48 protein-coding genes (2 of these 48 cut by a window edge) are annotated in these 57,671 nt (G+C 63.3%); 20 read left to right on the forward strand and 28 right to left on the reverse strand.

The genetic code is table 11. The annotated features are described in order from the left end of the window. Window positions 1-500: the 3' portion of a response regulator transcription factor gene (locus tag OW493_RS13550; RefSeq protein WP_077380128.1), read on the forward strand. It extends 163 nt beyond the left edge of the window; only the last 500 of its 663 coding nucleotides appear in the window; its start codon lies beyond the left edge, outside the window; its stop codon occupies window positions 498-500. A 148-nt stretch (window positions 501-648) separates the two neighbouring features. Here the strand turns inward: OW493_RS13550 and OW493_RS13555 are convergent, their stop codons facing one another. Next, window positions 649-4,647: a NahK/ErcS family hybrid sensor histidine kinase/response regulator gene (locus tag OW493_RS13555; RefSeq protein ID WP_077380126.1), complete on the reverse strand. Its 3,999-nt coding sequence runs from the start codon at window positions 4,645-4,647 to the stop codon at window positions 649-651. 550 nt (window positions 4,648-5,197) lie between these two features. Between OW493_RS13555 and OW493_RS13560 the strand changes: the two genes are divergently transcribed. The 10 genes from OW493_RS13560 (at window position 5,198) to OW493_RS13605 (ending at window position 16,894) form a co-directional block, all read left to right on the forward strand. Beyond that, the gene (locus OW493_RS13560; protein WP_077380124.1) at window positions 5,198-5,455 is read left to right on the forward strand and encodes a DUF4212 domain-containing protein; all 258 of its coding nucleotides are present in this window, start codon (window positions 5,198-5,200) and stop codon (window positions 5,453-5,455) included. A 129-nt stretch (window positions 5,456-5,584) separates the two neighbouring features. Further along, a complete protein-coding gene (locus OW493_RS13565; protein WP_077380122.1) occupies window positions 5,585-7,387 on the forward strand; it encodes a sodium:solute symporter family protein in 1,803 nt (600 codons plus the stop codon). Window positions 7,388-7,534: 147 nt separating this feature from the next. After that, window positions 7,535-9,490: a DUF294 nucleotidyltransferase-like domain-containing protein gene (locus OW493_RS13570; RefSeq protein ID WP_289864415.1), complete on the forward strand. Its 1,956-nt coding sequence runs from the start codon at window positions 7,535-7,537 to the stop codon at window positions 9,488-9,490. 29 nt (window positions 9,491-9,519) lie between these two features. Then, window positions 9,520-10,176, forward strand: coding sequence for a 3'-5' exonuclease (locus OW493_RS13575; RefSeq protein WP_077380118.1), 657 nt, complete (start codon window positions 9,520-9,522; stop codon window positions 10,174-10,176). 546 nt (window positions 10,177-10,722) lie between these two features. Continuing rightward, a complete protein-coding gene (locus OW493_RS13580; RefSeq protein WP_077380116.1) occupies window positions 10,723-10,944 on the forward strand; it encodes a hypothetical protein in 222 nt (73 codons plus the stop codon). 142 nt (window positions 10,945-11,086) lie between these two features. Then, window positions 11,087-12,052 (forward strand): tRNA 2-thiocytidine(32) synthetase TtcA, encoded by a 966-nt coding sequence (gene ttcA / locus OW493_RS13585; protein WP_289864419.1) that lies wholly within the window; start codon window positions 11,087-11,089, stop codon window positions 12,050-12,052. A gap of 230 nt (window positions 12,053-12,282) precedes the next feature. Further along, window positions 12,283-14,055, forward strand: coding sequence for a bifunctional isocitrate dehydrogenase kinase/phosphatase (gene aceK / locus OW493_RS13590; RefSeq protein WP_077380112.1), 1,773 nt, complete (start codon window positions 12,283-12,285; stop codon window positions 14,053-14,055). 81 nt (window positions 14,056-14,136) lie between these two features. Further along, the gene (locus tag OW493_RS13595; RefSeq protein WP_077380110.1) at window positions 14,137-14,886 is read left to right on the forward strand and encodes a Sir2 family NAD-dependent protein deacetylase; all 750 of its coding nucleotides are present in this window, start codon (window positions 14,137-14,139) and stop codon (window positions 14,884-14,886) included. 80 nt (window positions 14,887-14,966) lie between these two features. Continuing rightward, window positions 14,967-15,911, forward strand: a complete 945-nt coding sequence (locus OW493_RS13600) for a bile acid:sodium symporter family protein (RefSeq protein WP_077380107.1) — start codon at window positions 14,967-14,969, stop codon at window positions 15,909-15,911. Window positions 15,912-16,021: 110 nt separating this feature from the next. Further along, window positions 16,022-16,894: a DTW domain-containing protein gene (locus OW493_RS13605; protein WP_289864422.1), complete on the forward strand. Its 873-nt coding sequence runs from the start codon at window positions 16,022-16,024 to the stop codon at window positions 16,892-16,894. A 106-nt stretch (window positions 16,895-17,000) separates the two neighbouring features. Here OW493_RS13605 and OW493_RS13610 read toward each other — a convergent pair whose 3' ends face one another. From OW493_RS13610 to def, 5 genes are all read right to left on the reverse strand, one after another. Beyond that, window positions 17,001-18,449: a TrkH family potassium uptake protein gene (locus OW493_RS13610; RefSeq protein WP_077380103.1), complete on the reverse strand. Its 1,449-nt coding sequence runs from the start codon at window positions 18,447-18,449 to the stop codon at window positions 17,001-17,003. Window positions 18,450-18,531: 82 nt separating this feature from the next. After that, window positions 18,532-19,905 carry a Trk system potassium transporter TrkA gene (gene trkA / locus OW493_RS13615; protein WP_077380101.1) on the reverse strand — a complete coding sequence of 458 codons (1,374 nt, stop codon included), beginning with the start codon at window positions 19,903-19,905 and terminating at the stop codon, window positions 18,532-18,534. A gap of 160 nt (window positions 19,906-20,065) precedes the next feature. Beyond that, window positions 20,066-21,517 (reverse strand): 16S rRNA (cytosine(967)-C(5))-methyltransferase RsmB, encoded by a 1,452-nt coding sequence (rsmB, locus tag OW493_RS13620; protein ID WP_084207894.1) that lies wholly within the window; start codon window positions 21,515-21,517, stop codon window positions 20,066-20,068. Next, on the reverse strand, window positions 21,514-22,518 hold the full coding sequence (gene fmt / locus OW493_RS13625) for a methionyl-tRNA formyltransferase (protein ID WP_176494307.1): 1,005 nt from the start codon (window positions 22,516-22,518) through the stop codon (window positions 21,514-21,516). The genes rsmB and fmt overlap by 4 nt, the downstream gene beginning before the upstream one ends. A 175-nt stretch (window positions 22,519-22,693) precedes the next feature. Then, entirely contained in the window at window positions 22,694-23,203 is a 510-nt protein-coding gene (gene def, locus OW493_RS13630; protein WP_077380095.1) for a peptide deformylase, read from the reverse strand. Between the two features lie 239 nt (window positions 23,204-23,442). Between def and OW493_RS13635 the strand changes: the two genes are divergently transcribed. Both OW493_RS13635 and dprA read left to right on the forward strand, forming a co-directional pair. Beyond that, window positions 23,443-24,495 carry a LysM domain-containing protein gene (locus OW493_RS13635; protein ID WP_289864425.1) on the forward strand — a complete coding sequence of 351 codons (1,053 nt, stop codon included), beginning with the start codon at window positions 23,443-23,445 and terminating at the stop codon, window positions 24,493-24,495. A 56-nt stretch (window positions 24,496-24,551) separates the two neighbouring features. Then, window positions 24,552-25,811 (forward strand): DNA-processing protein DprA, encoded by a 1,260-nt coding sequence (gene dprA, locus OW493_RS13640; protein ID WP_289864426.1) that lies wholly within the window; start codon window positions 24,552-24,554, stop codon window positions 25,809-25,811. A gap of 190 nt (window positions 25,812-26,001) precedes the next feature. Here the strand turns inward: dprA and OW493_RS13645 are convergent, their stop codons facing one another. Then, window positions 26,002-26,895, reverse strand: a complete 894-nt coding sequence (locus OW493_RS13645) for a 5'-nucleotidase, lipoprotein e(P4) family (RefSeq protein ID WP_167592964.1) — start codon at window positions 26,893-26,895, stop codon at window positions 26,002-26,004. Between the two features lie 255 nt (window positions 26,896-27,150). On the opposite strand from OW493_RS13645, the gene OW493_RS13650 reads away from it, so the two are divergent. From OW493_RS13650 to aroE, 3 genes are all read left to right on the forward strand, one after another. Continuing rightward, window positions 27,151-27,732: a Sua5/YciO/YrdC/YwlC family protein gene (locus OW493_RS13650; protein ID WP_289864429.1), complete on the forward strand. Its 582-nt coding sequence runs from the start codon at window positions 27,151-27,153 to the stop codon at window positions 27,730-27,732. A gap of 154 nt (window positions 27,733-27,886) precedes the next feature. Then, the gene (hemF, locus tag OW493_RS13655) at window positions 27,887-28,807 is read left to right on the forward strand and encodes an oxygen-dependent coproporphyrinogen oxidase (RefSeq protein ID WP_077380086.1); all 921 of its coding nucleotides are present in this window, start codon (window positions 27,887-27,889) and stop codon (window positions 28,805-28,807) included. Window positions 28,808-28,852: 45 nt separating this feature from the next. Beyond that, window positions 28,853-29,686, forward strand: a complete 834-nt coding sequence (gene aroE / locus OW493_RS13660) for a shikimate dehydrogenase (RefSeq protein ID WP_289864492.1) — start codon at window positions 28,853-28,855, stop codon at window positions 29,684-29,686. Window positions 29,687-29,831: 145 nt separating this feature from the next. Here aroE and OW493_RS13665 read toward each other — a convergent pair whose 3' ends face one another. Beyond that, window positions 29,832-30,557, reverse strand: a complete 726-nt coding sequence (locus OW493_RS13665) for a response regulator transcription factor (RefSeq protein WP_077380082.1) — start codon at window positions 30,555-30,557, stop codon at window positions 29,832-29,834. A 230-nt stretch (window positions 30,558-30,787) separates the two neighbouring features. Between OW493_RS13665 and OW493_RS13670 the strand changes: the two genes are divergently transcribed. Both OW493_RS13670 and OW493_RS13675 read left to right on the forward strand, forming a co-directional pair. Continuing rightward, window positions 30,788-31,327 (forward strand): hypothetical protein, encoded by a 540-nt coding sequence (locus OW493_RS13670; protein ID WP_271303342.1) that lies wholly within the window; start codon window positions 30,788-30,790, stop codon window positions 31,325-31,327. Between the two features lie 48 nt (window positions 31,328-31,375). Further along, window positions 31,376-33,748, forward strand: a complete 2,373-nt coding sequence (locus OW493_RS13675; protein ID WP_289864435.1) for an ATP-binding protein — start codon at window positions 31,376-31,378, stop codon at window positions 33,746-33,748. A 250-nt stretch (window positions 33,749-33,998) separates the two neighbouring features. On the opposite strand, the gene OW493_RS13680 is transcribed toward OW493_RS13675, so the two are convergent. Continuing rightward, window positions 33,999-35,186, reverse strand: coding sequence for an EAL domain-containing response regulator (locus OW493_RS13680; protein ID WP_289864437.1), 1,188 nt, complete (start codon window positions 35,184-35,186; stop codon window positions 33,999-34,001). A gap of 284 nt (window positions 35,187-35,470) precedes the next feature. Beyond that, window positions 35,471-36,310 (reverse strand): M48 family metallopeptidase, encoded by an 840-nt coding sequence (locus tag OW493_RS13685; RefSeq protein ID WP_170877501.1) that lies wholly within the window; start codon window positions 36,308-36,310, stop codon window positions 35,471-35,473. 239 nt (window positions 36,311-36,549) lie between these two features. Here OW493_RS13685 and OW493_RS13690 point away from each other — a divergent pair, with 239 nt between their 5' ends. After that, a complete protein-coding gene (locus tag OW493_RS13690) occupies window positions 36,550-37,413 on the forward strand; it encodes an ATP-binding protein (protein WP_077380076.1) in 864 nt (287 codons plus the stop codon). A gap of 142 nt (window positions 37,414-37,555) precedes the next feature. On the opposite strand, the gene der is transcribed toward OW493_RS13690, so the two are convergent. The 14 genes from der to trmJ all read right to left on the reverse strand — a co-directional run bounded on the left by der (window position 37,556) and on the right by trmJ (window position 52,273). Then, a complete protein-coding gene (der, locus tag OW493_RS13695; protein ID WP_077380074.1) occupies window positions 37,556-38,980 on the reverse strand; it encodes a ribosome biogenesis GTPase Der in 1,425 nt (474 codons plus the stop codon). 399 nt (window positions 38,981-39,379) lie between these two features. Then, window positions 39,380-40,540 (reverse strand): outer membrane protein assembly factor BamB, encoded by a 1,161-nt coding sequence (gene bamB, locus OW493_RS13700; protein ID WP_077380072.1) that lies wholly within the window; start codon window positions 40,538-40,540, stop codon window positions 39,380-39,382. Beyond that, complete coding sequence (locus tag OW493_RS13705) at window positions 40,537-41,193, reverse strand: tetratricopeptide repeat protein (RefSeq protein ID WP_084207900.1); 657 nt, start codon at window positions 41,191-41,193, stop codon at window positions 40,537-40,539. Before OW493_RS13705 ends, bamB begins: the two co-directional genes overlap by 4 nt. Before the next feature lie 87 nt (window positions 41,194-41,280). Continuing rightward, complete coding sequence (gene hisS, locus OW493_RS13710) at window positions 41,281-42,564, reverse strand: histidine--tRNA ligase (RefSeq protein WP_127734456.1); 1,284 nt, start codon at window positions 42,562-42,564, stop codon at window positions 41,281-41,283. Window positions 42,565-42,677: 113 nt separating this feature from the next. Further along, a complete protein-coding gene (ispG, locus tag OW493_RS13715) occupies window positions 42,678-43,793 on the reverse strand; it encodes a flavodoxin-dependent (E)-4-hydroxy-3-methylbut-2-enyl-diphosphate synthase (protein WP_077380065.1) in 1,116 nt (371 codons plus the stop codon). An 11-nt stretch (window positions 43,794-43,804) separates the two neighbouring features. Next, window positions 43,805-44,809: a RodZ domain-containing protein gene (locus tag OW493_RS13720; protein ID WP_289864451.1), complete on the reverse strand. Its 1,005-nt coding sequence runs from the start codon at window positions 44,807-44,809 to the stop codon at window positions 43,805-43,807. A gap of 362 nt (window positions 44,810-45,171) precedes the next feature. Then, the gene (gene pilW / locus OW493_RS13725; protein ID WP_289864453.1) at window positions 45,172-45,981 is read right to left on the reverse strand and encodes a type IV pilus biogenesis/stability protein PilW; all 810 of its coding nucleotides are present in this window, start codon (window positions 45,979-45,981) and stop codon (window positions 45,172-45,174) included. A 269-nt stretch (window positions 45,982-46,250) separates the two neighbouring features. Beyond that, on the reverse strand, window positions 46,251-47,408 hold the full coding sequence (gene rlmN / locus OW493_RS13730; RefSeq protein WP_077380059.1) for a 23S rRNA (adenine(2503)-C(2))-methyltransferase RlmN: 1,158 nt from the start codon (window positions 47,406-47,408) through the stop codon (window positions 46,251-46,253). Between the two features lie 357 nt (window positions 47,409-47,765). Beyond that, the gene (gene ndk, locus OW493_RS13735) at window positions 47,766-48,191 is read right to left on the reverse strand and encodes a nucleoside-diphosphate kinase (protein ID WP_043333812.1); all 426 of its coding nucleotides are present in this window, start codon (window positions 48,189-48,191) and stop codon (window positions 47,766-47,768) included. A 241-nt stretch (window positions 48,192-48,432) separates the two neighbouring features. Further along, entirely contained in the window at window positions 48,433-48,759 is a 327-nt protein-coding gene (locus tag OW493_RS13740; protein ID WP_077380057.1) for an iron-sulfur cluster assembly accessory protein, read from the reverse strand. Window positions 48,760-48,774: 15 nt separating this feature from the next. Further along, window positions 48,775-49,923, reverse strand: a complete 1,149-nt coding sequence (locus OW493_RS13745; protein ID WP_289864459.1) for an aminotransferase class V-fold PLP-dependent enzyme — start codon at window positions 49,921-49,923, stop codon at window positions 48,775-48,777. Between the two features lie 30 nt (window positions 49,924-49,953). Further along, window positions 49,954-50,427 (reverse strand): Fe-S cluster assembly transcriptional regulator IscR, encoded by a 474-nt coding sequence (gene iscR / locus OW493_RS13750; RefSeq protein ID WP_077380053.1) that lies wholly within the window; start codon window positions 50,425-50,427, stop codon window positions 49,954-49,956. A gap of 142 nt (window positions 50,428-50,569) precedes the next feature. Then, window positions 50,570-51,466, reverse strand: a complete 897-nt coding sequence (gene cysE, locus OW493_RS13755; protein WP_077380051.1) for a serine O-acetyltransferase — start codon at window positions 51,464-51,466, stop codon at window positions 50,570-50,572. A 9-nt stretch (window positions 51,467-51,475) separates the two neighbouring features. Then, window positions 51,476-52,273 carry a tRNA (cytosine(32)/uridine(32)-2'-O)-methyltransferase TrmJ gene (trmJ, locus tag OW493_RS13760; RefSeq protein ID WP_289864463.1) on the reverse strand — a complete coding sequence of 266 codons (798 nt, stop codon included), beginning with the start codon at window positions 52,271-52,273 and terminating at the stop codon, window positions 51,476-51,478. A gap of 362 nt (window positions 52,274-52,635) precedes the next feature. Here trmJ and OW493_RS13765 point away from each other — a divergent pair, with 362 nt between their 5' ends. Then, entirely contained in the window at window positions 52,636-53,430 is a 795-nt protein-coding gene (locus tag OW493_RS13765) for an inositol monophosphatase family protein (RefSeq protein ID WP_289864465.1), read from the forward strand. 122 nt (window positions 53,431-53,552) lie between these two features. On the opposite strand, the gene secF is transcribed toward OW493_RS13765, so the two are convergent. The 4 genes from secF to tgt form a co-directional block, all read right to left on the reverse strand. After that, complete coding sequence (gene secF, locus OW493_RS13770; RefSeq protein ID WP_077380045.1) at window positions 53,553-54,458, reverse strand: protein translocase subunit SecF; 906 nt, start codon at window positions 54,456-54,458, stop codon at window positions 53,553-53,555. Window positions 54,459-54,470: 12 nt separating this feature from the next. Continuing rightward, the gene (secD, locus tag OW493_RS13775) at window positions 54,471-56,321 is read right to left on the reverse strand and encodes a protein translocase subunit SecD (protein WP_077380043.1); all 1,851 of its coding nucleotides are present in this window, start codon (window positions 56,319-56,321) and stop codon (window positions 54,471-54,473) included. 73 nt (window positions 56,322-56,394) lie between these two features. Continuing rightward, window positions 56,395-56,730 (reverse strand): preprotein translocase subunit YajC, encoded by a 336-nt coding sequence (gene yajC, locus OW493_RS13780; protein ID WP_077380041.1) that lies wholly within the window; start codon window positions 56,728-56,730, stop codon window positions 56,395-56,397. Window positions 56,731-56,861: 131 nt separating this feature from the next. Next, window positions 56,862-57,671: the 3' portion of a tRNA guanosine(34) transglycosylase Tgt gene (tgt, locus tag OW493_RS13785; protein WP_289864468.1), read on the reverse strand. It continues 327 nt past the right edge of the window; the window shows 810 of its 1,137 coding nt (coding positions 328-1,137); the start codon falls outside the window, past its right edge; it ends in the stop codon at window positions 56,862-56,864.

Genomic DNA, 57,671 nt, shown 5'->3' on the forward strand with positions numbered 1-57,671 from the left:
TCCTGCTGGACCTGCACATGCCGGGAGCCCATGGCTTCTCAGGCCTGATCCAGCTGCGTGGTCAGACGCCGGATATCCCGGTCGCCGTCGTATCCGGTAGCGAGGAGCCCTACGTGGTGCGCCGCGCCATCGATTATGGCGCTTCCGGTTTCATCCCCAAGTCCGCAAGTCTGGATGTGATCGCCGAGGCGATCGGCGAGATTCTCGAAGGCGAAGTCTGGCTGCCGACGGACATCGCCGAAGCCATGGGCGAGTCCAGCGAAGATGAGTCCCGCTTTGCCGAAGCGATCGCCTCGCTGACGCCACAGCAGTTCCGCGTGCTCAACATGCTGACGGAAGGCCTGCTCAACAAGCAGATCGCCTATGAGCTGAATGTGTCCGAGGCCACCATCAAGGCGCACGTGACCGCCATTCTGCGCAAGCTTGGCGTGCATTCCCGCACCCAGGCCGTCATCGCGGCGCAGCGTCTGGAAGTCGAGCCGCCGAAGGTTCGCTCCTGAAGTGGCTGTGATTGACGGGATGATGCATCCCGTTCGATGAGCATGATTCTGCTTCGGAAAGACAAAAGCCCGCCCTGTCACTGACAGGGCGGGCTTTTTGCGGATACAGCGCCTGCTCGTTCACAGGCGCTGCGCGATCCACCCGCGATCAGCCATCGCCGTTCTCCGGGGCTCCGCCTGTCTCATCCGAGGTACCGCTGGCATGCTTCTCGGCACGATTGGCCTGCAGGGTACGCGTCAGCAGTGCGCGCAGCGCCGCCGGACGCACCGGCTTGAGCAGCAGGTGATAGCCGGCACGGCGTACCTCCTCGGCGACTTCGTCAGTGCGATCCGCGGTGATGACGATGCCGGGCACGGAGCCTGCCAGGCGTTCATCCAGAGCATCCAGCGCCATCAGACCGGTCACTTCATTGTCGAGGTGATAATCGGCGAGGATGGCATCCGGATCACCATCCAGATTGCGAATCACGGATTTGGCGCCACCGATGGACGTGGCGGTGAAGACTTCGCAGCCCCAGCCGGACAGCATCGCCTTCATGCCTTCCAGAATCAGGCTCTCGTTGTCGATGCACAGCACGCGGGTGCCGGTCAGCTTGTTGCCGGCGCGCTTGCGGGCCGGGACGGCATCCGGCTGTTCAGCGGCCGGCAGTGTCTTGCTGATCGGGACGCTGACGGCGAAGACCGTCCCCACACCGACCCAGCTGCGCACCGTGATCGGGTGATCGAGCACGCGACTCATGCGCTCGGCGATCGACAGGCCCAGCCCCAGCCCCTTCTCGCTCTCCTTGTGACGCTCGCTCTGATCGAGACGCCGAAATTCCTGGAAGATCTCGGTCAGCTTGGACTCGGGGATGCCGGGGCCGGTGTCCCAGACTTCGATGCGAATGCGATCCCCCAGGCGGCGACAGCCCAGCAGTACGTGGCCCTGACGGGTGTAACGCACGGCGTTGGACAGGAAGTTCTGCACGATGCGCCGCAGCATCTGGCCGTCAGAATCCACCGCCAGCTGGGTCATCACCACCTTCAGGTCCAGCCCTCGGTCTTCCGCCATCACCTCGAACTCGGCCTTCAGCGGCTTGAGAATATCCGACAGGCGGAACACGCTGCGACGTGGCGCCAGCGCGCCGGCATCGAGCTTGGAGATGTCGAGCAGGGTGCTGAGCAGCTCCTCGGCGGCCTGCAGCGAGTTGTCGATGTGATTGGTGGTGGTCTTCATCTCGCCTTCCACCTGCTGGGCGAGAGCGGAGGTGAACAGACGTGCGGCATTCAGGGGTTGCAGCAGGTCATGACTGGCCGCGGCCAGAAAGCGCGTCTTGGAGGCGTTGGCATCCTCGGCCAGCTGCTTGGCCTGACGCAGTGCCTGCTCGGCTTCCGCGCGCACACGGTTCTCGGTACGCAATGCCTCGTTGACCTGTGACAGCTCCTGGGTACGCACGCGAACGCGTTCTTCCAGATTCTCGTTGGTTTCCTTGAGGGCAATCTCGGCCAGGCGACGTTCGGTGATGTCCTGATAGAGCGCGAAGAAGCCGAGGATGTTGCCCTTGCCGCTGAAGTGCGGCGTATAGGTCACCAGCATGTAACGCACACCGCCCTCGGGGGCTTCCAGCGAGATCTCGAAGGAAACGCGTTCCCCCGCCAGGGCGCGCGTCATCCAGGGGGCGCGCTGGCGATAGATGTCTTCAGGCATCGCCGCCTCGGCCGGCTCGCCGATGACGGCGGTACGGTCGATGCCCATCACTGCTTCATAGGCGCGGTTGGTGAAGAGGTAACGACACTCCTTGTCGAAGTAGGCGATCAGCGCCGGCACGTTGTCGGTGTAGATGCGGATGTTGTTTTCCGAGCGGATCAACGCCTCTTCGGTGCGCTTCTGCTGGGTGATGTCCTGGTAGGTATAGACGAAGCCGCCGCCGGGCATCGGGTTGCCCTGGATCTCCATCACGGTGCCGTCCTGGCGATAGCGCACGTAGCGATGCGGCTCGCCGTCACGGATGGCGTCCAGCAGCTGATCGACATGCTCTTCCGGGTCGCCCGGGCCATATTCACCATTGTGCGCGTTGTAACGGAAGATGCGATCGATCGGGGCGCCGACACGGATCAGGTTGTCAGGGAAGCGGAACATGTCCAGATAGCGCTGATTCCACACCACCAGGCGCATGTGCTGGTCGACCACGCTGATGCCCTGGTGGATGTTCTCGATGGTGGCCTGCAGCAGGGCGCGGTTGAATTCCAGCACCTGTGAGGCTTCATCGACGATGGAGATGACATCCGAGATACCGATGCCGCGTCCCTGCAGGGCGGAGTTGACCACGATCCGCGCCGAGGAGGCACCGAGCACGGAAGCCAGGAAGCGCTCGGTGAACTGGATCAGGTCGATTGACGCGCGCCCGTGGAGTTCCAGCGGCTGGCCGCTGCGGCGTGCGTAATCTTCGAAGGCGCGTTCGACCTGCTCATGGCTCAGGAAGCGCTCACAGAGTACGCGCAGGTCCGAGACGGAGGTAGAGCCGGTCCACGGGCGCGAGACGCTGGTCTGACGCGTCTCGACGCTATCGACGAACAAGGATGCCTGGATGCGCTCGACCACGCGTTGCGGCGTCATCTGCGAGACGAAGATATAGCCGAACAGGTTGAGGCCGAGAGACAGCATCACGCCGTGGGTCAGCGGGTCACTGAAGCGGAAGCCGAACAGGCCATGCGGCGAGAGCCAGTCGATGCCGAGCGGACCGTAATTGACCATGTCGGCGGGCATCAGGCCTGCCTGGGCCAGTGCCGGAACCAGCAGGGTCCAGGCCCAGACGGCGAAGCCGAGGTTGAGGCCGACGATGACCCCCAGGCGATTGCCACGCTTCCAGTAGAGCCCACCCAGCAGAGAGGGCGCGAACTGGGCCACGGCGGCGAATGACAGCAGCCCGATGGCTGACAGCGTGCTGTATTCGGCGATCAGCAGATAGAAGCCGTAGGCCAGGCCGAGAATCATCACGATGGTCAGGCGGCGGGCCAGCAGCACGATATGACTGTAGTCGCGGGCTTCGGTATCGAACCAGCGCAAACGGAACAGCAGCGGGATGACGATCTCGTTGGAGATCATGATCGAGACCGCGACCGCCGCGACGATGACCATGCCGGTCGCGGCCGAGAAGCCCCCGATGAAGGTCAGCAGGGTCAACCAGGTCTGATCTGCCGCCATCGGCAGTGCCAGCACGAAGCTGTCCGGTGACACCGAGCCATCCGGGAACATCGTCAGGCCGGCGGCGGCGATGGGCAGCACGAAGAAGGAGATGGCGATCAGATAGATCGGGAACAGCCAGCGGGCGCGGCGGGCATCCGAGTGGTGGGTGTTCTCGACCACCGCGACATGGAACTGGCGCGGCAGGCAGAAGATGGCCAGCATCGCCAGCAATGTCTGGGCCCAGAAGCCGGAGCCGAAGGTCTGGTTCTCGAGCTGTTGCTGGAGCTCCAGATAGGTGTCCGCCTTGGTGAAAAGATCCCCCAGGCCATTGAACATGCCCCAGGTGACATAGGCGCCCAGCGTCAAAAAGGCGATCAGCTTGACCAGAGATTCGAAGGCGATGGCCTGCAACAGGCCGACATGGTGCTCGGTGGCATCGGTATGCCGCGTGCCGAACAGGATGGCGAATATCGCCATCACCGCCGCGACATAGAAGGCGGTATCCCCCAGCCAGGCAGTGCGCGTGACGTCACTGGTGTCGGTCAGTACCTGATAGGCACTCGACACCGCCTTCAGTTGCAGGGCGATGTAGGGCAGGGTGCCGACCAGTGCCACCAGCGAGGCAAACACGGCCAGTGACTGCGTCTTGCCGTAGCGCGAGGCGATGAAATCGGCGATCGAGGTGATGTTCTGTCGCTTGGCGACGCGAATCATCTTCAAGAGGATCGGCCAGAACAGCAGACAGGTCAGGATCGGCCCGATGAAGATGCTCAGGTAGCTCCAGCCACTGGTCGCGGCTTGGCCGACACTGCCGTAAAAGGTCCAGCTGGTGCAGTAGACCGCAAGCCCCAGACTGTAGACTGCCGGTCGGCGACTGGCCGACCCGTGCTTCTTGGCGTTGCGATCCCCTCGCCACGCAATCATGAACAGTACCGCGATATAGCCCAGCGCCACTGCGATTAGCCACCACCCCTGGAACATGTTGCTCTCCTCTCTGGAAGCGCCATTCTACGCAGGCCCGGCCATGAGTCCCAAGCCTTGCAGGCCGCTCGGGGCTTCCTCCTGGCCATCAGACGACAAGATGTCCGCTCTCGCTCGTCCGTTCTCACCCGGCCTGAGGTGTCTCCGGCAGAAAATTGCGCCGCTTTCTTTCAGTGACATGACGAAAGAGCGGGACCGTCTCACCGTCATTTCCGACGCGTCACGAGAATGTCTCGTTACTCATTTGGCCAATAGACCAAGGGAGTGCGTCTTTAGTTTATCTTTCAAGTATCTGTTATTTAAGGAATTGATGAGAGGCGTCATGAGGTCTTCAAGCGGATGCTCATGCTCTCGACTAAAGTCAGCCTGCGATGAGCTGGCCCCTTGGCTACTGTCAGAAGCGAGTCGCCAAGTTTCCTGATAAGCAACGCAAGACGCAGGGAATATCACTCACTCCATGAGGACGAATGATTCAGTCAATGGAGACCATTCATCGGTTCATCGCCGATGGGTCTCTCGCCAATCACAATAACAATGCGAGAACTCCGTCATGAAGGAAGAGAATGCCAAGGCGTATTGGGCCGCCAATATCAGACTGATCATGGGGTATCTCGTGATCTGGTTTGTCGTGTCCTATGGATGCGGAATCCTGTTGGTGGATGTCCTCAACAATATCCAGTTCTTCGGTTTCAAACTCGGTTTCTGGTTTGCTCAGCAAGGGGCGATCTATTTCTTCCTCGCGCTGATCATCTTGTACGCCCGTTCGATGAACAAGCTGGATGAACGCTTCGACCTCCATGAGCAATGAGCGGTGTTGAACCGCTTCCGTGGGCAGGTCTGCGATGAATTCCAGCAACGGCTCTGCAGGAAAGGAACAGGACTGAGCGTTTCATCTCTCACGACAACAAGATGATCGATATCGCCAAGGACAACGCCAATGGATGTTCAATTACTGACGTACCTTTTCGTGGGCGCCTCGTTCGCGCTCTACATCGGCATTGCGGTGTGGTCGCGTGCCGGCTCTACCAAGGAATTCTACGTGGCGGGCGGAGGGGTCCACCCCATCGCCAACGGGGCCGCCACCGCTGCGGATTGGATGTCTGCCGCCTCCTTCATCTCCATGGCGGGCATCATCGCCTATGTGGGCTATGACGCCTCCGTCTATCTGATGGGCTGGACGGGTGGCTATGTGTTGCTGGCGATGTTGCTGGCACCGTATCTGCGCAAGTTCGGCAAGTTCACGGTGCCGGATTTCGTCGGTGACCGTTATTACTCGAGCGTCGCACGTACCGTGGCGGTGGTCTGTGTCATCTTCATTTCCTTCACCTATGTCGCGGGTCAGATGCGCGGCACCGGCATCGTCTTCGCGCGCTTCCTTGAAGTGGACGTGAACGTCGGTGTCGTCATCGGCATGGCGATCGTCTTCTTCTATGCCGTTCTGGGTGGCATGAAGGGGATCACCTATACCCAGGTGGCGCAGTACTGCGTGTTGATCTTCGCCTTCCTGGTACCGGCCGTCTTCCTGTCGATCATGATGACCGGACACGTGCTGCCTCAGACCGGCTTCGGCGGCACGCTGGTGGATGCACAGGGCAACGATACCGGCGTCTATCTGCTGCAGAAGCTGGATCAGGTCGTGACCGACCTCGGCTTCCGCGAGTACACCGAAGGCTCCAAATCCACCATCGATGTCTTCTTCATCACGGCGGCACTGATGTGCGGGACCGCGGGTCTGCCGCACGTCATCGTGCGCTTCTTCACGGTACCGACCGTCAGGGATGCGCGTATCTCCGCTGGCTGGGCGCTGTTCTTCATCGCACTGCTCTACACCACTGCGCCGGCCGTGGGTGCCTTTGCGCGGGTGAACCTGGTCGAGACCGTCAACGAGACAGCCTATGAGGAACTGCCGGGCTGGTTCTACAACTGGGAGAACACCGGTCTGATCGGCTGGGTCGACAAGAATGGCGACGGCATCATCCAGATGCGCGGCGGTGACCCCTTCGCGGGCAAGCCGAGCTATGAAGGCGACGCCGACAGCCAGGCCGCTCGTGGTGAGTATGGTCAGCGTCTGGTGAGCAACACGCCCACCGACAACGAGAGCGAGGTCTACATCGACCGCGACATCATCGTGCTGGCCAACCCGGAAATCGGCAATCTGCCGGCATGGGTCATCGCGCTGGTGGCGGCAGGTGGCGTGGCGGCGGCGCTCTCGACGGCAGCGGGGCTGTTGCTGGTCATCTCCTCGGCCATCTCGCATGACCTGCTCAAGAAGACCTTCAAGCCAGACATCACCGAGAAACAGGAGTTGATGGCAGCTCGCATGGCGGCAGCGGTGGCTATCGTGATCGCCGGTTACTTCGGCATCAATCCGCCAGGCTTCGTGGCGCAGGTGGTGGCCTTTGCCTTCGGTCTCGCGGCCTCGAGCTTCTTCCCGGTCATCCTGCTGGGGATCTTCTCCAAGCGCATGAACAAGGAAGGCGCCATCGCGGGCATGCTGGTCGGGCTGGTGTTCACCTTCAGCTACATCGTCTACTTCAAGTTCATCTCGCCGGAGCTCAACACGGCGGAGTACTGGCTGCTGGGCGTGTCGCCGGAGGGGATCGGCTCGCTGGGCATGGTGCTCAACTTCGTCGTCGCGGTCGTCGTCTGCAAGGTGACACCGCCGCCGCCCGAGCACATCCAGCATATCGTCGAGGACATCCGCGTGCCGCGCGGGGCAGGAACGGCAGTGGATCACTGATCCCTGACGACAGCGCCTGGCCCGCTTGACCTCTCGGTCTGCGGGTCAGGCCCTACATATCCCGAGGCCCCGTCGTGCATTCGCAGGCGGGGCCTCATGGCTTGATGATCCGTGCCCTTCGGGGCGGGGAGCCAGTGGAGTCGTGTCATGCAAGCCACATTAGTCGAAATTCCGTTCGGCGAGCCGCCGTTCAGCCTGCTGGATGAGCGCAGCCGGGCACGCCTGGCCGAGAACGTCGACCTGCAGTACTTCGCGGCCCTGGAGCAACCGCTGATACCGGGAGCGGTGGGAGAGGCGCTCTTCATCATCCACAAGGGCGAGGTGGTCGAGCTGGCGGCAGAAACGCCATTGCCGGACACCGCCACCCTGGAGCAGGCGCGACGTGAGGGTCACGACGCCTGGCTGAGTCTGCGCATCGGGCATTACAGCAAGGGAGATCTGTTCGGGGCCTTGACCCTGCTCAACGGCGAATGCCGGACACGCTTCGTCTGCGAGCAGGAAACGCTCTGCTATCAATTGCCGGCCGACCACTTCCGTCAGCTGTGTGAAGACAATCCCGGGTTCGAGGAGTATTTCCAGCACAGCCTGCGTGACAAGGCCCGGCTGCTCGCGGCGTATCGGGACACCCGACTCGGCAGCAGCCGGGACCAGACAGGCTTCATGCTGGCGAGGGTGATGGATTGCATGCGTCCGCCACTGGTGATGCCAGCCAGCAGCAGCATCGAGACAGGCGTGAAGGCCATGGGAGAGGCTGGTGCTGACAGTCTGATCATCGAGGTACAGGGCCGTTGTGGCGTGGTCACGCGCACCGATCTGCTCAACGCACTGGTGCTGGAGGGACTCCCTGCCACGCATCGTCTCGCCCCTCTGGGCACCTTCGCGCTGGTGGCGGTCACCGCCGAGGATTATCTGTTCCAGGCACTGGTCCAGATGACGCGTCATCGGGTCGCCCGCGTGGTGGTGCAGGAATCGCTCGCTGCCGATGCCAAGGTGGTCGGAGTCATCGAGCTGACCGATGTGCTGGGCTTCTTCTCCAATCGTAGCCAGCTGGTCAGTCTCGAGATCGAGCGCGCGGCGGATCTGGAGGCGCTGGCGCTGGCCAGTGCTCGCCTGCCGGAGCTGGTCCGCGCGCTGGTTCTCCAGGGCGCGCATCTGCGCCATGCCATGGCACTGCTCAGCGCCCTCAATGGACGTCTGATCGAGCGCACCTTCGCCCTGCTGGTGGAAGAGCAGCACCGAGTCTCCTGCTGTCTGATGCTGATGGGCAGTGAGGGGCGTGGCGAGCAGATGCTCAAGACCGACCAGGACAACGGGCTGATTCTCGCTGATGGACATCAATGGCCAGACTGCAGCGACGCCATGCAGACCTTCAGCGCTACCCTGGCACGCCTCGGCTATCCACCGTGTCCAGGCAACATCATGGTCTCCAATCCAGAGTGGGTCGCGACCGAATCCCGCTGGCGCGGCAAGGTGGCGCGCTGGTGTGCCGGACGCGATGGGGAGGCGCTGATGAATCTAGCCATCGTCTTCGATGCACGCGCCAGCGGTGGCAATGCCGAGCTGGTCGACAGTCTGCGCGGACACCTGGTGCAGCATGCCCGACGTGATGAATTGCTGCTGTCGCACTTCGCGCGCCCGGCATTGCGGTTCTCGACGCCGTTGACGCTGTTCGGCTCACTGCGCTCACCCCGCCATGGCATCGACATCAAGAAGGGCGGCATCTTTCCCATCGTGCATGGGGTACGCACCATGGCGCTGGAGCGTGGCGTGATGGCGACCGGCACCTTTGCGCGTCTTGAGGCGCTGGTAGAGGAGGGGCGTATCGAGGCCAGCGACAGCGAAGATCTGTCTGAGGCCCTGTCGCTGTTCTCCGAACTGCGTCTGCGTCAGCAGTTGCGGCATCTCGAGGAGGCGCCGGCCAACGCTGGCAGACACGCTGAGCAAGAGCTGTCCGAGGCACGGGGTAACGCCAGCACTGCCAGTGCCAATCTCATCATCACCCAGTCGTTGTCTTCGCTGGAGCGGGACCTGCTGCGCGATGCCTTGAGTCGGGTCAAGGATTTCAAGCAGCGCCTGACCCATCGTTATCACCTGGATTACTGACGCGCGGCCGAGCGCCGCAAGGAGATGGCATGTTCCAGCAGCTACGTCGTGCGGCAGACCGCCGCCGCCATGGGCATGGCGAGTTTGCCGAGCTGTTCAGACCCTGGCACGCCAGTGAACATGAGGGAGAGCGGGTGGCACTGGATTGCGAGACCACCAGTCTCGATGTCGAGCGTGCCGAGCTGGTCTCGCTGGCGGCGGTACGTTTCGATGCGCGCCGGGTGAGGACGGCCAGCGCGTTGTCGTTGCAGCTCCAGTGTCCGGAAGGCCTGCGCGGTGACTCCATCCGGATTCATCGCCTGCGCGGAATCGACCTGCATGGTGGCGAGGCGCTCGGCGACGCCTTGCACCAGTTGCTGGCCTTCATCGGCAATCGCCCGCTGGTGGGGTGGTGCATCGATTTTGATGTCGCGGTGATCAATCGCCACCTGCGGCCACGTTTCGGCTTCGACCTGCCCAATCTGCGTCATGATCTCGCGCGCGACTACCTGAAGCGCTGTCGTCACGCTCAGCCCGAGGCCGCGCCGGACCTGCGCTTCGAGGCCATGGCCGAGGCGCTGCAGGTGCCGGTGATCGGGCGGCACACTGCGCTGGGGGATGCCGTGACCAGCGCCATGATGGCGCAGCGCCTGATGCTGCCGGTCACTCAAGTCGTGCCACGTCACGATGCCTGTTCAGGCTCATGAGCCTGAACCACCTGGTCCATGCGTCGCCCGGGCGACGAGCCTGTGGTTGATGGCCCTGCGATTGATGGCCCTGTCGTTGTTAAACCTCTTGGCTAATAAACCAAGGTCTGTTGCCGGAATGTCCAATGGCAAGACATCACCAGCTTGGCCACACTGGCCCCATACGACGACGCCACGCTGCTTTTCCTCATCGTGACAGGCATGCGCGAGCCCTTGTCGAACCGGATTACACGCCAGTGCAGTACCGACCAGCAACACGGTCAGCCATGCAGGATGCATTACCGAGCAGCTTGATAATCATAACGGGGTAGCGACAGCGTGCAGAGGTCATGATCGACGAAGACCTGCTGTCAGCCAGCCCCAGTCAGGCCCGAGGGATGTGAACGCTTCGCCCTGCGCGATGACGGATGCACTCTCGGGATCGCCATCACTACGCCAGGTGATGGCACCGGGCCTTGGGCACCTGCCTGAGGCCCGGTTTCAGATTGGGCACCACGCGCTGTTGCCTTTCTTGCCTATTCAGGGTTCTTGCCCACGAGGTGCGACATGCTGATCGCGACCAACACGTTATTGATCATTGGCCTTGCCATCGTTCTGTTTGCCTATTCCCTCTACATCCGTCGTACCCAGGATGTCCGGGGAGTACTGATGTTCTGGTCTCGCAAGCTGGCGCTCACCGCGCTCGAATTCCGACTGCAGCGCTTCGGCATCATGGTGATGCTGGGCGGAGTGGTCATCCGCTATCTGGAAGTCCTGCGGCTGTTCTGATCGCTTCCCGTCGTCTGCAAGAATCCCCCCACGCCCGCTGACTGCGGGCGTCTTGCGTATTGCGGCAGGCCGTCCGCCTCTGTGACGTGACACTGGCCGATGCTAGACTGTGTGCCCTCCCAAACTGCCTGTCTGATGCCCCATGTTCACACCTGAAACTGACGCCACCTCCCGCACGCATGACGCAGCGGATGCCAAGCATGAGCTGAACAAGCTGCAGAAGCGGCTGCGCCGCAATGTCGGCACCGCCATCACGGATTACGGCATGATCCGCGATGGCGACAAGGTGATGGTGTGCCTGTCAGGTGGCAAGGACTCCTACACCATGCTGGACATCCTGATGAACCTGCAGCGCAATGCGCCGGTCCAGTTCAGTCTGGTGGCGGTGAATCTGGATCAGAAACAGCCCGGTTTCCCGGAGCACGTGCTGCCGGCATGGCTTGAGTCAGTGGGCGTGGAATACCACATTCTCGAGCGTGACACCTATTCCATCGTCAAGGAGAAGGTGCCCGAGGGCAAGACGACCTGTGGGCTGTGCTCACGCTTGCGGCGTGGCTCGCTGTACGGCTTTGCCACCGAGATAGGGGCGACCAAGATCGCCCTTGGCCATCACCGCGATGACATTCTCGAGACGCTGTTTTTGAACATGTTCTTCGGTGGCAAGCTCAAGACGATGCCGCCCAAGCTGCTGTCGGATGATCAGCGGCATATCGTCATTCGTCCGCTGGCCTATTGCCGCGAATCGGACATCGAAGCCTATTCCACGGCGCGTCAGTTCCCGATCATTCCCTGCAACCTGTGTGGCTCTCAGGAGAACCTGCAGCGTCAGGTGGTCAAGGAGATGCTGCAGGACTGGGAGACGCAGCATCCCGGGCGGCTCGAGACCATGTTCCGTGCCGTCACTTCCGTGGCACCCTCGCACCTGGCGGACCGTGAGCTGTTCGACTTCGCGGGGCTGGATGAGAAGCGCGATCGCTTCCAGGCCACGCGTATCGATGCGCTGGACATGGACTCGGAGCAGGCCGGCATGGCAGAAGACCTCTTCGAAGCCGAGCGCCGTGTTCAGACTGCCACCGAGACTGCGGCCTCATTGGGCCGGGAGCTCTAAGCCCGGATCCTGCTGACATCCGCGAATCCCGACGCCATCTCGCCTGTCGCGAGGTGGCGTTATGCGTTTCAGGGCCGGTAATCCTCAAATGGCATGACGGGACAGCGCTGGCGTGCGTGAGTGGAACGTCATCGAGAGTTGACGGCCCGCGACCATTGTCGTCTCGCCTGACAGGGAAACTGTCCGCATGCTCTGAGGATGTCGGATGACCCAAGGGCAGGGGGGCGGTGATGGACAATGATGTCGATGAACGTGGCAATGGTCAGCAGGGCCAACGTCTGGCGGCGACGGTGCTGCATGGCTTTGATGAATACCGCTCGCGCTTCAAGCAGATTTCCAGCGATGCCAGACGGCGTTTCATCGAGGCCGACTGGCGTGAGGCACAGCAGGCCTCGGCGGCACGCATCAACCTCTATGACGAGAAGGTCGCCGCGACCATGGAGCGCCTGGCGCGCGCCTTCGAGCCTGAGCGTCTGAGCGAATGCACCCTGTGGGGCGAGGCCCGACGCCATTACATGACGCTGATCGATCAGCGCCTGGACTACAAGCTGGCCGAGACCTTCTACAACTCCATCTTCTGCAGTGTCTTTTCCCACCGTCATATCCGGGACGACTGGATGTTCGTGTCATCTTCCCGGCAGGCGCCAGCTCGCCACTCCGGGATGAGCATCAGCCACCGTGTGCCGGTCGAGGGTGATTGGGCAGGGGCGCTGGACACGGTATTGAGCGAGGCCCCGCTGGGGATCGCCTTCGAACACCAGGGGCGCGACGTGACATTGGGCGCCGAGATGCTGCTCGAGGTGTTGCCACCCGAGGTGCGTGAGGCCTCCGATGCCACCTTCGAGGTGCTGCGCAGCGTCTTCTATCGCAACAAGGGGGCCTACCTCATCGGACGCATCGAGGGCGGCGGGCAGACGCTGCCGCTGGTGCTGCCGGTACTGCATACCGAACGCGACGGCGTCTATCTCGATACCGTGATCATCGAGCCCGAGGAAGTCTCGATCATCTTCTCCTTCACCCGCGCCTACTTCCAGGTCGAGATCGAGGTGCCCGGTGAGGTGGTGGGCTTCCTGCAGACACTGATGCCCGACAAGCCCATCGGCGAGCTCTACGCTGCCATCGGGTTCTACAAGCACGGCAAGACCGAGCTTTTCCGTGGCCTCAACGACCATGTCGCCAGTCGCACCGACCGATTCATCATCGCGCCGGGCGTGCGAGGCATGGTGATGGCGGTCTTCGTGCTGCCCAGCTATCGACTGGTCTTCAAGCTGATCAAGGATCGCTTTGCGCCCAGCAAGGACATGAGCCGCGACCAGGTGCGCCAGAAGTATCGTCTGGTCAAGCGCCACGACCGCGTCGGCCGTCTGGCGGACACCCAGGAGTTCTCCAATTTCGCCGTCGGACGCGATCATTTCGATCCCGACTGCCTGGCCGAGCTGCTGGAGGTCTGCAGCTCCTCCATCACGCTGCGCGGCAACAAGGTACTGATTCGGCATTGTTATACCGAACGCATGATGACGCCGCTCAATCTCTATCTCGAGCAGTGTGATGAGGATGAGACGCGCGCCGTGCTCAATGACTACGGCAATGCGATCAAGCAGCTGGCCGCGGCCAACATCTTCCCCGGCGACATGCTGCTGAAGAACTTCGGCGTGACCCGTCATGGTCGGGTGGTCTTCTACGATTACGACGAGATCAACTATCTCACCGAGTGCAATTTCCGCGAGATTCCCGAAGCGCTCTACCCTGAGCAGGAGATGGCCAGCGAACCCTGGTATTCCGTGGGACCGAACGACATCTTCCCGGAAGAATTCGGCCCCTTCCTGTTCGCGGATCTTGGGCTGCGCAAGCTGTTCTACGAGCTGCATCCGGAAATCTTCCAGGCCAGCTGGTGGAAGGGGCTGCAGGATGCCATCACGGCGGGACGGGTGATCGATGTCTACCCCTATCGCAACAAGCGACGTTTCGGGGTCGATCGCAGCCAGGACTTCATCGATGACTGAAGGCTTGCGTTCGGACAGGAAGCGCCCCCAGGCTCGGCAATGGGACGTCACGATCAAGTTCACAGCGAGAGAGAGTGTTGGATGAGTGAAGGTTTCAGGGATCCTGGCGCGCGCCATGGTCGGCATCTGGTCGTGCTCAGTGGCGCAGGCATCAGCGCGGAAAGCGGTCTGCGCACCTTCCGTGCGGAAGATGGCCTGTGGGAAGAGCACCGTCTGGAGGAGATCGCCACTCCGCAGGCATTTCGGCGTGATCCGCAGAAGGTGCTGCGCTTCTATGATGATCGCCGTGCCCAGGTCCGGCGGGCCAGGCCCAACGCGGCGCACAAGGCACTGGCAGAACTTGAACAGGCCGGTTTTCGTGTCTCGGTGATTACCCAGAATATCGATGATCTGCACGAGCGCGCCGGCTCGCGTGAGGTCATGCATCTGCATGGCGAGATTCTCAAGGCACGCTCGAGCGTCGACCACGGCTTGCGCTACCCGCTGCCGCGCGGTGGCATTCGGCTGGGAGACCTGTGTGACAAGGGCAGTCAGTTACGCCCGGACGTGGTGTGGTTCGGTGAGGCAGTGCCACTTTACGGCGTCGCCGAAGGCATCGCGGCGGAAGCGGATCTGCTGCTGATCGTGGGGACCTCGCTCAAGGTGATGCCGGCCTCGAATCTCTATGCAGCGGCACCGTTGGATGCCCCCATCGTGCTGGTGGACCCGAATGCCCATGAGCTGGCGGAGCCCGGCGTGCATCCCCTGGCGGAAAGCGCCGGGCAGGCAGTGCCACGTCTTGTGCGCCATTGGTTGTATCAGGGACACCTGGGCCTGCCTGATACGTTATGATGCGCGGCTTCAGGCCTGCCATGGGCGGTGGGCCAGCAATCCCGGAGGCAAGCAACCTTCGGTGACCGGAAATTGAAAGCATGTTTGAGACGCTGAATCGTTTCTTCCCGCTGTGGGCCCTGTTGTTCGCCGGCCTCGCCGTGCTGGCGCCGGCGCCTTTCGTGGCCCTCAAGGATGTCATCCAGCCGCTGCTGGCCCTGATCATGTTCGCCATGGGACTGACGCTGTCGCGTGAGGATTTCATGCGTGTCGCACGTCGTCCGGGGCCCATCGCGCTGGGCCTGCTGCTGCAATACAGCGTGATGCCGCTGGCTGCCTTCCTGATCGCGCGGCTGCTGGGGCTGGACCCCGCGTTGACGGTCGGCATGGTGCTGGTGGGGGCCACTGCGGGGGGAACCTCCTCCAACGTGATGACCTGGCTCGCCGGTGGTCACGTGGCCCTGTCCGTCTCGATGACCATGGCCTCGACACTGCTCTCCATCGTGATGACGCCGCTGTTGACCTGGTGGCTGCTGGGGACGGACATCGACGTGCCGGTGAGCGGCATGCTGCTGAGCATCGCCAAGCTGGTGGTGGCGCCCATCGTGCTGGGTGTCATCGTGCATCACTTCGCGCGTGACGCCATCCGCGAGTGGGAATCGGCGCTGGCGAGTCTGGCCATGCTGGCGATCGTGCTGATCATCGCCATCGTGGTGTCGCTCAATGTCGGTCGCCTGGCCACGCTGGGCCCGCTGGTGGCATTGGCCGTCGTGGCGCACAACGCCATCGGCCTGAGCGCTGGCTATGGCCTGTCGCGCCTGTTCGGACTGGATGAGCGTACCTCGCGCACCATCGCCATCGAGGTCGGCATGCAGAACTCCGGACTGGCGGCGTCACTGGCCAGCCAGTTCTTCTCCGCCACGGCGGCGTTGCCGGGAGCGATCTTCTCCATCTGGCACAACGTCTCCGGCTCGTTGCTGGCCGGTTACTGGAAGCGTCGGCCGCCGAAGTTCGTGACCGGTGGCAAGCACCGCTACGAGGTATAGCCGTGACACTCGCTGAGTGAACCACGCTCGGCGACACGAGACGGCAACATGAGAAAGGGACACGCATGCTAGAATGCGCGTCCCTTTTTCTTTGGTACTGACCACCCATCATGTGTGATTCCCGTCTTACGCCGGCCGCTGGTCATCCCGCCAGCGTTGATCAAGCCGCTTCCTCCGCCCCGGAGTCGACCGAGCCGGGCGAAGCCAGCGGTATCACGACGCTTCCCAGTGGCGAGCCGGATGAGTGGCACGGACGCCACCCGCGACGGGAATTCAAGGCGCGTGGCAGCCAGGTGATCCGTTGCGAGGCCTGCCGTCTGCCCAGGCTCAACTGCCTGTGCCCGTATCAGGTCAGCGCGCAGTCACGGATCACGTTCTGGTTGATCACCCACCCGCTGGAGCACTACAAGCCCACCAATACCGGGCGCCTGATCGCGGATGTGCTGGCGGGCACCGAGGTCTTCAGCTGGTATCGTGTCGAGCCGGACCCCCGCCTGCTGGCGCTGCTGGAAGATGAGCGCTATCAGCCGTTCATCATCTTCCCGGACGATCAGCCGGACTACGCTGATCGCGTGGTCGACGTGAACGCCATCGCCGGTGTCGGGCCCGAGGTGGCGACGCATACCGCCAGTGGCGAGGAGCGCATTCCAGTCTTCATCCTGCTGGATGGGACCTGGCGTCAGGCGCGTCGCATCTTCCGCAAGAGCCCTTATCTGGATGGTCTGCCGGTGCTGCCGCTGCACACCACGCGTCTGACGCGCTATCACCTGCGCAAGCCGGCGTCTCAGTCACATCTGTGCACGGCGGAAGTGGCGGCGGAGCTGCTGCGTCAGGCGGGGGAGGGGGAGGCGGCCAACGTGCTGGATGATTACTTCGACGCCTTCAACGACTGCTATCGCGCCAGCCGGATTCACTATGTGCTGGAGCCGACCGCACCGATGCGTCGGCTGTTGGCTCGCCGTGAGGCCAAGGCCGGCGAATAGCCGTGACACAGAAGTGAGAACGCCCCCGTCGGAGCCATCCGGCGGGGGCGTTCGCGTTCAGGGGCGGGCAAGAGCTTGTCCGCTCCGCCTGCTCGACGGGCAGGACTCAGCGTCGCCAGAAGGCCGGCGTGAACAGAACCAGAACCGTGAAGATCTCCAGACGCCCCAGCAGCATCGCCAGAATCAGGATGCCCTTGGCCGCCCCCGGGATATCGCCGTAGTGGGTCGCGACCTCACCGAGTCCCGGCCCCAGGTTGTTGAGCGCAGAGCCGACCGCCGACCAGGCCGTGACCTGATCCAGTCCGGTGGCCAGCATGCCCAGCATCATCAGCACGAACAGCAGCAGGTAGACGGAGAAGAAGCCCCATACTGCCTCCGCGACCCCTTCGGAGATGCGCATCTTGCCCACCTTGACCGAGAGGATGGCGTTGGGGTGGATCAGACGATGCACCTCACGCACGCCCTGCTTGAGAATCAGCAGGATACGGATGACCTTCATGCCGCCGCCGGCGGACCCGGAGCACGCGCCGATGAAGGCGGCGATGAACAGCATCATCGGCAATACGCCCGGCCAGCCGGTGAAGTCGGCGACGCCGAAGCCGGTGGTGGTGGCCACCGAGACGGCCTCGAACAGGCCATGGCGCAGCGCCTTGCTGTCATCGTAGCTGCCGGTGAGCAGCAGGCCGGCGATGGTCACGCAGGTCAGGATCAGCAGCAGGATCAGGAAGAAGCGGGTCTCGGGATCGCGCAGATAATGACTGATCCGCCCCTCGCGCCAGGCGGCGAAGTGCAGGCCGAAACTGATCGAGGACACCACCATGAAGAACACGCAGATCATCTCGATGGTGGCGGAATCGAAGTAGCCGATGCTGGCATCGTGGGTCGAGAAGCCGCCCACCGCGACGGTGGAGAAGCTGTGGCCGAGGGCATCGAACCAGCTCATGCCGGCGGCCCAGTAGCTGGCGAAGCACACCAGGGTCAGGGCGGCGTAGATGTACCAGAGCGCCTTGGCCGTCTCGGTGATGCGCGGCGTCAGCTTGGAGTCCTTCAGCGGCCCGGGGATCTCGGTGCGATAGAGCTGCATGCCGCCGATACCGAGAGTCGGCAGGATCGCCACCGCCAGTACCACGATCCCCATGCCGCCCAGCCACTGCAGCTGCTGGCGATAGTAGAGGATGGAGTGGGGCAGCAGATCGAGCCCCGTCATCACCGTCGCCCCGGTGGTGGTAAGTCCCGAGAACGACTCGAACATGGCGTCGATGATCGACAGGTTCGGGTCCTCGGCGAGCAGGAAGGGCAGCGACCCGAAGGCACCCAGCACCGTCCAGAACAGTACCGTGATCAAGAAGCCATCGCGGTTGCGCAACTCCTTGCGGGCATGCCGGTTGGGATAGAACAGCGCGAAGCCGGTCAGCAGGGTGATGCCGAGGGCGATGGCAAAGGCGCTGAGGGTATGGTCCTCGAAGGCCAGCGAGATGAGCATCGGCGGGACCAGCGTCAGGCTGAACAGCATCAGCAGAATGCCGAGGATGCGATAGATGACGCGCAGACTCATGCACGACCCCCACGCATCATGACGCGAATGTGGCGGCCCATGCAGCGAGCCCGGCTTGCGAGAGACATCGTGGCGGCCATCATCAGAAGAAGGTCAGCCCGACCTGGAACAGGCGCTCGACTTCCCGGATACGGCGCTTGTCGACCACGAACAGGATGACGTGGTCGTTGGATTCCACCACCAGATCGTGATGCGCGACCAGCACTTCCTTGCCACGCACCACGGCACCGATGGTGGCACCCTCGGGCAGATTGATGTCCTCGATGCGCCGGCCCACCACCTTGGAGGAGCGCTCATCGCCGTGGGCGATGGCCTCGATGGCTTCTGCCGCGCCGCGCCTGAGAGAGTGCACGTTGACGATGTCGCCCTTGCGCACATGCGTCAGCAGACCGCCGATGGTGGCCTGCTGCGGCGAAATGGCGATATCGATCTCGCCACCTTGCACCAGGTCCACGTAGGCCGCGTTGTTGATCAGCGTCAGTACCTTCTTGGCGCCGAGTCGCTTGGCCAGCATCGAGGACATGATGTTGACCTCGTCATCGTTGGTCAGCGCGCAGAAGATGTCGCAGTCCTCGATGTTCTCCTCCAGCAGCAGGCGCTTGGAGGTGGCGCTGCCGTGCAGGACCACGGTGCGGTCGAGGCGCTCGGACAGGTCGGTGCAACGGGCCAGCGAGTGCTCGATGATCTTGACCTGATGGGTGTGCTCCAGCGTCTCGGCCAGGCGCTCACCGATGTGGCCGCCACCGGCGATCACCACGCGACGGAAGTTGCGGTCCACACGGCGCAGTTCGCCCATCACGGTGCGGATATCCTTGCGCGCCGCGATGAAGAACACCTCGTCATCGGCCTCGATCACGGTATCGCCACGCGGGATGATCGGACGATTGCGCCGGTAGATGGCTGCCACGCGAGTATCCACGTTGGGCATGTGACGACGCAGGAAACCGAGTTCCTGACCGACCAGCGGACCGCCATAGTAGGCCTTTACCGCTACCAGCTGGGCGACGCCATTGGCGAAGTCCAGCACCTGCAGGGCGCCGGGATACTCGATCAGGCGGCGGATGTGATCCGTCACCACCTGCTCGGGACTGATCAGCACGTCCACCGGGATGGCATCGTGGGAGAACAGGCCCTTGCGAGTCAGGTAGGCGGTGGAGCGCACCCGCGCGATCTTGGTCGGGGTATGGAACAGGCTGTGGGCGATCTGACAGGCAATCATGTTGACCTCGTCAGAATTGGTCACCGCGATCAGCATGTCGGCATCTTCGCCGCCGGCCTGACGCAGCACCTGGGGATAGCTGGCCGCGCCGGTGACGGTGCGGATATCGAGACGGTTGTGCAGCTCGCGCAGCCGCTCGGTGTCGGTGTCCACGACCGTGATGTCATTTTCTTCATGGGCCAGGTGTTCGGCGAGTGTGCCGCCGACCTGACCTGCCCCCAGAATGATGATTTTCATGTCCGGCTCGTCCGCTGTTGCTCAGTCGGCACAGGATAAACCAGTGCCATGACGGAAGACAGCCGTGCCCCGGGAGTCGGGGCACGGCTGTCCTGATGTGCCAGGCGCGTCATCTCGCAAGCCGGGATGCGGTACGCCTGTCCGGTGATCCTGCCGAGCGTCAGGCGCCGGCCTTGGTGATGTGCGCCAGATAGAAGCCATCGTGGCCATTGACCTGCGGCAGCATCTGACGACCGGCACCGGAGACGCGGCCCCAGTCGGCCTTGATGGTCTCGGCCTTGGCATCCGGCGTGGCGGCCAGGAAGCGATCCATCACCCGGGCGTTTTCCTGGGTGATGATGGAGCAGGTGCCGTAGACCAGGGTGCCGCCGGGCTTGAGCATGCCCCACAGGTTCTCCAGCAGCTTGCCCTGCAGGCGCGCCAGGTCCCCGATGTCGTTCGGGCGACGCAGTAGCTTGATGTCCGGGTGACGGCGGATGACGCCACTGCCGGAGCAGGGCGCGTCGAGCAGGATGACATCGAAGGCTTCGCCGTCCCACCAGTCGCGCTCGCTGGCATCGGCGCACACGACGCCGGCGCCCAGTTCCAGACGCTCCAGTGTCTCTTCCACGCGTTCGAGACGCTCGCCGTCGATGTCGATGGCAGTGGCGTCCAGCGAGGGGAAGCGCTCCAGCATGTCCGCCAGCTTGCCACCCGGCGCGGTGCAGGCATCCAGCAGGCGCACGCCTTCCCCTTCGGGGTTGATGGCCGTCACGGCGGGGGCCAGCAGCTGACCGGCCAGCTGGGCGGCCTCATCCTGCACGCTGACCAGGCCTTCCTCGAAGCCCGGCAGGGCGCTGACGTCGCAGGCGCTGGCCAGGGTGATGCCGTGCTCGGCGAAGGGGCAGGCGACGGCGTCGATCTCGGCGTCGGCCAGCTGGGCGAGGTAGTCCTCGCGGCTGATGGCGGCGACATTGACGCGCAATGTCATCGGGGCCTGGGCGTTGTTGGCGGCGGCGATGGCCTCCCAGTCGTCCGGCCAGTTGCGCTGGAAGGTGTCCAGCAGCCACTGCGGGTGGGAAAGCGCCACGGCGGGGTCCTTGTCGACCTCGGCTTCCAGTGCTTCCTGCTCACGCTGGAAACGACGCAGGCAGGCATTGAGCACGCCCGTCGCCCAGCCTTTGCCCAGGCCACGTGCGGCGCCAGCGGTCTCACCGACGGCCGCATGCGGCGCAATGCGCATGTACAGCAGCTGATAGAGGCCGAGCAGCAGCAGGGCGTGGATATCCTGGTCCTGCGCCTTGAAGGACGATTTCAAAAGCTTGCCTGCGAGTGCGTCCAGACGCGGCAGCTGGCGGCAGACACCGAAGCACAGTGCCTTGTAGAGGCCCTGGTCACGCCCGGCGACGCCAGACGGCAGGCCGTCCAGATTCAGAGAGGTCTTTGCCGCCAGTACCGGCGCCAGGGTGCGCGCAGCGGCAACCCGGACGGCAGCGCCCGGTGAGGCCGGGGCATTGTCAGGCTTGCGGCGCGCACCACCGTGCTTCGAACCACCGCCCTTGCTGCGGGCCGGCGGCAGGGAGTTGCGCTTCTTGCCGTTGCCCTTGGAGGACGGGTTGTCTGACTGGCTCATGCGGAAGTCTCGGTCTGTGAATCGGAATCAGGGGCGTGGTCGGCGCCGAGGACAAGGCCCTCGGGGAAGCGCGCGGCACGTGAGTTGAGCAGGTCCTTGACGGACAGCGGCTTGGCACCGGGCAGCTGGGCACGGGTGATCTCCAGCACCTGATGGCCATCACCGCAGGCGATGCGCAGGCAATCATTGCCGGGCGCCAGCAGAGTGCCGGGTGGCACGAAGTCTGCGAGGCGCTGCTCGCCCGTGCGCGACATCCACAGGCGTAGCGGCTCGCCGTCCAGGCGTGTCCAGGCCACCGGCCACGGGTTGAAGGCGCGAATGCGCGCGTCCAGCTCGGCGGCGGGACGGGTGAAGTCGAGTTCCGCCTCGGCCTTGGAGAGCTTGGCGGCGTAGGTGACACCTTCCTCGGGCTGTCGGGTCGCCGGAAGATCGCCATCGGCGATGGCGTCGAGGGCCGTGACGATGGCCTCGCCGCCCTGTGCCGCCAGGGCATCATGCAGCTCGCCGCCAGTAGTGCTGGCGGTGATCGGGGTGCGACGGATCAGCAGCATGTCGCCGGTGTCCAGGCCGGCATCCATCTGCATGATGGTGACACCGGATTCGCTGTCGCCGGCCTCGATGGCGCGCTGGATCGGCGCGGCACCGCGCCAGCGTGGCAGCAGGGAGGCATGGATGTTCAGGCAACCGAGGCGCGGGATGTCGAGCACGGCCTGCGGCAGGATCAGCCCGTAGGCCACCACCACCATGATGTCGGCCTCGAGATCGCGCAGGATCTGGCGATCGGCCTCGTCCTTGAAGTTGAGCGGCTGATGGACGGGAAGGTCGTGCTGGAGTGCCAGCTGCTTGACGGGGCCGGGGGTCAGCTTGCGGCCGCGCCCGGAAGGGCGGTCAGGCTGGGTATGGACACTGACGATCTCATGGCGGCTTTCGAGCAGCGCGGCGAGACATTCGGCGGCGAAATCGGGGGTGCCGGCAAAGGCGATGCGCAGGGCTTTCGACATGCAAGAGCTCTCATGTGGGGAGCGCGGCCGAGGGCCAGGCTCAAGGTGCTGACGGTAAAGGAGGGATTCAGGCGGTGCCGGTGAATCACTCATCAACAAGCAGGGAGGCCAGAGGAAATCCTCCGGCCTCCCTGCGATGTGACATGGCGCACCGGAGTCCCCTCCGGCGTGCGGATCACGCTTCCTGCAGCTTGTGGCGCTTCTGCATCTTCTTCATCACCCGATCACGCTTGAGCGGGGAGAGGTAGTCGACGAACAGCTTGCCTTCGAGGTGGTCGTTCTCGTGCTGGATGCAATGTGCCAGCAGGCCTTCGGCCTCGAGTTCGTAGGCCTCACCGTTGCGATCCTGAGCGTTGAGCCGTACTTTCAGATAGCGCGGCACTTCGGCGTAGTATTCCGGGATCGACAGGCAGCCTTCCTGCATCGGCTCCTGCGCTTCGCCGATGGGCGTGTATTCGGGATTGACCAATACCAGAGGCTGGGATTGATCCTCGCTGACGTCGATGACGATCAGACGACGATGCACGTCGACCTGGGTAGCGGCGAGGCCAATGCCACGCGCGTCATACATGGTCTCGATCATGTCGTCGATCAGGGTCTGCAGTTCCGCGTCGAAGGTGTCGATCGGGGCGGCAACATTGCGCAGACGCTCATCGGGGAATTCAAGAATTTCGCGCTTGGCCATGACTGGTGTAATTACCGTTGTGCTGTCAGTGGAGATTTGCCTGATATTGTAGTGTGCACAGCCGAGGAACGGAACCGATGGCCTTCAATGCTGCTACTATCGCGGCAATAGTCATGATTGATCGCGAGTTCCGTCAGGCAGGGGCAAGGCTGGGCGGCACGCGCTCGGCGCGGGTTTGAGACAGGCCATCACCACCGACAACAACAGGTGGCATCAACGCAAGGGACGCAGGAATGGGCATGAAACGACTGGTCGGCAACGCCGTGTTCACGGCACTCCTTGGCATGGCGACGCTGGGGGCAAGCGCAGGGACGTCGCTGGCGCAGGCGGCAACCGTACGTGATGACGTACCCACCACCTATGTGGTGGTGCGCGGCGACACGCTGTGGGACATCTCGGGACGCTTTCTGCGTGAGCCCTGGCTGTGGCCGGAAGTCTGGCGTGCCAATCCGCAGATCAAGAATCCACACCTGATCTATCCGGGAGATCGCATCTCGCTCTATTACGAGAACGGCGAGCCTCGTCTGCGCCTGGAGCGTGGCCAGGGCGGCGTGGTCAAGCTCTCGCCCAAGATTCGCAAGATTCCCAAGCGCGAGGCCGTGCCACCGATCCCGCTCGAGAAGATCTCCGCCTTCCTCAAGGACCACCGCGTGGTCGATCCTGGCCTGCTCGAGAATGCGCCCTACGTGGTGGCCGGTGACGACACGCGTCTGATCAGTGGTGCCGGGGATACCGTCTATGCGCGTGGTCAGTGGCCGGCCTATGACACCTTCAGCATCTACCGGACGGGGCAGCGTTACCTGGACCCTGTCACCCAGGAATTCCTGGGCCTGGAGATGATCAGCATCGGGGATGTCCAGCTGGAGCGTCGCGAGGGCGACATCGGCGTGATGCATGTGGTCTCGGCCAATCGCGAGATTCTCAACGGTGATCTGCTGTTGCCGGCCGATGGCGGGGCCATCAGCACCAGCTTCCAGCCACAGCCTCCCGTCGAGGTGTCGGGCGGCGAGATCCTCGCGGCACCGGACGGACTGCGCAACATCGGTCGCAATGACATCGTGGCGCTCAACCGCGGGAGCCGGGATGGCGTGGAGCCGGGCTTCGTGTTCGGTGTCGAGCGTCAGGGCGAGACGATCACCGACCCCAAGACAGGGGAGCCGATCACTCTGCCGGGCGAAGAAGGCGGCCTGCTCATGGTCTTCCGTATCTATGACAAGGTCAGCTATGCCCTGGTGATGAGGGCGGAGCGCCCGCTGAGTGTCGGAGACAAGCTGCTGGAGCCGCATGGCTGAGCAGACATGCCCGGTATTTGATCCGCAACTGTGAGCATCCGCTCGGGAGGTGTGGCGTGTCGATCGATGGTGATGTCGAGCAGCGCCGCCCCTCGCGGGCGGATTTCGTCTTTCTGGCGCGTCTTCCGGGTATCGGTACGCACACCGTGGCCAAGCTGCTTGAACGAGCTGACTGGCCACAGGGGTGGCTGGCGGCACTGCCGTCGCGCCTTGCCGCGCCTGTGCGGCTGTGGTGTGAGCGACCCGCATCTTCACCGCTTCATCAGCAGGTGATGACGGATCTTGCCTGGCATGCGCCAGAGCAGGGGCGTCATCTGCTGACCCCCGCCGATGCCGACTGGCCTGCCATGCTGGCGCTGTTGCCAGACCCGCCCATCGCGCTGTGGGCCCTGGGCAGGCGCTCCCTGCTCGAGCAGCCCATGCTGGCCATCGTCGGTGCCCGCAAGGCGAGCCCCGCTGGCATGACGCATGCGCATGACCTGGCCGCCGAGCTGGTCTCCCAGGGCTGGAGCGTTGCCAGTGGCCTGGCGCTGGGCATCGATGCCGCAGCGCATCAGGGGGCCTTGAATGCTGCGCTGCGCCTGGAAGCCGATGCCTATCCCGCGCCACCCTCGACTCTCGCCGTGCTCGGGTGTGGCGTCGACGTGACCTATCCTGCCCAGCACCATCAGTTGCGGCTCCGGCTGCTGGAGAGCGGAGGCCTGCTGCTGTCGGAGCATCCGCCTGGTACCGGGGCGCATGCCCGTCATTTCCCGCGTCGCAATCGTCTGATCACCGGCCTCTCGCATGGCGTGCTGGTGGTGGAGGCCACGCTGCGCAGCGGCTCGTTGGTCAGCGCGCGTCTGGCGATGGAGCAGAACCGCGAGGTCTTCGCATTGCCCGGGCGGATCGATGACATCGCCTCCAGCGGATGTCTGGAGCTGATCCGTCAGGGGGCTACCTTGGTGCGTGATGTCGGTGACATGCTCGCCGAGCTGAGTCATCTGATGCCGACGGAGCAGCGTCGCCCCTTGACCAGCCCTCGAGGTGTCGTTGACGCGCCATCCGCGCCTCGCGTCTCTTCCCCCCGTTCCGTGCCGACGGGGGCGCGCGGCAATGCGCTACCCGAGAATCTGCCGCTGCTGGAGGGGGACAGGCCTGTCGCGGAGACGTCGCCTGTGCCTGCCCCGCTGTGTTATCTGAGTGCGATGCCACTGGCACTGGATCAACTGGTGGAGCTCTCGGGGACGCATGTGAGTGTCCTGAGCATGCAGCTTCTGGAGCTGGAGCTGGAAGGGCGTGTGGTGCAGGCGCCGGGAGGCTGGAAACGCCTGTAAGCCGTTCAGACATCCCGTCATGGCCCGTCGTGTTTCACGCAAGCTTGCGCAGCGAGCCGTCTCTAGACATCAAAACGCCCTTCAGCGCTGCCTCGGCGGCATCTGAAGGGCGTTCCTGTTTTCTGCAACCCTCAGGCGAGTCACGCTCGCCTGAGGGCGTTGCCGGCCATGCATGGCCGGCAACGTGAACTCACTTGCCTTGGCTGACGCTGCCGCTCTCGGGTTGCCAGACATTCAGTGCCGCCTCGCGCATGGCACGCTTCTCGGCATCGCTTGCTCCCCAGTTGCCGTCATAGACGACACCTTCCCATTCGCCGTAGGTCGGGTTGGGCAGCATGATGAAGCGGCGTCCGAATTCACCGGCCTGCTTCTCGACTTCCGCGTGGCGTGCCGCGCTGGTGGCTTGCTGGAAGGCCTGATCGAAGTCCCCCAGGTTGTCACCCATCAGGATGACGATGTCGTGCTCGGCCGTGACGCTGGCGCGGCGTGCGGTCTTGTCGGAGCTGTCGGTACGCGGCATCACGTGCTCGGCATTCGCCTGCGGGAAGCCCAGTGCGGCGAGATTGTCGATGGTGGCCTGCTTGCCGACCGCCTTGCGATTGGTGATGTAGTAGACATCGACACCGCTGTCGTGGGCGTAGTTGAGGAAGTCGACGGCGCCTGGGGAGGCGGTGGAGACGGCGTCGTCTACCCAGTCCGCCCAGCTCTGACTGTCGTAGGTACGGCCTTCGCGCAGCGCCCAGCCACCATAGCTGGTGGTGTCGAGCACGGTATCATCGACATCCACGACCACCGCGAGTGGCTTGTCCTCGGCACTGCGACGCGCGAGTGCCAGATTCAGGCGATCGTGCGCCACATTGAAGGCCTGCAGCGACAGACCATGGAATTCAGCGCTGCGTTGTATCCAGAGGGTCGCCAGCATGGCCTGGTCGCTGAGTGGAGCGGCCTGGGCGGCGGCGGGGGCCCCACCTTCGGTGGAATTCAGGGAAGGCGTCTGTTCCACTGTCGGGGCTCCAGAGCTGGCACAGCCGGCCATCGTCAACAGGAGGGCGGCAGACGTACTGAGGGTCGCAAGACGGCGCATGAGGCAGGGTTTCCTTGTTCGGGAGGAGAGGGTGGATTCGTGGTGACCTGCGGTCATCGTGATCCAGGGATGATGCGATTGCGGGATGATGACGTGATGTCGGTGCCATCATAAGTCATGCCTGCGCGACTCAGCGTTGCGTCGGCCTCGCGCTGAGTGGCGTGGTAGAATCCGCCGACTGTCGATGCGGCGACAGGCAAGCCGCCTCGCCGTATCCCCTCTGCCAGTGTCCATTTCCAGGAGTCCGTGCGGATCATGAATGCCAGTGCTGTTTCGTTCGATCTTTCCGCGGTAGCGGCGGCTGCCGAGCATGTGCGTAGTGGCGGCATCGTCGCCTATCCCACCGAGGCCGTGTGGGGGTTGGGATGTGACCCCGACGATGGCGAGGCACTGTCGCGCCTGATCCGGCTCAAGGAGCGCGATCCGTCCAAGGGGCTGATCCTGATCGCCGGCGACGTGACGCAGATCGAGCCCTGGCTTGAAGGGATATCCGAGCAGCAACGTGAACGGTTGATGGCCAGCTGGCCCGGCCCCTTCACCTGGCTGGTGCCTGACAATGGTCGCGCCCATCCGCTGCTCAAGGGAGAGCACGTGAGTCTGGCGGTACGTGTCAGTGATCACCCTCTGGTCCAGGCGCTGTGTGCGGCGCTGGATGGCCCGCTGGTATCCACCTCGGCCAATCGTGCGGGAGACGCTCCGGCGATGACGGCTGCCGAAGTGCAGGCTGCCTTCGGTGAGGCGCTGGCGGATGACGTGATTCTGACGGGGCCGCTGGGCGGCAATCCTCGCCCCAGTACCATTCGTGATCTGGTGACCGGCGAGGTCCTGCGGGCCTGAGCGTTCACTTTCTTGATGCAGGTCAGGCACGCAGACGAGTTCGTCTGCCCGGCCCGCGCGGGAGGGGTATGCTGGCGCTTTCGTTTTCCTCGGCAAGCGCAGCGACGTTATCGTCGCTTTGACATTTTTCATTTTTCGATTCACCGGAGGCATCGTGGCACACGCCAATCTTGAAGACGTGAAGGTCTACCTGCTCGACCTGCAGGACCGCCTGTGTGATGCATTGCAAGCCTGCGATGGCAAGGCTGACTTTCGGGAAGACAGCTGGGAGCGTGCCGAAGGGGGTGGCGGTCGCTCACGAGTCATCGAGAATGGCGGTGTCTTCGAGAAGGGCGGCGTCAATTTCTCACATGTCTTCGGTCACGAACTGCCGGCCTCGGCGACTGCCGTTCGCCCTGAGCTGGCGGGCCGCAGTTTCCACGCGGTGGGGGTCAGCTGGGTGTTGCATCCCCATAATCCGCATGTCCCGACCAGTCATGGCAACGTGCGCTTCTTCATCGCCGAGAAGGAAGGCGAGGAGCCGGTCTGGTGGTTCGGCGGCGGTTACGACCTGACGCCGTTCTACCCGGTGCTGGAAGATGCCCGTCATTGGCACCAGACCGCGCACGATGCCTGCATCGCCTTCGGCAGCGATGTCTATCCTCGCTACAAGGCCTGGTGTGACGAGTATTTCTATCTCAAGCATCGCGGTGAGACGCGTGGCATCGGCGGCCTGTTCTTCGATGATCTCAACGAGTGGGGTTTCGAGCGTTGCTTCGCCTTCCAGCAGTCAGTGGGAGACAGCTTCCTCGATGCCTATCTGCCCATCGTCGAGCGCCGTCGTGACACGGCCCATGGCGAGCGTGAACGCAACTTCCAGCTCTATCGTCGCGGGCGCTACGTGGAGTTCAATCTGGTCTGGGACCGTGGCACCCTGTTCGGCCTGCAGAGCGGCGGACGCACCGAGTCCATCCTGATGTCGATGCCGCCGGTGGTCCACTGGGAGTATGGTTACCAGCCCGAGGAAGGCAGTCCCGAAGCCGCGCTCTATCGTGACTTCCTGCATGCCCGCGACTGGCTGGGCGAAGAGGCCTGATCGCGTCATTGGCCCTGATGTTTCACTGTGATTGTCACCGGAGTCCTGATGTCCCGCTACGCTGTATTCGGCAACCCGATTGCCCACTCGAAATCCCCGCTGATTCATCGTGCCTTCGCTGAGCAGCTCAAGGACTCCCTGAGCTACGAGGCGCGACTGGCGCCGGTGGATGACTTCGCGGCTGGCTGGGCCGAGTTCGTCGCTGAAGGCGGGCAGGGGGCGAATGTCACCATGCCCTTCAAGGAGCAGGCCTATCGGCTGGTCGAGGTATTGAGTCCGCGAGCTCGTCGCGCCGGTGCCGTGAATACTCTGCTGCTGGGCAAGAATGGCCAGCTGTATGGCGATACCACCGATGGCGTCGGGCTGACCCGTGACCTCGAGCGTCTCGAGGCCCCGCTCACGGACGCGCGTATCCTGATTCTTGGCGCTGGCGGCGCCGTGCGTGGCGTGCTGGAGCCTCTGTTGGCCAAGCAGCCTGCGGCATTGGTGATCGCCAATCGCACCGCTGCCAAGGCCAGCGCGCTGGCCGAGGACTTCGCGGACCTGGCGGGAGATGGCTGTCAGCTCTCCGGTGGCAGCTACGAGGCCATCGAGGGTCAGTTCGACCTGGTCATCAATGGCACCAGCGCATCGCTGGGCGGTGAGTTGCCGCCGTTGCCGGATTCGTTGTTCTCATCGCAGGCGCTGGCCTACGACATGATGTATGCCGCCGAGCCGACCGTCTTCATGCGCTGGGCCAGCGAGCAGGGGGCACGGGGCGAGGATGGTCTCGGCATGCTGGTGGAGCAGGCGGCCGAGTCCTACTTCCTGTGGCGCCACAAGCGCCCGGATACGGCACCCGTGGCGGACATGCTGCGCAAGATGCTGGCCCGCGGCTGACAGGTCGCTGAGGCAGGTCAGTCAGTGACTGCAGCCCGGGTGGCCGGGATGCATGCAGGAGCCGGCACTTCGTTCAACGACGTGCCGGCTCCTTGCGTTGCGGGGCAGAGAAGGAAGTGGGTGCCGAGGAGGTCGGGTACGATTCTCAAGCGCTGGCAGCGGACAGCGCCGATGGCGTGCAGGTTTCCAGACGATAGCCATGTTGATACACGCTCTTCAGGCGCAGGCCACGCCGACCGTCGAGTTCCAGCTTGCGGCGCAGGCGACTGATATGGGTGTCGACGGTGCGGGTGGAGATGTCGCCGTTGATTCCCCAGACCATCTCGAGCAGGTAAGCCCGCGAGAACAGCTCTCCAACATGACGCAACAGCAGCACGGCAAGCCGGTATTCGCGCTGCGTCAGATTGACGGGATGTTCGCCGCACCAGATGGTGTGCTCATCCTGTTCGATCCGGTACTGGCCGGGGAGCGCTTCCACTTCCTGCGATCCATTGCTGGCCTTGCTGTTGGCAAGGCGTCGTCCCAGCGCGGACACCCGGGCTGACAGCTCTCTGGGATTGATGGGTTTGCTCAGGAAGTCGTCGGCACCATGCTGCAAGGCATGCACGACATCCTCCTCTCCCTGGCTTGCGGTGATGAACAGGATCAACCCCTGCCAGCCGTGTTCATTGCGCAGCGTACGCGTCAGTTCCATGCCGCAGGCATCCGGCAGCTGCCAGTCGATGATCAGCAGATCGAAGCTGCGTTCACGCAATGCGCGCAACAGTTGGCTCGCGCGTTCGAATCCTGCCACTTCATGCCCCTGGGACTCGAGACACAAGGTCAGATAATCACGTTGATCATGGTCATCTTCGAGAATGCCGATATGCATGTCGTTGCCTCCCTGCGTGGGTATGACCAGCAGTCTACGCGCCCCTTGCGTGAGACCGCGTCACAATGGTTCACGTTTGGCCCGACGATGGCGGCTTATACTCGTTCCCAGCTGCTCTCTTGCTGTCGTGCACCTCTGCTCATGGTGGCTCGTGATTGGCGATGATGCCTCGCGACGGTGAATCACTGGCCGTGATCAATGGCTACCCATGATCCACAGGAGTCTCCCTCATGCCTCTTCTCGAACTCTCACGCCGCTTCATTCTGGCGTCATGTCGCATGCGCCACTGGCTCCTGCTGATGGCGTTGTCGCTCTCACCCTTCGCCATGGCGCTGGAAGCACCGCAAGGGCCGGTCGTGCTGCGCGTCACGGGTGATATCCGTCACGTCAATGCCGGTGATGAGGCACATTTCGATCGCGCGATGCTACAAGCGCTGCCACAGCGGGAAACCGTGACCACCACGCCATGGCATGACGGTGAAGTCAGCTTCAGCGGACCGCTCGGTTCGGCGCTGATGGAGGCGGTGGGCGTTGACAGTGGCACCATGCGCATCGTCGCGCTCAATGACTACGCGGCCAATGCCCCGGTGCAGGATTACTTCGACTACCCGGTGATACTGGCCATGCAGGCCGAGGGCAAGCGTCTTCGGGTACGCGACAATGGCCCGATCTTCATCATCTATCCCTTCAGCGAGCAGCCGGATCTCCTCAACGAGGAAATCATGACTCGCTCTGTCTGGCAGGTGAAGCGGATCGTCATCGAACGCTGAGCCCACATTCTCCGCTCCGTCTGATGAGCTCTGGCAGGATGCCTGTGCATGAATCCTCTTCGTTCTCTGCATTTCAGAACCGCCATCGCCATTGCCGCGACGCTGTTTTTCGTCTCGGCACTGGTGACTGGCGTGCTGGTCTACCAACGCCAGCAGGCCCTTGAGCACAAGCTGCGCGAGAATCTGATCTGGGCGGTCTATCAGTTCGACAGGGAGGTACGCGAGCTGCGCATGGTGGTGGCCGAGGAGCAGCAGTCTCCCACGCCACCGGAACTGATGGATGACAGTGAGCTGCTGTTGCGTCTGGATATCCTGTACAGCCGGGTACAGCTGCTGCAGAACGGTCAACTCGGCAGCATGCTGGCGGGGATGCCGGAACTGCATGTCCAGCTGCTGGCGATGCTGCCCAGAATCGAGGTGCTGGACAACGGCATCATGGAGCTTGCGAGTCGTCAGCAGCGTGAAGAGGCACTCTACGCGCAGCTGCTCAGTCGCCTGGTCTCTCTTCAGGAGCAGACAGGCAAGCTGCTGCTGGATATCAATGCGGAGGCTGCCTTGCAGCGCACGAAGGAGCGTACAGAGCTTCTCAATCTGTATGCACTCGCGCTGTCACTGGTCCTGCTGATGACCCTCAGCGGCACTGTCCTGGTGGTCGCTCTGATCGTCGAGAGTCGCGGGCGGGCCTCCAAGACCCGCAAGCTGGAGGAGCGTACTCAGGAGCTGGATGGCATGGTGCAGCTGGCGCAGGCCGCCAGTCGTGCCAAGTCGGAATTCATGGCGATCATGAGTCATGAGATACGCACGCCTCTCAACGGCATGGTCGGCGTATCGGACCTCATCGGTGAGGAAGTCTCGACCCAGCGTGGGCAGCAATATCTGGTGATGCTGCGTCAGAGTGCCGAGAGTCTGCAGGCCGTCATCAATGACGTGCTGGATTATTCCAAGATCGAGGCCGGCAAGCTGGAGCTGGACCGGCGCTGCTTCTCGCTGCCCGACTTTCTCGAGTCATTGTCCGCGCATTACACCCGTCAGGCAGACGGTGCCGGCAAGGGGTGCTCGCGCATCTTCCTGGAGGAGCGTGCCGATGACCTGCCTGTCTGGGTCGAGGGAGACGTCAATCGTCTGCGCCAGGTGCTGACCAACCTGCTCAACAACGCGTTCAAGTTCTGTCCCCAGGGGACCATCCGGTTGCGGGTGTCGTCGCAAGAGGACGAGACCCTTCATTTCGAGGTCCACGACAGCGGTTGCGGTATCGCCTCTGACCAGGTGAGTCAGCTGTTTGCCCCCTTCACCCAGGTGGATACCTCGATGGCACGTCGCCATGAAGGGACCGGGCTGGGATTGGCCATCTGCAAGCGGCTGGTGGAGGCAATGGGTGGAGAGATCGGCGTGGAGAGTCATCTTGGCCTCGGCAGTCGATTCTGGTGTCGCGTGCCGTTGCCGGTGCTGACAGCCTCCGAGGCCTGCCCCCAGCAGACGGCGAGGGAAGCCCTCTTGCCCGAGGCCCGCGTTCTGGTGGTGGAAGACAACGAGGTCAATCAGTCGCTGGCTCGCGCAATGCTGGAATATCTGGGGCAGCAGGTCACGATCGTCGAGGAGGGGGAGCAGGCGCTGGCCTGGCTGTCGCAGGCGGACCATGAGGTTGATCTGATCTTCATGGACATGCAGATGCCAGTGCTGGATGGTCTGGAGACGACACGACGCTGGCGTCAACGGGAAGCCGAGACGTCCGCGACCCGCCTGCCGATCATCGCGATGACTGCCAACGTGATGCAGGAAGATGCACGCCGTTGCATCGAGGCCGGAATGGACGGTGTCCTGCACAAGCCCTTCACTCGTGATGACCTGCAGCAGGTGCTGCACCAATATCTGACGTCCCGCCAGCAGGAGATTCCCGTGGACGCTGGCGTGGGCTCTGGCGCGGAGTCTGACGCGAAATCTGGCACGGAAGTTCTCGCCATGGCGAGCCTGGCGGAGGAGCAAGCGGCGCCGCTCGGTACGGAGCCGTCATCTGACGAGACACATGCTGGCGCCGATCCGGCCTCTGATCAGTGTGACCTGCAGGGCAACCCGTCATCGCTGCTTCAGCAGGCGACCTGTCAGGAGCTGCTTGCCACCCTGAGTCGCGAGGCTTACTCACGACTGTTGAGCAATTACCTGACGCGCCTCGAGGGGCGACTCGACGTGATGTTGACCCTGCTACAGCAGAGGGATCTCGGGGAGCTCAAGCGGGAAGCGCATTCCCTGAAAGGGGCCTCTGCTTCGTTGGGATGCAGCGGTATCGCCAGCGGTGCCAGGGCGTTGGAGGAGGCCGCGATCTCCGAAGACATGACCCGGGCCCATCATCATGTCGCCACGCTGCGCGCCTTGAGTGTGCCGACGCGCGACAGTCTTCTCGAGCAGGGATATCTGCTCTCCTGAAGGGCTTTTTCTCCTGAAGTGCCTTTTGCAGGAGCCCTCATGTGAGGGCGATAGGCGAGCGAAGGGAAGTGAAGCGGAAGAGAAAAGAGTGCAGGAAGTGCAGGAAGTGCAGGGAGTGTAGGAAGTGCAGGGCTCGCAAGACAGAAACGCCACCCATGGTGACATGAGTGGCGTTTCTGTCTTGAAGGAGCATCCGCTTGCTCGAGTCGGCTTTCTTGATCCGGGCATGCGTTGATGGGAAGCCTGTCTGTCAGTGAACGGAAGGCGCATGGCGCTGGATGAGGGCACTGACGGCAGTGGGTGGGCAGTGGCTCCAGGCATTGAAGTCGGTGACTGTCATGGGCCGCGCGAAGAGATAGCCCTGGCCGAGATTGCAGCGAGTATCGCAGAGGTAGTCGCGTTGCTGTGTCGTCTCGATGCCTTCCCCGACGACAGCGAGATTGAGTCGCTGGCCAAGCTCGACGATGGTGCGTGTGATGGCACGGGCTTCCGGGTGGCTATCGCTGCGGCCGACGAAGCACTGGTCGATCTTCAGCTCGTCAAAGGGCAGATTGTAGAGCTGCATCATCGAGGAGAAGCCGGTACCGAAGTCATCCAGTGCCAGGCGATAACCGCGCTCGCGAATGGCGTTCAGGAGATGGCGGGCGTAGGTCAGACAGTCGATACCGCAACTTTCCGTGAGCTCCAGGGTGATCGTATGGGGGTCGACCTGATGCTGGCTGGCAAGTGCATCAAGCTTCTTCAGCATGTCACGCGAGCGAAGCAGTTGTGGGGAAAGATTGAGCGCCAGATTCAGCGTGAGGCCCTGTGATTGCCACTCCTGCTGCTGACCGAATCCCTGATTGATAACCTGCCAGGTAAGCGATTCGATGCGATTGCTGCGCTCCGCCAGGGCGATGAACTGGTTGGGCATGACCATGCCGCGCAGAGGATGCTGCCAACGCACGAGGGCCTCGGCACCACTCAGCTGGCCACTGGCAAGATCGATCTTGGGTTGATAGACGAGATGCAGCTGCTGTTGGGCCAGGGCCTCATCCAGCTCCGCGAGCGTCAGCGGATTATGGTGTTCATCGAGATCATTGAGCATGGACGCCAGATGCTTGAGATCGAACGGCTTGTTGAGCTGTCCCAGCATGTCCAGGCCACTGCGTCGGCCCTGATTGATCATCGCCTGCATGTCGTCATCGTGACAGGCGCTCATCAGAATGATGCCCGCCTCGACATTGCGCTCACGCAGATAGCTGAGAACATCAGCGCCGGTGAAGTCCCCCAGTTCATAATCCACCAGGATGAGGTCTGCCTGCAGAGAGGAAGGGTCACAGGCGATGTCCTGCAGTCCCTCACTTTCCATGCAGCTGAATCCGAAGGTGGAAAGCAGTCCGGCGATCAGCTCACGAAAGTCCGGATCATCGTCGATGATGAGTGCATGTCGCGTCATGTGATACATCCTTGGCTGGGGGCGAGAGGACGCTCACGGTGACATTTCTCGGGGGGTAGGTGAGCGCATGTCTGAAGACTAGCAACGTCGCCACTCACAACGCGTATATCGACACATTTGGCGCCACCTTTTTACATTCATGCGCCTGGTGGAGTCGTCCGGATTCAGAGTGGCGCACGGCGGTGAGACGTCGGGACACGAGATCGATGAATGCGCGGCAGAGATGCCAGAGGCGCCCGACAGGCGCCTCTGGAAGACGGGGACGTTCTCCTGCGTAAGCCGGCTCAGCGCAGCCTGTCGCAGTTGGGCTTCTCGCCGGCGGCCCGTGCCTGCTGGTAGGTCGGCAATGCGGTCTCGAGGCGCTCGTTGAGCGCGGTCATGCGCTGCTCGTCACTGGGGTGAGTGGACATCCAGACCGGAGGCTGAGCGCCACCGGAGGCGTTCATGTTGGCCCACAGCTTGATGCTGGCACGTGGGTCAAAGCCGGCTTCGGCCATCAGGTCCAGCCCCAGCAGGTCGGCCTCGGACTCATGTGAACGCGAGAACGGCTTGAGCACGCCATATTCCGCGCCCATGCCCAGCAATCCCATGAGCTGGTCACCGCCGGTGCCTTCCAGTCCGGCCAGTGCCTGGGTCAGGGAAAGACCTGCGGACGTCAGGGATTGGGTCGAGACGCGCTCATTGGCATGGCGGGCCAGCACGTGGGCGATCTCATGGCCGATGACGGTCGCCAGCTGATCCTGATTCTCGGCGACTTCCAGCAGACCGGTGTTGACGCCGATGTAGCCGCCCGGCAGTGCGAAGGCATTGGCAGAGTCATCCTCGAATACCTTGACCTGCCACTCGCTGATGCCATAGCTGGCGGGCACCTTGGCGGTCACGGCATCTGCCACGCAGCTGACATAGGCATCCTGGCGGCCTTCCACCACCGGCAGCTCCTGTTGGTACTTGCTGAAGCTGGCTTCTCCCATCTTCTCCAGCTCCTGATCCGAATAGAGCGTCAATTGGCTTCGGCCCAGAGGAGAACTGGCGCAGGCACTCAGGGTGACGGACGCCGCAAGAGCCGCCAGCGGGAGCAGACGGCGCAGGGCGCGGGGAGATGAGTGATCGAGCAATCCTGGCATTGAGGCCTCCTGGCAATGGTGACGATGACAACCTTCGAGTGCACGGCAAGGCGGTGCTGAACGTGCAAGAAACGTGCAGACAGCATAACCGGATAGGCGCAGTGGTGCAGTCAGCGAAATGATACGTTGCTGAGATCACAGCAACGTCAGGCCAGACGGGCTCGCCGGGCATGAGATACTGGGCGCGATCTCATGGGCCTGCCACGGCCCTTGCCCCATGTACCTGACAGGGAGTCATCATGTCACCAGAGTTTGAACACCGCCTCTCGCAGTTGCTGGACCGTCTGGAGCCGATGCTGCCGCCGACGGCTGTCGAGGTGGACTGGACACGAGACGTCGCCGCCTTGTGGACCCGCCACCCCCTGGGCGGCCGCCTGACCCCGATCGCGCCGCGTGATGCCCTGACGCTCGAGGATCTGCTCGGCATCGCCCGTCAGAAGCGCGAGCTGCTGGCCAATACCCGCGCCTTCCTGGCGGGTCGGCCGGCCAACCACGCGCTGCTGTGGGGCGCGCGTGGCACCGGCAAGTCATCGCTGGTACGTGCGCTGCTCAACACCCTGGGCAGTGAAGGTCTGCGGTTGATCCAGATAGACCGTCACGACCTGCCGGCGCTGCCGGGGCTGGTCGCCGAGCTGGCACAACAGCCGCACCGCTTCATCGTCTATTGTGATGACCTGTCCTTCGAGGGTAGCGATGACGCCTACAAGGCGCTCAAGAGCGTGCTGGATGGCACCCTGACGGGCCCGCCGGAGAACGTGCTGCTGTACGCCACGTCCAACCGTCGTCATCTGCTGCCGGAGCACATGAGCGACAATCACGACACGCATATCGTCGATGGCGAGCTGCATCATGGCGATGCGGTGGAAGAGAAGATCTCGCTGTCGGACCGCTTCGGCCTGTGGCTGGCCTTCCATCCCTTCAATCAGGATGCCTACCTGGAGACCTGTCAGCACTGGGTGGAATGGCGTCTCGGCGCGGGCAGCTTCGACGAGGCGGCGCGTGCCGAGGCGTTGCGTTACGCCACTCAGCGCGGGGTGCGCAGCGGGCGTGCTGCCTGGCAGTTCGCCAACCTGTGGGCGGGACAGAAGACGCTGGAAGCCTGATGCCATCATGTGACCGGGGTGTGCAGCACCGGCCACTGGCCTGAGGCAATGCGCCCAGACGAAGACGCCGCCCCTGCAGTCATCTGCGGGGGCGGCGTCGTTCAGGTGCGGAACCTGTTCAGAGCATGCGCGGCGGCTGTGATCAGCGGCGTTGCTTGCGTTCCTTGCGGGCTTCCTTGGTGCGCGCCAGTGAACGCTCTTTCGCGCGCTCGCGGTCATCGCTGCCCTGGGCACCGTCGAAGGGGTTGTCGCCTGAGCGGAACTCAAAGCGCATCGGCGTGCCCTTGACCTTGAGCACCTTGCGGAAGGTGTTGGTCAGATAGCGCTTGTAGGCTTCCGGCAGCTTGTTGGTCTGGTTGCCGTGCACCACGATCAGCGGCGGATTGGCGCCGCCCTGGTGCGCCATGCGCAGCTTGATGCGACGGCCGTTGACCATCGGCGGCTGGTGCGCCTGAGTGGCATCCTGCAGCAGGGTGGTCAGGCGCTTGGTCGACCAGCGGGCCACGGCACTCTCGAAGGCGCGGTCGATGGACGGGTAGAGGTCACCCACCGCCGTACCGTGCAGTGCGGAGATGAAGTGCAGGTCGGCGTAGTCGGCAAAGCCCAGGCGACGCTTGATCTCGGAACGCATCTTCTCCTTGGCTTCGCTTTCCAGGCCATCCCACTTGTTGACCACCAGCACCAGAGCGCGACCGCTGGTCAGCACGAAGTCCAACAGGTGGAGATCCTGCTCGACCAGGCCCTGACGGGCATCGAGCACCATCACGGCGACGTTGCACTTCTTGATCGCTTCCAGGGTCTTGATGATGGAGAACTTCTCCACCACTTCGCGCACGTTCTTGCGGCGACGGATCCCGGCGGTATCGACCAGCAGATACGGCTTGCCACGACGCTCGAAGGGAATCTCCACGGCGTCGGTGGTGGTGCCGGCCTGGTCAAAGACGACCACGCGCTCCTCGCCCAGCAGGCGGTTGACCAGCGTCGACTTGCCGACGTTCGGGCGACCGATGATGCCGATGCGCACGCCGCGGTCATCCAGCTCCGGATGCAGGTCCTCGTCTTCGCCTTCCTCGACTTCCGGGTAGGGCGAGAGTACCTCTTCCAGCAGCGTGGTGACGTTGCGACCATGCTCGGCGGCGATGGCGCGCGGGTCACCCAGACCCAGGGTCCAGAAGTCGGACTTGCCGATTTCCTCGTCCATGCCGTCGGTCTTGTTGACCACCAGCCAGGTCTTCTTCTGGTTGATGCGCAGGTGGTTGGCGATGGCTTCATCGGCCATGTTCAGGCCGGCGCGCGCGTCGACCATGAACAGCACGATGTCGGCCTCATCGATGGCGGCCAGCGACTGGCCCGCCATCATCAGGTCGATACCTTCCTCGTCACCGCTGATGCCGCCGGTGTCGATGACGGTGTAGGGCTTGCCACCGACCTTGCCGGTGCCGTACTTGCGGTCACGGGTCAGGCCCGGGAAGTCGGCGACCAGGGCATCACGGGTCTTGGTGAGGCGATTGAATAGCGTCGACTTGCCGACATTCGGGCGGCCGACCAGGGCGATCACGGGGTTCATGAAATCTCACAGCATTCGCAGGGATAGCATCGATGCCGGCCCCGGGCGGTCTGCTTCGAACCATGACGGCTGGAAAGCACCTTGTGCAGGCAGGGCGATAGCGATGATATCGGACTTGGGTCACTGAAGGGCGTCGTCGGCAGGCGCCTGACGAGGCGTGTCTCCAGTATGGCCCGCAGAGTGGGCCTTGGCACTCTCTGCGGAAATGATCTCGGGGCTGAGTTCAGCGAATCTGCCGACACCTTGGCGCGTCAGCCGACTCGTGTGGTCAGCGGGGGCGGTATTCTAGCACTGCGAGCATGACGCTACCAATGGCGTAGACGGCATTGCGTGCCCACAACGCATCAACGGCAGCACTGGGGCTGCCGTTGATGCGTTGCAGAGGCTTCCCGACCGGACTCAGGGAGCTTCGAGATCCAGTGCGGTCAGCTCGCCATCATTGGTGTAGACGAAGATGCGCTTGCCTTCGGTGAGCGGCGTGATGCTGATGCCGTCGCCACCGACGTCGTAGCGGCCAGCCATTTCCCCACTCTGGGCATCGATCAGGTGCACGTAGCCTTCATAATCTCCCACCACCAGCTTGCCATCGATGAAGGCGGGAGAGGTCAGCCAGCGACCCTCGAGGTCTTCCGATTTCCACAGCACGTTGCCGGTGTTGGCATCCATCGCCAGGATGTGGCTGGCGTTGTCGATGCTGAACAGGTAGTCACCCACGACGATTGGTGTCAGGTAGCTGGAGGAAGGCTTGTCCCACAGCGGCTCGCCATTGCGAGCATCCAGCGCGATCAGACGGCCGTTGTAGCTGGTGACGTACAGGCGACCGTCACGGGTCAGCACCGGCTGGCCATCCAGATCCACCAGCTGATCCACTTCGGTACGCCCGGAGGGCACCGCGACCCGCAGGTCCCACAGCTCCTGACCCGAGCGGTTGTCCAGGGTCACGAGCTTGCCATTGGCGAAGCCGGCGAAGGTGACCGGCTGGATGACGCGCGGTGCGCCGGTGCCGCGCAGCGTCAACGCGGGGATGGTCGCGGAATAGACCCACTGTTCCTCGCCGGTGAAGCGATCCAGTGCGGTCACGCTGCCATCGACGCTCTGCACCACGATCAGCTCCTCGTTGTACTGAGGTGCGGCCAGCACTTCGCTGGAGACTCGCGTGCTCCATTCGATGCTGCCGTCCTGCTGGTCAATGGCGCTGACCTTGCCATCGCGGGTACCGACATACAGACGAGACGGGTCGGCATTCAGTGCACTGGTGATGCCGGCCGGCAGGGTGATCTGCCAGACCTCGTCGCCGGTCTTGGCATCGAAGGCTTCCAGCTCACCCTCTTCAGCCGCCACGAACAGCCGGTCATTGGCCACGATGGGGGCCAGCGGGTAGTGAGCGCGACCCAGGCCGTTGCCGACCGATTCGCTCCAGGCGGAATCCAGCGCCACCGTGGCATCGAAGTCGACGAGTTCCTTGGGGGCATACTCTGGCTGGGCACTGCTGGCGCAACCGGCCAACAGGCTGACGGTCAGCAGCGACACAGGCAGCGACAGGCGGTGATTCAGTTTCATGACGGGCTCTCCACGGCGAGGTCGGCGAGTTTCAGATCCAGCCCGTAGACCGGCTGGCCGCTCTGCTCGGACAGGCGGCTGGCTTCTTGATAGGCCGCGACGGCTTCATCACGCTTGCCTTGTGCCACCAGTGCATCCCCGCGCACGGCGGCGGCCTGTGCCGCGAGGGTCGTGGGCGGGTTCTCCAGCAGGCTCAAGGCCTTGTCCTGCTCGCCGAGCTCCACATGGAGTCGGGCCAGACGCAGGCTGGCCAGCCCCTTGAGATAGCTGTCGGCGTCGCTGTCCACCACGCTCTGCAGTGCCTTGGCGGCAGCGTCGAGGTCATCGGCCTTCACCGACATGCTGGCATCCAGCAGATGGGCCATCTGGGTATAGAGACTGTCGGCGTGCTCGCTTTCCAGCTCACTGATCAGGTTGCGTGCCCGCTGGACACCCGCATCTTCCAGCGTGGGCTGACTGACGAGGCTGATCAGCTGCTGATAGCGCATGGAGGCTGCCTCGGACTGACTGGCCTCGTAATTCTGCCAGGCCTTGAAGGCAAAGATGCCGGCACCGGCCAGCACGACACCGGCGATCAGTGACTTGCCGTTCTCGCTCCACCAGCGCTTGATGGCCTCAAGCTGTTCTTCTTCGCTTCTGAGCTCTTCCGCCACGGGCGGTCTCCTTGACCTGGCCGGTACGCCGGCACATGCATTCGGGAGGCGGGGCGCACTGGCCCCGCCGGATATTCACTGGCCGTCTCAGGCGCTGAAGACACTCGCGAGACGCTCGCCGAGGGCACGCTGATTCAGGGTTTCCTGATCACGCTCCTCGCGCAGGAACTTGAGTCCCACGGTCCCTTCGATGACTTCATTCTCACCGAGAATCAATGCCACGCGTGCGCCGCTCTTGTCGGCCTTCTTCATCTGGCTCTTGAAGCTGCCGCCGCCGCAATGCAGCACGAGGCGCAGGTCGGGCAGGGCGCTGCGCAGATCTTCGGCCAGACGCATGGATTCGGCTTCGGCCTGCTCGCCCATCGACATCAGATAGACATCGACGGTCTCACGCACGGCCTCCGGGACCAGTTCCAGTGTCTCGAGCAGCAGGATCAGGCGCTCGACACCCATGGCGAAGCCGACCGCCGGTACCGGCTTGCCGCCCAGCTGTTCGAACAGGCTGTCATAGCGGCCACCGGCACACACGGTGCCCTGGCTGCCCAGTGCGGTGGTGGTCCACTCGAACACGCTGCGCGAATAGTAATCCAGGCCACGTACCAGGCGCGGATTGATGACGTACTGGATGCCCGCCGCATCGAGACGTGCCTTGAGGCCCTCGAAGTGCACGCGGGAGGCTTCATCCAGGTGATCGCCGAGACGCGGCGCGGCATCGACGACGGCGGCCATGTCCGGGTTCTTGGTATCGAGAATGCGCAGCGGATTGCTGTGCAGGCGACGCTTGGCGTCCTCGTCGAGCACATCCAGATGCTGCTCGAAGTATTCGATCAGCAGGTCACGATAGGCAGCACGTGCTTCCAGGCTACCCAGTGAGTTCAGTTCGAGCGTGACGTGCTCCAGCAGGCCCAGCTGACGCCACAGGCGTGCCGAGATCAGGATCATCTCGGCATCGATGTCCGGGCCATCCATGCCGTAGGCTTCGACACCCACCTGATGGAACTGACGATAACGGCCTTTCTGCGGGCGCTCGTGGCGGAACATGGGGCCGGCATACCACAGGCGCTGGATCTGGTTGTGGACCAGACCGTTCTCCATCGCCATGCGCACGCAGCTGGCCGTGCCTTCCGGGCGCAGGGTCAGACTGTCGCCGTTGCGATCCTCGAAGGTGTACATCTCCTTCTCGACGATGTCGGTCACCTCGCCGATGGAGCGCTTGAACAGCGCCGTCTGCTCGACGATGGGCGTGCGAATCTCGCGATAGCCGTACTGGCCCATCAGGGTCTGCACCTGGCGTTCGAAGTATTGCCATACCGGTGAGTGGTCCGGCAGCAGGTCGTTCATGCCACGGATGGCCTGGATCTTGGTGCTCAACGTTCTCTCCTGAATCCTTGCGCATCTCCCCGCGGCAGCGGCATGCAACAGCATGACGTCAGGCGGGGAGACGAAGGCGCATCGTGATGATGCGCAAGCCGGCTGAGACGTGCTCAGCCCTGGCGGATGATGGTATCGGCCTCACGGGCCTCTTTTTCGGCGACCTTGTCTCGAATCAGACGTTCCAGATCATCGACGAGCGTGTCGTTGGTCAGCTTGCTGGCCGGCTTGCCGTCCAGATAGACCAGATTCGCCGGGCTGCCGCCGGTCAGTCCGACATCGGTCTCCTTGGCTTCACCGGGGCCGTTGACGACACAGCCGATCACCGAGACGTTCAGCGGCGTCAGCACGTCCTCGAGGCGATTCTCCAGCTCGTTCATGGTCTTGATGACGTCGAAGTTCTGACGTGAGCAGCTGGGGCAGGCAATGAAGTTGATGCCCTTGGCACGCAGCTTGAGACTCTTGAGCATGTCGAAGCCGACCTTGATCTCCTCGACCGGGTCCGCGGCCAGCGAGACACGAATGGTGTCGCCGATGCCGTCCATCAGCAGCATACCGAGGCCGATGGAGGATTTCACGGTACCGGAACGCAGACCGCCGGCTTCGGTGATCCCCAGGTGCAGCGGCTGTTCGATGCGCGTGGCCAGATCGCGATAGGCGGCGACGGCCATGAAGATGTCGCTGGCCTTGACGCTGACCTTGTATTCCTGGAAATCGAGGCGATCGAGGTGATCGATGTGGCGCATGGCGGATTCGACCAGCGCGGCCGGCGTCGGTTCGCCGTATTTCTTCTGGAGGTCCTTTTCCAGGGAGCCCGCGTTGACGCCGATGCGGATCGGGATACCGTTGTCACGCGCGGCACTGACCACGGCACGCACACGGTCTTCACGGCCGATGTTGCCCGGGTTGATGCGCAGGCAATCCACGCCGAGCTCGGCGACGCGCAGGGCGATCTTGTAGTCGAAGTGGATATCGGCCACCAGCGGGATGTTGCTCTGCTGCTTGATGCGACCGAAGGCTTCAGCGGCATCCATGTCCGGCACGCTGACACGCACGATATCGGCACCGGCATCCTCGAGGCGCTTGATCTGCGCGACGGTGGCGGCGACATCGTTGGTGTCGGTATTGGTCATGCTCTGCACGGAAATCGGTGCATCGCCGCCGACGGCGACGTTGCCGACATGAATCTTGCGCGAGACGCGGCGCTTGATGGGGGAGTGACTATGCATGGGATTCCGGATCATTCACCGAGTGTGAGTTTGGCGACGGTGCCGCGTGTGGCGCTTTTCAGATCAACCGGCTCGTTCATGTATTCAAGGACGACGCCCGCAGATTTGCCGATGGTGAGCTTGAACGGCGGCTTGCCTTCCACAGTCTCGCTGCTACCTGCCGGGAAGGTGCCCCAGAGCAGCTTCTTGCCATCTGCATCGCGGATGCCGGTCCAGGAATCATTGTTGAAGGTCAGTGTCAGCTTGCGCGGGTCAGCGGCAGGGGCGGTAGCTTCCTGTACCGCTTGCGGTTCTGTCGTGTCCTCTGCGCCGGCAGCCGCGGTGTCGCTTGTGGTGTCCGCCGCGAGGCTGGCATCCGCCGGCGTGGTGCCGGTTTCGCTGACGTCGCCGCCAGTCGTGGCCGGAGTCGCGCCGGGTGTCGTCGCGACGGATTCGCCGGTGCTGGCCTCCCCGGCATCGTCAGCGGCAGGCGCTGCTGCCGTCTGGGAGAGGGTCAGCTCGATCGAGCCATCGGCATTGACGACCGGTGAGCCATCGTCGGTCGCGTCTTCGCTGAGGGGGGCGGCGTCGGACGTCTCTGACGGTGAAGTGCGTCCGTAGTCTCCACTCTGCCACCAGACGTAGCTGAGGCCGATCAATCCGGCGATGACCAGCAGGCTGACGAGTCGAAACAGGTACTTGCCCAGCTTGCCGGGCGGGCGCACCGAGGGGCTCATCGCAGGAGGATGGCGCTCCACCTCGGTGGTGCCGAACTGGGCATTGTACTGGCCGACGACCGCTTTCTCATCCATGCCCAGCAAGCGGGCATAGGCGCGCAGGTAACCGCGGCGGTAGGCCGCGATGGGGATCTGGTCGTAGTGGTCGCGTTCCAGGTCATCGACCAGACTGGGGCGCAGGTTGAGCTGTGTTGCCACTTCATCACGTGACAGCCCCTGATGCTCCCGCTCAGCCTTGAGAAGCTTGCCAGGCAGTGTGTCGCTGACGGACATGTCAGGGGAGGGCTGATGTTCGCTCATGGCGCATCCTTGTAGGGAAGAACGGACGACCGGATACCTGTCCGGGTACTCTTCCGGTATTGCTGTGAACAGTTACTGTAAACAACTGCTGTGAACGATGGTCGTGAAAACGGGTGACTGCCAACAGGAGTGACCATCCGCTCCGGCTGCCGAGCTGACATGCCACGACGGTGACGTGATCTCGCCGGCGATGGCAAGCCGTCATGCCATGTTGACGTCGGCACTATACCAAGGCCGGGCCAGAATTTTCACCGGCATTTCGGTCTTCCGGTGCCTCAACGAAGCAACCTGTCGCCGAGTGACGGCCGGTGAGCCAGGCGCGCAGGGCGTTTCCCGCGTCACGCCACGCCCGAGCCCCGGTTTCATGGTGTGCGGATGACCGCGCGTCCGGCCTCACGTGTTCTGATCTGCTCCAGCTGTCGGCCGTAGAGGTCCGCCAGGCGTGCATCACCGCGTGCCACGGCGACATCCACGGCCAGTTCCAGACTGTCACTGTCGGTGCCGTTCAGTCGGAAATATCGGCTCAGCGCCTGCTGGGCAGCGTCATCGTCACCGGCTTCATGTTCCATGCGCGCCTTGGCGAGCCACGCCTCGGCTTCCCGCGGGTTGATCTTGACGGCACGATCGAAGTTCGCCCGTGCCTCGCTCGTCTTGCCCAGCTGCAGCTGACAGCGCCCCAGGTTGGTGTAGAGCTGGCCGCGGTTGTCATAGGTCAGATCCTGCGTGGCTTTTTCCAGCTGCTCGCAGGCGGCGACGTATTCCCCGCGCGAGTACAGGAATGCCGCATAGTTGTTGCGTGCCCGCGTGAACGAGGGGTCACTGGCGATGGACTGCTTGAAGTAGTCATCTGCCAGCACGCTCTCGCCCTGACGCTGATAGATCATCGCCAGCCCGGCTTTGGCTTCGGCATTCCCCTGCTGCAGCTTGAGTGCCTTCTGGAAGGCATTGTCCGCGCGTTGCAACTGATTACGACTCAGATAGGCCTCACCAAGTTCCACATAGGCCGTCGATGCCTTGTTGTCATCGGGGGCCGCGTAAGGGTCATTGGTTTCCACGCGCGTCGCGCAGCCCGACAGGGTCAGGCCGGCAAGACTCAGGCACAGCAGCATGCCGCGAACTCGCGCCGTGGCGCCGCGGCGGGAAAAGCGATGAAGTGGCAGACGACTCGACATGCAATCCTCGCGAGATAAGGCTCGTGATCTGCCTGCGGGCGAGGATCGCTGCAGGCAACAGAAGCGCCTCCATCAAAGCGCTGCACTTCAGACAAGTCAAGGCGGGTTTGTCAGGCAGGGCGGTGGGGGTCGTCACAGTCGCGCGGCAGGCATCCCCATGGGCCATTTGCGGCTTCCCCGCGCGAAAACGCCAGCCATGAAAAGCTCATGGCTGGCGCTGGGAGTCACCGTGGTGGCCTCAGGTATCTGGCCCCGACAAGTGCTCTGGCTCAGTCGGCGTCGAGCTGGATGGCGTTGATGTAACGCTCGGCGCGACGGGTGCGGTCCTTGACCTGGCCGACCAGCTGGCCACAGGCGGCATCGATGTCATCACCACGTGTGGCGCGCACCGGGGCGGTGTAGCCCAGCTCATAGAGACGCTGCTGGAAGCGCATCACCTGATTGCGTGACGGCTTCTCGTAACCGGAATGCGGGAACGGGTTGAACGGGATCAGGTTGATCTTGCACGGCAGCTCGTCGAGCAGCGCGGCCAGTTCCTCGGCGTGCTGGATCTGGTCGTTGACGTCCTTGATCAGGGTGTACTCGATGGTGACGATACGCGCGTCGTCACACTTGGCCAGGTAGCGATGGCAGGAGTCGAGCAGCGCGCGGATGTTCCACTTGCGGTTGATCGGCACCAGCACGTTGCGCAGTTCATCGTTGGCCGCGTGCAGCGAGATCGCCAGGCTGACGTCCATCTCGTCGCCGAGCTGGTCCAGCTTGGGCACCACACCGGAGGTGGAGAGGGTGACGCGACGCTTGGACAGGCCGTAGGCGTTGTCGTCCAGCATCAGCTTCATTGCCGGCACGACGTTGTCGTAGTTCATCAGCGGCTCGCCCATGCCCATCATCACCACGTTGGTGACCGGACGCTTGCGGGTGTCCTTGCGGTCTTCGGCGCCACGGGTGGCGACCCACACCTGGCCGATGATCTCGGCGGCGGTCAGGTCACGCTCGAAGCCCTGCTTGCCGGTGGAGCAGAAGCTGCAGTCCAGCGAGCAGCCGACCTGGGAAGACACGCACAGGGTGCGACGATTGCCGTTCTCGGACGGAATCAGCACGGTCTCGACATAGCTGCCGTCGCTGACTTCCAGCACCCACTTGCGGGTACCGTCCTTGGACTCGCCTTCATAGACGATGCCCGGCGCGCGAATCTCGGCGACCTGCTTGAGGCGTTCGCGCAGGGGCTTGGCGAGATTGGTCATCTCGTCGAAGCTGTCGACGCCTTCCTGGTGAATCCATTTCATCACCTGGGTGGCGCGGAATTTCTTCTCGCCGATGCTCTCGAAGAAGGCTTCCATCGCCGGGCGCGGCAGGCCAAGCAGGTTGGTGAGCTTCACGTCGGCAGGTGCCGCGGCATCGGTAGCGGTTGCAGTGGTGTCAGTCATGGTCTCGGGCCGGTCGTGTCAGGGATGGGCAGGCGTCAGCCACAAGGATAGACGTCTGCAGGGTGGCGCTGTCAGCGGAGGTGGCGATGAATCGCGGACCTCAATGGACACTCGCAGTCAGGCAATGGGCAGGGAATGGCCGCACGGCACTGGCGGAGGTAGCTGCAGGGCTTCAAGAAAAGCGTATCGGACCTGCTCAAGCGTCGAATCTGCTTCAGGGAATGCAGGTTGGCGCACGACGCTTCAGCACGTCCGATACCACGACGGCCCCGCCACGCAGGCAGGGCCGTCGAGTCATGCACGGCTGGTGATATCACGCCCGCAAGGGACAGACATCATCAGGCGCACAAGGCGAAATCAACCGCGCGGGCAGATTTCGTTGTCGCCGAAGAAGTAGGCGATTTCGCGAGCAGCGGATTCCGGCGCGTCAGAACCGTGAACGGCGTTGGCGTCGATGGAAGTGGCGAAGTCTGCACGGATGGTGCCAGCTTCTGCTTCCTTTGGGTTGGTAGCGCCCATCAGGTCGCGGTTCTTGGTGATGGCGTCTTCGCCTTCCAGCACCTGGATCATGACCGGGCCGGAGGTCATGAAGCCGACCAGCTCACCGAAGAAGCCACGTTCGCTGTGCTCAGCGTAGAAGCCTTCGGCCTGTTCCTTGGACAGGTGAACCATCTTGGAAGCGACGATCTGCAGACCGGCCTTCTCGAAGCGAGAGTAGATCTCGCCGATCACGTTCTTGGCGACGGCGTCCGGCTTGATGATGGACAGAGTACGCTGGGTCATGGTGAATCTCCTGAGACAAGCTTTGAAGAGCCGCACGGCCTGGAGCCTTGCGGCGGAAAAAGGGCTCTGTCGACGCAGGGCTCGACAAAAGTGGGCGGCATTATAGCTGCTCGCGTCATCCACTGCATCCATCATGCGGATACTGGATGACGCGCGGATGGCAGGCGTCTTGTCTGCAATGACGCTCTACGCGCTGAGCCAGCTCTACACGCTGACGCTGGATCTACACGCTGAGCCAGGTCTACACGCTGAAGCTCTCGCCACAACCACACTCGTCCTTGACGTTGGGGTTGTTGAAGCGGAAGTAGCGGTTCAGACCGTCCTTGACGTAGTCCACTTCGGAGCCGTCGAGCACGGCCAGCGCTTCGCTGTCGACATAGACAGTCGCGCCGTGATCGACGAAGACGACATCTTCCTCGTTGGCCTCATCGGCGAAGTCGAGCACGTAGCTGTAGCCGGAGCAGCCGCTGGGCTTGACCGAGACGCGCAGGCCAAGGCCGTGGCCGCGCTCGGCCAGCACGACACGGATCTGGTCGGCGGCGGAGGGGGAAATCGACAGGTGTGCCATGAGCAGTCTCCCGGGTCAGGCGCGCAGCGAGGTCAGGGCATGCCTGAGCTCGCCGAGCGCGGATTCAATGTCGGCGGCGGTGGTGAAGCGTCCGAAGCTGAAGCGCAGTGACGCCAGCGCCAGTGGACGGGGCACCCCGATGCCGGTGAGTACGAAGGACGGTTCGACACTGGCGGAATTGCAGGCCGAACCGGTGGAAATCGCGATGCCGCGCAGTGCCATCAGCATCGCCTCACCGTCCACGCCTTCGAAGGCGAGGTTGAGGATGCCGGGGGCGCTGACGTCTATATCGGTATTGAAATGCACGCCTTCAAGGCCGGATAGTCCGGCGACGAATTGCTGGCGCAGCGTGATCAGGTGCTGGTGGTCGGCATCGAACTGTTCGGCGCACAGGCGGTAGGCCTCGCCCATGCCGACGATCTGATGGGTGGGCAGGGTGCCGGAGCGCATGCCGCGCTCATGCCCGCCGCCGTGGATCAGGGCCTCTACCTGGATCTGCGGCTGACGTCGCACGTACAGCGCGCCAACCCCCTTGGGGCCGTAGGCCTTGTGCGCGGACAGCGACAGCATGTCGATGGGCTGTCGGCCGACATCGAGCTGCACCTTGCCGGGAGCCTGGGCGGCATCGACATGGAAGGCCGCGCCATGCGAGCGGGCGATATCGCCGAGGGCATCGAGATCATTCAGGCTGCCCAGCTCATTGTTCACTGCCATCAGCGATACCAGGATCGTGTCGGCGCGCAGAGCATCACGCAGGCTCTGGGGGCTGATGCGGCCATCCGGCTGCGGTGCGATACGCGTGACCTCGAAGCCCTCGGCTTCCAGCGCACTGGCGGTATCCAGAATCGCCTTGTGCTCGATGGTCGAGGTGATCAGGTGACGCCCACGCTCGGCATTGGCGCGCATGTAGCCGGTCAGCGCCAGGTTGTCGGCTTCGGTGGCACCGCTGGTCCAGACGATCTCGCGCGGGTCGGCGCCGATGGCGTCGGCTACCTGACGACGCGCGCCCTCGACCGCCTGCTCGGCCAGCCAGCCCGGCATGTGACTGCGCGAGGCCGGGTTGGCGAAGGTGCCGTCCTGCGTCAGGTGACGCATCATCAGCTCGGCGACGCGTGGGTCGACGGGCGTGGTGGCAGCATAGTCAAGGTAGATCGGCTGGGACATGGTGACTTCCTGAAGACATGACGAACGGGTTCAGCTGCCGGGCATGACGGTGATCGGTGTCGGCTCGCAGGCCTTGCGCTGACGACTGGCAATCTGGCGAACCTCCTCACGTGCGACCAGGTCCGCCAGGCTGATGCCATCGAGAAAGCCATGGATCTCATCGGACAGGTCACACCACAGATGGTGCGTGAGGCAGGTGTCGCCTGCCTGGCAGTCCGAGAGTCCCTGGCAACGGGTGGCATCCACCGATTCATTCACGGCATCGATGATGCGCGCCACGGAGGTGCTTTCCAGCTCGACGTCCAGCAAGTAGCCGCCACCCGGGCCGCGTACGCTCTTGACCAGCCCGGCACGGCGCAGGCGAGCGAACAGCTGCTCGAGATAGGACAGGGAAATGCCTTGGCGCACGGAGATGTCGGCAAGGCAGGTCGGACCACAACTGGCATGAAGCGCCAGATCGAGCATCGCGGTGACGGCGTAGCGTCCCTTGGTGGTCAGGCGCATGGCGGAACTCGTGAGCTGGTGGAGCGAATGGCATCGGCGACAGGGCCGCAGTGTCGGCGCCGTCTGCAGGCAGACGGCGCATCAGACTGTCCATTATGGTGAGACGCGGCGAGGGGGTCAATCCCGACTGATTTGGTCAACTTTATCCGTGCTGGCGCTCGGACTCGCCATGACCGGAGGCGCTGGGTGTGGCGTCGGCTTCGCGGGTGACCGGCCGGGCCTGCGGACGCTTGTCCGCGGGCTCACCACCACAGGGGCCCAACTCATCGATCAGCTGCGCGAAATCGGCATCATCCAGCTCGGGAAGGTGGCCGGCGCGATAGCTGGCATCCAGCTTGCGCAGCGTGCCGCACATCTGTTCGATCCGCTTGTCCACCGCATGCATGTGATCGAGCATCGCGTGCATGGAGCGCGCGACCGGGTCGGGCATGTCCTGGCCCATGCCGTAGGCATCGAAGCCGAACTTCTCCTTCATGGCTTCGCGGCTTTCCGGATCGACGGGCGGCTCCTCCGCCACGTCCGGTTCGGCGCGCTTGACGATCTTGCCGGGAATCCCGACCACGGTGGCACCGGCCGGGACTTCGCGTGTGACCACGGCGTTGGAGCCGACCTTGGCCCCGGCGCCGACCGTGAACGGGCCGAGAATCTTGGCGCCGGCCCCGACGATGACGCCATCGCCGAGGGTCGGGTGACGCTTGCCGGCATTCCAGGTGGTGCCGCCGAGGGTGACGCCGTGATAGAGCGTCACGTCATCACCGATCAGCGCCGTCTCGCCGATCACGACGCCCATGCCGTGGTCGATGAAGAAGCGGCGTCCGATGGTGGCACCGGGATGGATCTCGATGCCCGTCAGCCAGCGCATCAGGGTCGAACCGGTGCGCGCCAGCCACTTGGCGTTGTGACGCCACAACCAATGATTGATGCGATGCGCCAGCAGGGCGTGCAGACCCGGATAGTTGGTCAGGACTTCAAAGAAATTGCGTGCCGCCGGGTCGCGAGCAAAGACGCTGTTGATGTCTTCACGCAGTCGAGTGAACATGGCGTGTCCTCAAAGAGTGCGGTTTGCCGCGACGGTCTGTGCCAGGCGGACCTGCTTGTCGACTGACGAGAGAATCCCGCGCAGGATGTTGATTTCCATGCTGTCGGGGCGGGCGCGCAGGTACAGTCTGCGCAGGCGTGCCATCAGCTGGCGCGGTTGTTCCGGGTCCAGGAAATCGATGCTGATCAGCGTCTTTTCCAGATGCTCGAACAGGCGCTCGAGGTCTGCGTGGCTGGCCAACGGACTGTCCCAGTCGATGCCGAATGGCTGGTCATCCTCGGCCCGCGGGGTCTCGCCGGCGGCTTCCTGATCAGCCAGCCATGCCTGGCGGCACTCGTAGGCCAGCACCTGCACGGCCGCGGCCAGATTCAGCGAGCTGAAGTCCGGATTGGTCGGGATGTGGACGTGACGATGGCAGCGTTGCAGCTCTTCATTGGAGAGCCCGGAATCCTCGCGCCCGAACACGATGGCCACGCGGGCCTCCGGCAGGCGGGTCTCATCGGCCAGGGTGGCGCCGAAGGCGCGCGGCGTGATCATCGGCCATGGCAGATTGCGGGAGCGTGCGCTGCACCCGACCACTAGACTGCAGTCCGCCACGGCCTCTTCCAGCGTCTCATGCACGTGGGCATTGGCGACCAGAGTATCGGCACCGGAGGCGCGTGAGGCGGACTCCTGACATTGCACCTGACAGCGCGGCGCGACCAGAGCGAGGTCGGCCAGGCCCATGTTGAGCATGGCGCGGGCTGCACCACCGATGTTGCCGGGATGGCTGGTACCGATCAGGACAATGCGCAGACGTTCAAGCATGAGGACTTCCAGGATAGCGATTGAAGGGCGGGGCAATCGACGCGGCCCGGGCACCGGGCAGGGCGGGATGTGCGTCAGGACCCGATATCCTAGCATGAAGCCGGCGCGGGGAGCAGTCAGGCGCTGACCGATCAGGCCGGCTCTCTTCGCCGAAGGTCGGGGATGGCGATGGCAGCCGGGCGTCGCATCTGCTAGACTTCGCCGTCCTGTTGTAGCGTATTCGCTCTCCTGCATTGCCGACCCCCGTGTCCGGCAGGTGTCATGAGCGTGGCCGTTGCACCCGCTGGCAGATTTCCGGGCCAGCCGCCTTACTGCGTTACACACCGTTCTTTAACAGCTTCCGACTCGTCAAGGCCTTGATCATGCATCCGATGGTCCAATTTGCGCTGCGTGCTGCACGCGGCGCCGCAGAGCAGTTCGTCCGTGTTCGTGAACGTATCGAAGTCGCGCGCAACGACAACGATCTCGATACCTTCATCGCTGACACCGCACGCCGCGCCGAAGCGCACATCGTGCGTCAGCTGGAACGCGGCTATCCGCAGCACGGCCTCTCCGGCCGTTACACCGACCATCGTGATGGCGAAGGCCAGGGCGCTGACTACCACTGGCGCATCGAGCCGGTGCACGGGTATTCCAACCTCGCATCCGCCTCTTCCGGCTTCGCGCTGTCCGTGGTCTGCCTGTTCAAGGGGCGTGCCGAGCACGCCGTGGTCATCGCGCCGTTCACCGACGAAGAGTACATCGTCAGCCGTGGTCGTGGCGCCCAGCATTCCGGTCACCGTATCCGCGTGACCAATGCCACCTCCATCGAAGGTGCGCGTCTGGCGATGGGTCTGCCGGAAAGCTGGCAGCGTCCGCGTCACCTGGCCACCTACCTGTCCATCGTCCAGCAGGTCGGCCCGCAGCTCGATACCCTGCGTGCCAATGGCTGTGCACTGCTGGATGTGCTCGAACTGGCCGCCGGCCGCGTCGATGCCGTCTATGTGCTGGGTCTGGATGCCGGTGACAGCGAGATCGTCAGCCTGTTCCTGAAGGAATGTGGCGCTCTGGCCGGCAGTGCCGACGGCACGCCGGTCGTGGTTGCCGAAGGCACCCTGATGGCCGCGGGTGCCCGCCTGTACAAGGCGCTGGCGCAGACCATGCAGCCGCACCTGTAAGATGCCGTGATTCGCAGTCCTGCCAGCCGCAGGGCGACGCGGAGAACGAAAAAAACCCCACCTCATGCGAGGTGGGGTTTTTTTGTGCCTGGCGATCCGTGCCGGGCGGTCGAGCGAGGCGCTTACGGCGCGCCGTCCTCGAACTGCTCCTTGGGCGGGGGAATCAGATCCACGCGCTTCAGGCCGACCACCAGCAACAGCGCCGCTGCCACGTAGATGGACGAGAAGGTCCCCGCGACCACGCCGATGATCAGCGCGATGGCGAAGTTGTGGATCATGTCGCCGCCCAGGAAGAACAGCGCCAGCAGCACCAGCAAGGTGGTGCCGGAGGTGGACAGCGTGCGTGACAGCGTCGCGTTGATCGCGTCATTGAAGATCGACGGCATGTCATCGGTACGTGATTTGCGAATGTTTTCGCGAATGCGGTCGTAGACGATGATGGTGTCGTTCAATGAGTAGCCGATCACGGCCAGCACCGCGGCCAGTACCGTCAGGTCGAAGTCGAGTCCGAACAGGGCGAAGATGCCCAGCAGGATGATGACGTCGTGACCCAGCGAGATGAGAGCGCCGAGGGCGAACTTGTACTGGAAGCGGAAGGCCACGTAGACCATCACCACGGCCAGGGCGAGCAGCATGCCGAGACCAGACTGGTCACGCAGCTGATCACCGACCTGAGCACCGACGAACTCGGCACGGATCAGGTTGACGCTATCGCCGGTGGCCTGCAGGTGCGCCACGATGTCATTGCCGATGCCGGCCTCGAAGCTCTGCTGCAGACGCACCAGAATCTCGTTGCTGGCACCGAAGGTCTGGACCGAGACGTCCTTGTAGCCGGCGGCTTCCAGTGTCTGGCGTACGCTGTCCAGCGCCGGCGCCGCCTGGTATTGCACTTCCACCAAGGTGCCGCCGGTAAAGTCGAGGCCCAGGTTCAGGCCGTGAATCACAAGGGCGCCAATGGCCACGATCGTCAGCACGATGGAGACGATGAAGGCCGCGCGCCGCTTGCTCATGAAGTCAAACTGTCGCATCACGATGGCCCCTCAGATCCAGAGTTTCTTGAGTGTCTTGCCGCCAATGGCAAGATTGATGATGCCGCGCGAGACCATGATCGCCGTGAACATTGACGTCAGGATGCCGATGGACAGCGTGACCGCGAAGCCCTTGACCGGGCCACTGCCGATGGAGAACAGGATCACCGCGACCAGCAGGGTGGTGATGTTCGCATCGACGATGGAGGTGAAGGCGCGTTCGAAGCCGGTATGCACGGCCTGGTGCAGCGGCATCTTGGAGCGCATTTCCTCGCGGATACGCTCGAAGATCAGCACGTTGGCGTCCACCGCCATGCCCAGCGTCAGCACGATACCGGCAATGCCCGGCAGGGTCAGGGTAGCGCCCAGCATCGACATCGCGGCGATCAGGATCGCCAGGTTGGCGGTCAGGGCCACGTTGGCGACGACACCGAAGGCCTTGTAGCGGGCCAGCATGAACAGCACGACCAGCAGCAGGCCCAGCTCGACGGACAGGATGCCGCGCGAGATGTTCTCGGCACCCAGGCTCGGGCCGATGGTGCGTTCCTGCACGAAGTAGATCGGCGCGGCCAGCGAGCCGGAACGCAGCAGCAGCGACAGCTCCTTCGCCTCGGTCGGGGAATCCAGACCGGTGATGCGGAAGCTGTTGCCCAGCGCGCTCTGGATGGTCGCCAGACTGATCAGGCCCTTCTCGGTGTAGGGGATGCGCTTCTCGACTTCCTCGCCATCCTCCATCACGGTGCGCGTGCGGGTCTTGTGCTCGATGAACAGCACCGCCATGTTGCGGCCGATGGCAGCACGCGTGACGCGGTTCATGATCGAGCCACCGGTGCCATCCAGGTTGATGTTGACCTGCGGACGGCCACTTTCATCGAAGCTGGTGCTGGCGCTGGAGACACTGTCACCGCTGATGATCACGTCCTTCATGATGTTGGCGGTGCGTCCCGGCTGGTTGCGGAAGGCGAAGGTTTCCATCTCGCTGGAGGGCGTGTCGCTGGCCGCTTCGAGACGGAACTCGAGGTTGGCGGTGGCACCCAGTACGCGCTTGGCAGCGGCCGTGTCCTGCACGCCCGGCAGCTCGACCACGATGCGGTTCGGGCCCTGACGCTGCACCAGCGGCTCGGAGACGCCCAGCTCGTTGACGCGATTGCGGATCGTGGTCAGGTTCTGATTGACCGCGTAATCCTGAATCTCCTTGATGGCGGCGGTCGTCAGAGTGAGATCCAGTACGGCCCCACGATCGACATCGCGCTCATCGTATTCGAAGTTCTGGAAGTCGCGCGAGACCAGTGAACGTGCCTTCGAGCGGTCTTCGTCGTCGGAGAAGGTCAGGCTCAGCGTGCCATCGTTGACCTCACTGCCGCGGTAGCGGATACGCTCCTCGCGTAGGGTTTCCTTGATGGCGCTGGCGTTGACTTCCAGGCGTTGCTTGACCGCGGCGTCCATGTCGACTTCCAGCTGGAAGTGGACCCCGCCGCGCAGATCAAGCCCCAGCTTCATCGGCGAGGCGCCGAGACTGGAAAGCCAGGACGGCGTGGCATCAGCCAGATTCAGCGCGACGATGGCGTCATCGCCAAGGGTGTCGCTGATCAGTTCCTTGGCACGCAGCTGCTGGTCGTTGCTGGTGAGGCGAATCAGGCCGGTGGAACCATTGAGTTCCTCGGATTTGGGCGTGATGCCGGCGTTTTCGAGGGCGCTGGTGGCGCGATCGAGATCTTGCTGGTCGATGGCATCGGCGCCGCTGGCGGCACTGATCTGCACGGCCGGGTCTTCGGGGTAGAGATTCGGCAATGCGTAGATCACGCCGACGGCAAGTACCAGGCAGATCACCAGGTACTTCCAAAGCGGATAGCGGTTGAGCATGGCAGCCCTGTCCTTGGTGGAGCGGGAGAGAAATAGCATGCTGCCGGCACAGGGGCCGGCAGCAGGAGGGAGATCAGATGGACTTGATGGTGCCCTTCGGCAGGACCGCAGCCACGGCGGACTTCTGCACGTTGACTTCGTTGCCTTCGTTCAGCTCCATGGTGATGAACTGCTCGCTGACCTTGGTGATGCGGCCGACCAGGCCACCACCGATGACGATCTCGTCACCCTTGGCCAGGTTGCTGATCAGGTTCTTGTGTTCCTTGGCGCGCTTGGACTGCGGACGCCAGAGCAGGAAATAGAAAATGACCACGAAGCCGACCAGCATGACGATCTGGCCGATGGCGCCGCCGCCGGCGACAGCCGCTTCGGCTTCCGCGTGTGCGGCAGGAATCAGGAATTCCAGCATGTGTATCTCCAGAGGTTACGAGTGAACTGTTGTTATGCAATGAGCGTGATTCGAGCGCTGCTTCACGCCTGTCTCGAGTCAGATACCAAGGCGACCGGAGCGGGTTGCTCTCCGGTCGCGCTTCGATTCGATCAGTCGGCCAGCGGCGGCACCGGCAGGCCGCGCGCGGCATAGAACTGTTCCACGAAGTCCTGCAATGTACCCGCTTCAATTGCACCGCGCAAACCAGCCATCACGGTCTGGTAGTAGCGCAGATTGTGGATGGTGTTGAGCATGGAACCGAGCATTTCTCCACAGCGATCAAGGTGATGCAGGTAGCCGCGTGAGAAGTTGGTGCAGGTGTAGCAATCGCATTCCGGGTCCAGCGGTGACGTATCGTGCTTGTGGACGGCATTGCGGATCTTGACCGTACCGGTCGGCGTGAACAGGTGGCCGTTGCGCGCGTTGCGGGTCGGCATCACGCAATCGAACATGTCGACACCACGGCGCACGCCTTCCACGAGATCCTCCGGCTTGCCGACACCCATCAGGTAGCGCGGCTTGTCCTCCGGCATCCACTCGGGAAGGTAGTCGAGCACCTTGATCATCTCGTCCTTGGGTTCGCCCACGGACAGGCCACCGATGGCGTAGCCATCGAAGTCGATCTTCTTCAGGCCCTCGAGGGATTTCTCGCGCAGGTCCGGATACATGCCGCCCTGGATGATGCCGAACAATGCCGAGGGGGAATCGCCATGGGCATCGCGGGAGCGCTGGGCCCAGCGCAGTGACATCTCCATCGACTTGCGGGCTTCGTCATGCGTGGCCGGATACGGCGTGCACTCATCGAAGATCATCACGATGTCGGACCCCAGCGAGCGCTGGACGGCCATCGACTCTTCCGGGCCCATGAAGACCTTGGAGCCATCCACCGGTGAGCGGAAGTGAACGCCCTGTTCGGTAAT

Source organism: Cobetia sp. 14N.309.X.WAT.E.A4, from assembly GCF_030397495.1.
Taxonomy (GTDB): domain Bacteria; phylum Pseudomonadota; class Gammaproteobacteria; order Pseudomonadales; family Halomonadaceae; genus Cobetia; species Cobetia marina.

Bases quoted from the DNA above. Each gene is read 5' to 3' on its own strand.
- OW493_RS13555 (WP_077380126.1), bottom strand. From the start codon at position 4,647: ATGTTCCAGGGGTGGTGGCTAATCGCAGTGGCGCTGGGCTATATCGCG.
- OW493_RS13560 (WP_077380124.1), top strand. From the start codon at position 5,198: ATGAAGGAAGAGAATGCCAAGGCGTATTGGGCCGCCAATATCAGACTG.
- OW493_RS13565 (WP_077380122.1), top strand. From the start codon at position 5,585: ATGGATGTTCAATTACTGACGTACCTTTTCGTGGGCGCCTCGTTCGCG.
- OW493_RS13570 (WP_289864415.1), top strand. From the start codon at position 7,535: ATGCAAGCCACATTAGTCGAAATTCCGTTCGGCGAGCCGCCGTTCAGC.
- OW493_RS13575 (WP_077380118.1), top strand. From the start codon at position 9,520: ATGTTCCAGCAGCTACGTCGTGCGGCAGACCGCCGCCGCCATGGGCAT.
- OW493_RS13580 (WP_077380116.1), top strand. From the start codon at position 10,723: ATGCTGATCGCGACCAACACGTTATTGATCATTGGCCTTGCCATCGTT.
- ttcA (WP_289864419.1), top strand. From the start codon at position 11,087: ATGTTCACACCTGAAACTGACGCCACCTCCCGCACGCATGACGCAGCG.
- aceK (WP_077380112.1), top strand. From the start codon at position 12,283: ATGGACAATGATGTCGATGAACGTGGCAATGGTCAGCAGGGCCAACGT.
- OW493_RS13595 (WP_077380110.1), top strand. From the start codon at position 14,137: ATGAGTGAAGGTTTCAGGGATCCTGGCGCGCGCCATGGTCGGCATCTG.
- OW493_RS13600 (WP_077380107.1), top strand. From the start codon at position 14,967: ATGTTTGAGACGCTGAATCGTTTCTTCCCGCTGTGGGCCCTGTTGTTC.
- OW493_RS13605 (WP_289864422.1), top strand. From the start codon at position 16,022: ATGTGTGATTCCCGTCTTACGCCGGCCGCTGGTCATCCCGCCAGCGTT.
- OW493_RS13610 (WP_077380103.1), bottom strand. From the start codon at position 18,449: ATGAGTCTGCGCGTCATCTATCGCATCCTCGGCATTCTGCTGATGCTG.
- trkA (WP_077380101.1), bottom strand. From the start codon at position 19,905: ATGAAAATCATCATTCTGGGGGCAGGTCAGGTCGGCGGCACACTCGCC.
- rsmB (WP_084207894.1), bottom strand. From the start codon at position 21,517: ATGAGCCAGTCAGACAACCCGTCCTCCAAGGGCAACGGCAAGAAGCGC.
- fmt (WP_176494307.1), bottom strand. From the start codon at position 22,518: ATGTCGAAAGCCCTGCGCATCGCCTTTGCCGGCACCCCCGATTTCGCC.
- def (WP_077380095.1), bottom strand. From the start codon at position 23,203: ATGGCCAAGCGCGAAATTCTTGAATTCCCCGATGAGCGTCTGCGCAAT.
- OW493_RS13635 (WP_289864425.1), top strand. From the start codon at position 23,443: ATGAAACGACTGGTCGGCAACGCCGTGTTCACGGCACTCCTTGGCATG.
- OW493_RS13645 (WP_167592964.1), bottom strand. From the start codon at position 26,895: ATGCGCCGTCTTGCGACCCTCAGTACGTCTGCCGCCCTCCTGTTGACG.
- OW493_RS13650 (WP_289864429.1), top strand. From the start codon at position 27,151: ATGAATGCCAGTGCTGTTTCGTTCGATCTTTCCGCGGTAGCGGCGGCT.
- OW493_RS13665 (WP_077380082.1), bottom strand. From the start codon at position 30,557: ATGCATATCGGCATTCTCGAAGATGACCATGATCAACGTGATTATCTG.
- OW493_RS13670 (WP_271303342.1), top strand. From the start codon at position 30,788: ATGCCTCTTCTCGAACTCTCACGCCGCTTCATTCTGGCGTCATGTCGC.
- OW493_RS13675 (WP_289864435.1), top strand. From the start codon at position 31,376: ATGAATCCTCTTCGTTCTCTGCATTTCAGAACCGCCATCGCCATTGCC.
- OW493_RS13680 (WP_289864437.1), bottom strand. From the start codon at position 35,186: ATGACGCGACATGCACTCATCATCGACGATGATCCGGACTTTCGTGAG.
- OW493_RS13685 (WP_170877501.1), bottom strand. From the start codon at position 36,310: ATGCCAGGATTGCTCGATCACTCATCTCCCCGCGCCCTGCGCCGTCTG.
- OW493_RS13690 (WP_077380076.1), top strand. From the start codon at position 36,550: ATGTCACCAGAGTTTGAACACCGCCTCTCGCAGTTGCTGGACCGTCTG.
- der (WP_077380074.1), bottom strand. From the start codon at position 38,980: ATGAACCCCGTGATCGCCCTGGTCGGCCGCCCGAATGTCGGCAAGTCG.
- bamB (WP_077380072.1), bottom strand. From the start codon at position 40,540: ATGAAACTGAATCACCGCCTGTCGCTGCCTGTGTCGCTGCTGACCGTC.
- ispG (WP_077380065.1), bottom strand. From the start codon at position 43,793: ATGCATAGTCACTCCCCCATCAAGCGCCGCGTCTCGCGCAAGATTCAT.
- OW493_RS13720 (WP_289864451.1), bottom strand. From the start codon at position 44,809: ATGAGCGAACATCAGCCCTCCCCTGACATGTCCGTCAGCGACACACTG.
- pilW (WP_289864453.1), bottom strand. From the start codon at position 45,981: ATGTCGAGTCGTCTGCCACTTCATCGCTTTTCCCGCCGCGGCGCCACG.
- rlmN (WP_077380059.1), bottom strand. From the start codon at position 47,408: ATGACTGACACCACTGCAACCGCTACCGATGCCGCGGCACCTGCCGAC.
- ndk (WP_043333812.1), bottom strand. From the start codon at position 48,191: ATGACCCAGCGTACTCTGTCCATCATCAAGCCGGACGCCGTCGCCAAG.
- OW493_RS13740 (WP_077380057.1), bottom strand. From the start codon at position 48,759: ATGGCACACCTGTCGATTTCCCCCTCCGCCGCCGACCAGATCCGTGTC.
- OW493_RS13745 (WP_289864459.1), bottom strand. From the start codon at position 49,923: ATGTCCCAGCCGATCTACCTTGACTATGCTGCCACCACGCCCGTCGAC.
- iscR (WP_077380053.1), bottom strand. From the start codon at position 50,427: ATGCGCCTGACCACCAAGGGACGCTACGCCGTCACCGCGATGCTCGAT.
- cysE (WP_077380051.1), bottom strand. From the start codon at position 51,466: ATGTTCACTCGACTGCGTGAAGACATCAACAGCGTCTTTGCTCGCGAC.
- trmJ (WP_289864463.1), bottom strand. From the start codon at position 52,273: ATGCTTGAACGTCTGCGCATTGTCCTGATCGGTACCAGCCATCCCGGC.
- OW493_RS13765 (WP_289864465.1), top strand. From the start codon at position 52,636: ATGCATCCGATGGTCCAATTTGCGCTGCGTGCTGCACGCGGCGCCGCA.
- secF (WP_077380045.1), bottom strand. From the start codon at position 54,458: ATGCGACAGTTTGACTTCATGAGCAAGCGGCGCGCGGCCTTCATCGTC.
- secD (WP_077380043.1), bottom strand. From the start codon at position 56,321: ATGCTCAACCGCTATCCGCTTTGGAAGTACCTGGTGATCTGCCTGGTA.
- yajC (WP_077380041.1), bottom strand. From the start codon at position 56,730: ATGCTGGAATTCCTGATTCCTGCCGCACACGCGGAAGCCGAAGCGGCT.